The organism is Natronosalvus amylolyticus (genome assembly GCF_024298845.1).
Lineage (GTDB): Archaea > Halobacteriota > Halobacteria > Halobacteriales > Natrialbaceae > Natronosalvus > Natronosalvus amylolyticus.
In genome coordinates this window covers 343,341-401,011 of the sequence record NZ_CP101160.1, presented here as the reverse complement: position 1 = coordinate 401,011, position 57,671 = coordinate 343,341, and the positions used below count along the sequence as shown (strand labels likewise).

At 56.4% G+C, this 57,671-nt stretch carries 46 protein-coding genes and 4 pseudogenes (1 of these 50 only partly in view); 20 read left to right on the top strand and 30 right to left on the bottom strand.

All coding sequences use genetic code 11. The features are described 5' to 3' along the window. From NLK60_RS19410 to NLK60_RS19400, 4 genes are all read left to right on the top strand, one after another. Positions 1-159 carry the 3' portion of a hypothetical protein gene (locus tag NLK60_RS19410; RefSeq protein WP_254810930.1) on the top strand. Its footprint begins 99 nt before the window's first position, so the window shows 159 of its 258 coding nt (coding positions 100-258); its start codon lies beyond the left edge, outside the window; the stop codon is at positions 157-159. Beyond that, on the top strand, positions 156-353 hold the full coding sequence (locus NLK60_RS19405) for a 30S ribosomal protein S14 (protein ID WP_254810929.1): 198 nt from the start codon (positions 156-158) through the stop codon (positions 351-353). Before NLK60_RS19410 ends, NLK60_RS19405 begins: the two co-directional genes overlap by 4 nt. Positions 354-599: 246 nt before the next feature. Continuing rightward, positions 600-752, top strand: coding sequence for a C2H2-type zinc finger protein (locus NLK60_RS19840; protein WP_484555232.1), 153 nt, complete (start codon positions 600-602; stop codon positions 750-752). Positions 753-906: 154 nt separating this feature from the next. Then, complete coding sequence (locus NLK60_RS19400; RefSeq protein ID WP_254810928.1) at positions 907-2,181, top strand: hydroxymethylglutaryl-CoA reductase, degradative; 1,275 nt, start codon at positions 907-909, stop codon at positions 2,179-2,181. 589 nt (positions 2,182-2,770) lie between these two features. Here NLK60_RS19400 and NLK60_RS19395 read toward each other — a convergent pair. From NLK60_RS19395 to NLK60_RS19765, 6 genes are all read right to left on the bottom strand, one after another. Continuing rightward, positions 2,771-3,724 (bottom strand): alpha/beta hydrolase, encoded by a 954-nt coding sequence (locus NLK60_RS19395; protein WP_254810927.1) that lies wholly within the window; start codon positions 3,722-3,724, stop codon positions 2,771-2,773. 405 nt (positions 3,725-4,129) lie between these two features. Next, positions 4,130-5,182, bottom strand: a complete 1,053-nt coding sequence (locus tag NLK60_RS19390; protein ID WP_254811111.1) for a zinc-binding dehydrogenase — start codon at positions 5,180-5,182, stop codon at positions 4,130-4,132. A gap of 613 nt (positions 5,183-5,795) precedes the next feature. Next, positions 5,796-6,071, bottom strand: coding sequence for a hypothetical protein (locus NLK60_RS19385; RefSeq protein WP_254810926.1), 276 nt, complete (start codon positions 6,069-6,071; stop codon positions 5,796-5,798). Positions 6,072-6,380: 309 nt separating this feature from the next. Continuing rightward, positions 6,381-7,298 (bottom strand): UV DNA damage repair endonuclease UvsE, encoded by a 918-nt coding sequence (uvsE, locus tag NLK60_RS19380; protein WP_254810925.1) that lies wholly within the window; start codon positions 7,296-7,298, stop codon positions 6,381-6,383. A 663-nt stretch (positions 7,299-7,961) separates the two neighbouring features. Beyond that, positions 7,962-8,240 carry a DUF3006 domain-containing protein gene (locus NLK60_RS19375; protein WP_254810924.1) on the bottom strand — a complete coding sequence of 93 codons (279 nt, stop codon included), beginning with the start codon at positions 8,238-8,240 and terminating at the stop codon, positions 7,962-7,964. 44 nt (positions 8,241-8,284) lie between these two features. After that, the gene (locus NLK60_RS19765; RefSeq protein ID WP_425499099.1) at positions 8,285-9,826 is read right to left on the bottom strand and encodes a lamin tail domain-containing protein; all 1,542 of its coding nucleotides are present in this window, start codon (positions 9,824-9,826) and stop codon (positions 8,285-8,287) included. 251 nt (positions 9,827-10,077) lie between these two features. Here NLK60_RS19765 and NLK60_RS19360 point away from each other — a divergent pair, with 251 nt between their 5' ends. The 4 genes and pseudogenes from NLK60_RS19360 to NLK60_RS19620 form a co-directional block, all read left to right on the top strand. After that, a complete protein-coding gene (locus NLK60_RS19360) occupies positions 10,078-10,356 on the top strand; it encodes a toxin-antitoxin system TumE family protein (protein WP_254810923.1) in 279 nt (92 codons plus the stop codon). A 58-nt stretch (positions 10,357-10,414) separates the two neighbouring features. Then, positions 10,415-10,831, top strand: coding sequence for an HVO_A0114 family putative DNA-binding protein (locus NLK60_RS19355; RefSeq protein WP_254811109.1), 417 nt, complete (start codon positions 10,415-10,417; stop codon positions 10,829-10,831). Positions 10,832-11,139: 308 nt separating this feature from the next. Further along, positions 11,140-11,421, top strand: a complete 282-nt coding sequence (locus tag NLK60_RS19350) for a hypothetical protein (RefSeq protein WP_254810922.1) — start codon at positions 11,140-11,142, stop codon at positions 11,419-11,421. 127 nt (positions 11,422-11,548) lie between these two features. Continuing rightward, positions 11,549-11,683 (top strand): annotated as a pseudogene (locus tag NLK60_RS19620) (DUF3006 domain-containing protein); the annotation flags it as partial. Positions 11,684-11,689: 6 nt separating this feature from the next. Here the strand turns inward: NLK60_RS19620 and NLK60_RS19345 are convergent. The 10 genes from NLK60_RS19345 to NLK60_RS19305 form a co-directional block, all read right to left on the bottom strand. Beyond that, the gene (locus tag NLK60_RS19345) at positions 11,690-12,133 is read right to left on the bottom strand and encodes a hypothetical protein (protein ID WP_254810921.1); all 444 of its coding nucleotides are present in this window, start codon (positions 12,131-12,133) and stop codon (positions 11,690-11,692) included. A 7-nt stretch (positions 12,134-12,140) separates the two neighbouring features. Continuing rightward, positions 12,141-12,695: a DUF4208 domain-containing protein gene (locus NLK60_RS19340; RefSeq protein WP_254810920.1), complete on the bottom strand. Its 555-nt coding sequence runs from the start codon at positions 12,693-12,695 to the stop codon at positions 12,141-12,143. A gap of 65 nt (positions 12,696-12,760) precedes the next feature. Continuing rightward, entirely contained in the window at positions 12,761-13,195 is a 435-nt protein-coding gene (locus tag NLK60_RS19835; protein WP_484555231.1) for a DUF8030 family protein, read from the bottom strand. A 218-nt stretch (positions 13,196-13,413) separates the two neighbouring features. Continuing rightward, positions 13,414-13,584, bottom strand: coding sequence for a hypothetical protein (locus NLK60_RS19335; RefSeq protein ID WP_254810919.1), 171 nt, complete (start codon positions 13,582-13,584; stop codon positions 13,414-13,416). A gap of 42 nt (positions 13,585-13,626) precedes the next feature. Then, complete coding sequence (locus tag NLK60_RS19330; protein WP_254810918.1) at positions 13,627-13,803, bottom strand: hypothetical protein; 177 nt, start codon at positions 13,801-13,803, stop codon at positions 13,627-13,629. Positions 13,804-14,054: 251 nt separating this feature from the next. Further along, positions 14,055-14,495 carry a DUF8030 family protein gene (locus NLK60_RS19325; protein ID WP_254810917.1) on the bottom strand — a complete coding sequence of 147 codons (441 nt, stop codon included), beginning with the start codon at positions 14,493-14,495 and terminating at the stop codon, positions 14,055-14,057. Between the two features lie 1,090 nt (positions 14,496-15,585). Continuing rightward, positions 15,586-15,771 carry a hypothetical protein gene (locus NLK60_RS19320; protein WP_254810916.1) on the bottom strand — a complete coding sequence of 62 codons (186 nt, stop codon included), beginning with the start codon at positions 15,769-15,771 and terminating at the stop codon, positions 15,586-15,588. Next, a complete protein-coding gene (locus NLK60_RS19315; protein WP_254810915.1) occupies positions 15,768-16,118 on the bottom strand; it encodes a HalOD1 output domain-containing protein in 351 nt (116 codons plus the stop codon). Before NLK60_RS19315 ends, NLK60_RS19320 begins: the two co-directional genes overlap by 4 nt. An 82-nt stretch (positions 16,119-16,200) precedes the next feature. After that, complete coding sequence (locus NLK60_RS19310) at positions 16,201-16,845, bottom strand: helix-turn-helix domain-containing protein (protein ID WP_254810914.1); 645 nt, start codon at positions 16,843-16,845, stop codon at positions 16,201-16,203. 151 nt (positions 16,846-16,996) lie between these two features. Then, positions 16,997-17,638: a helix-turn-helix domain-containing protein gene (locus NLK60_RS19305; protein WP_254810913.1), complete on the bottom strand. Its 642-nt coding sequence runs from the start codon at positions 17,636-17,638 to the stop codon at positions 16,997-16,999. Between the two features lie 189 nt (positions 17,639-17,827). On the opposite strand from NLK60_RS19305, the gene NLK60_RS19300 reads away from it, so the two are divergent. Beyond that, a complete protein-coding gene (locus NLK60_RS19300; protein ID WP_254810912.1) occupies positions 17,828-18,484 on the top strand; it encodes a helix-turn-helix domain-containing protein in 657 nt (218 codons plus the stop codon). Between the two features lie 67 nt (positions 18,485-18,551). Further along, entirely contained in the window at positions 18,552-18,959 is a 408-nt protein-coding gene (locus NLK60_RS19295; protein WP_254810911.1) for a DUF7344 domain-containing protein, read from the top strand. A gap of 56 nt (positions 18,960-19,015) precedes the next feature. On the opposite strand, the gene NLK60_RS19290 is transcribed toward NLK60_RS19295, so the two are convergent. The 3 genes and pseudogenes from NLK60_RS19290 to NLK60_RS19285 all read right to left on the bottom strand — a co-directional run. Next, positions 19,016-19,357, bottom strand: a complete 342-nt coding sequence (locus NLK60_RS19290; RefSeq protein WP_254810910.1) for a HalOD1 output domain-containing protein — start codon at positions 19,355-19,357, stop codon at positions 19,016-19,018. Positions 19,358-19,702: 345 nt separating this feature from the next. Next, the gene (locus tag NLK60_RS19760) at positions 19,703-19,882 is read right to left on the bottom strand and encodes a DUF7511 domain-containing protein (RefSeq protein ID WP_425499098.1); all 180 of its coding nucleotides are present in this window, start codon (positions 19,880-19,882) and stop codon (positions 19,703-19,705) included. A gap of 50 nt (positions 19,883-19,932) precedes the next feature. Beyond that, positions 19,933-20,441, bottom strand: a pseudogene (locus tag NLK60_RS19285) (IS6 family transposase); the annotation flags it as partial. 332 nt (positions 20,442-20,773) lie between these two features. Here NLK60_RS19285 and NLK60_RS19280 point away from each other — a divergent pair. Further along, the gene (locus NLK60_RS19280; protein ID WP_254810909.1) at positions 20,774-22,243 is read left to right on the top strand and encodes an NAD(P)-binding protein; all 1,470 of its coding nucleotides are present in this window, start codon (positions 20,774-20,776) and stop codon (positions 22,241-22,243) included. Positions 22,244-22,786: 543 nt separating this feature from the next. Then, positions 22,787-22,931: pseudogene (locus tag NLK60_RS19830) on the top strand (HVO_A0114 family putative DNA-binding protein); the annotation flags it as partial. A gap of 102 nt (positions 22,932-23,033) precedes the next feature. Here the strand turns inward: NLK60_RS19830 and NLK60_RS19275 are convergent. Then, the gene (locus NLK60_RS19275) at positions 23,034-23,840 is read right to left on the bottom strand and encodes a helix-turn-helix transcriptional regulator (protein WP_254810908.1); all 807 of its coding nucleotides are present in this window, start codon (positions 23,838-23,840) and stop codon (positions 23,034-23,036) included. Positions 23,841-24,038: 198 nt separating this feature from the next. On the opposite strand from NLK60_RS19275, the gene NLK60_RS19270 reads away from it, so the two are divergent. Beyond that, complete coding sequence (locus NLK60_RS19270; protein ID WP_254810907.1) at positions 24,039-31,580, top strand: right-handed parallel beta-helix repeat-containing protein; 7,542 nt, start codon at positions 24,039-24,041, stop codon at positions 31,578-31,580. Between the two features lie 176 nt (positions 31,581-31,756). After that, complete coding sequence (locus tag NLK60_RS19265; RefSeq protein ID WP_484555230.1) at positions 31,757-35,197, top strand: tetratricopeptide repeat protein; 3,441 nt, start codon at positions 31,757-31,759, stop codon at positions 35,195-35,197. Between the two features lie 331 nt (positions 35,198-35,528). Here NLK60_RS19265 and NLK60_RS19755 read toward each other — a convergent pair. Then, a pseudogene (locus NLK60_RS19755) lies at positions 35,529-36,151 on the bottom strand (IS6 family transposase). A gap of 360 nt (positions 36,152-36,511) precedes the next feature. Here NLK60_RS19755 and NLK60_RS19255 point away from each other — a divergent pair. Next, a complete protein-coding gene (locus NLK60_RS19255; RefSeq protein WP_254810904.1) occupies positions 36,512-39,310 on the top strand; it encodes a heavy metal translocating P-type ATPase in 2,799 nt (932 codons plus the stop codon). A gap of 397 nt (positions 39,311-39,707) precedes the next feature. Here NLK60_RS19255 and NLK60_RS19250 read toward each other — a convergent pair whose 3' ends face one another. Beyond that, positions 39,708-40,055: a hypothetical protein gene (locus NLK60_RS19250; RefSeq protein ID WP_254810903.1), complete on the bottom strand. Its 348-nt coding sequence runs from the start codon at positions 40,053-40,055 to the stop codon at positions 39,708-39,710. Positions 40,056-40,605: 550 nt separating this feature from the next. On the opposite strand from NLK60_RS19250, the gene NLK60_RS19245 reads away from it, so the two are divergent. Beyond that, positions 40,606-41,499, top strand: coding sequence for a Gfo/Idh/MocA family protein (locus tag NLK60_RS19245; RefSeq protein WP_254810902.1), 894 nt, complete (start codon positions 40,606-40,608; stop codon positions 41,497-41,499). Positions 41,500-41,515: 16 nt separating this feature from the next. On the opposite strand, the gene NLK60_RS19240 is transcribed toward NLK60_RS19245, so the two are convergent. From NLK60_RS19240 to NLK60_RS19230, 3 genes are all read right to left on the bottom strand, one after another. Then, complete coding sequence (locus tag NLK60_RS19240; protein WP_254810901.1) at positions 41,516-42,622, bottom strand: DUF4432 family protein; 1,107 nt, start codon at positions 42,620-42,622, stop codon at positions 41,516-41,518. Beyond that, entirely contained in the window at positions 42,619-43,953 is a 1,335-nt protein-coding gene (locus NLK60_RS19235) for a neutral/alkaline non-lysosomal ceramidase N-terminal domain-containing protein (RefSeq protein WP_254810900.1), read from the bottom strand. Before NLK60_RS19235 ends, NLK60_RS19240 begins: the two co-directional genes overlap by 4 nt. Before the next feature lie 372 nt (positions 43,954-44,325). Continuing rightward, positions 44,326-45,666: an aminotransferase class III-fold pyridoxal phosphate-dependent enzyme gene (locus NLK60_RS19230; protein WP_254810899.1), complete on the bottom strand. Its 1,341-nt coding sequence runs from the start codon at positions 45,664-45,666 to the stop codon at positions 44,326-44,328. A gap of 311 nt (positions 45,667-45,977) precedes the next feature. Between NLK60_RS19230 and NLK60_RS19225 the strand changes: the two genes are divergently transcribed. Further along, positions 45,978-48,011, top strand: coding sequence for a hypothetical protein (locus NLK60_RS19225; RefSeq protein WP_254810898.1), 2,034 nt, complete (start codon positions 45,978-45,980; stop codon positions 48,009-48,011). A gap of 211 nt (positions 48,012-48,222) precedes the next feature. Here the strand turns inward: NLK60_RS19225 and NLK60_RS19220 are convergent, their stop codons facing one another. Next, positions 48,223-49,449, bottom strand: coding sequence for a DegT/DnrJ/EryC1/StrS family aminotransferase (locus NLK60_RS19220; protein WP_254810897.1), 1,227 nt, complete (start codon positions 49,447-49,449; stop codon positions 48,223-48,225). Between the two features lie 156 nt (positions 49,450-49,605). Here NLK60_RS19220 and NLK60_RS19215 point away from each other — a divergent pair, with 156 nt between their 5' ends. Continuing rightward, positions 49,606-50,694: an aryl-sulfate sulfotransferase gene (locus NLK60_RS19215; protein WP_254810896.1), complete on the top strand. Its 1,089-nt coding sequence runs from the start codon at positions 49,606-49,608 to the stop codon at positions 50,692-50,694. Between the two features lie 63 nt (positions 50,695-50,757). Here NLK60_RS19215 and NLK60_RS19210 read toward each other — a convergent pair whose 3' ends face one another. The 3 genes from NLK60_RS19210 to NLK60_RS19200 form a co-directional block, all read right to left on the bottom strand. After that, positions 50,758-51,039, bottom strand: a complete 282-nt coding sequence (locus tag NLK60_RS19210; RefSeq protein ID WP_254810895.1) for a HalOD1 output domain-containing protein — start codon at positions 51,037-51,039, stop codon at positions 50,758-50,760. Between the two features lie 166 nt (positions 51,040-51,205). Continuing rightward, positions 51,206-52,753 carry a sulfatase family protein gene (locus NLK60_RS19205; RefSeq protein WP_254810894.1) on the bottom strand — a complete coding sequence of 516 codons (1,548 nt, stop codon included), beginning with the start codon at positions 52,751-52,753 and terminating at the stop codon, positions 51,206-51,208. Next, positions 52,750-53,550 carry a sugar phosphate isomerase/epimerase family protein gene (locus NLK60_RS19200; RefSeq protein ID WP_254810893.1) on the bottom strand — a complete coding sequence of 267 codons (801 nt, stop codon included), beginning with the start codon at positions 53,548-53,550 and terminating at the stop codon, positions 52,750-52,752. Before NLK60_RS19200 ends, NLK60_RS19205 begins: the two co-directional genes overlap by 4 nt. Positions 53,551-53,771: 221 nt before the next feature. On the opposite strand from NLK60_RS19200, the gene NLK60_RS19195 reads away from it, so the two are divergent. After that, positions 53,772-54,752 (top strand): carbon-nitrogen hydrolase family protein, encoded by a 981-nt coding sequence (locus NLK60_RS19195; protein ID WP_254810892.1) that lies wholly within the window; start codon positions 53,772-53,774, stop codon positions 54,750-54,752. 166 nt (positions 54,753-54,918) lie between these two features. Here NLK60_RS19195 and NLK60_RS19190 read toward each other — a convergent pair whose 3' ends face one another. Further along, positions 54,919-55,725, bottom strand: a complete 807-nt coding sequence (locus NLK60_RS19190) for a DUF7260 family protein (RefSeq protein WP_254810891.1) — start codon at positions 55,723-55,725, stop codon at positions 54,919-54,921. Positions 55,726-56,193: 468 nt separating this feature from the next. On the opposite strand from NLK60_RS19190, the gene NLK60_RS19185 reads away from it, so the two are divergent. Beyond that, entirely contained in the window at positions 56,194-57,501 is a 1,308-nt protein-coding gene (locus tag NLK60_RS19185) for a DegT/DnrJ/EryC1/StrS family aminotransferase (RefSeq protein WP_254810890.1), read from the top strand. The last annotated feature ends 170 nt before the right edge of the window (positions 57,502-57,671 follow it).

Below are 57,671 nucleotides of genomic sequence, written 5' to 3'. Positions count from 1 at the left end.
CTCTCCATCTTGGTCAAGATGGGTGGAATCCGCGGGGAGTTCCGACGCTATGCACTCAATGGATTGGCCAACTGTAATGCAACGACATTACTCGAGGAACTCGCCGAGGATACGACGATCGAATCGTCCTTGCGGCGGCGGGCGAGTGAGTTATCATGACCGCCGAGACTGCAACAGACTCTGCGGGCAGAGCCAACGATGGTACCGGTCCCAATAGCGGACAGACCGGAAATCAACGTGTCTGCAGGGACACTGGCAGAGAACAGGGATTGGTCGGCAAGTACGATATCTGGCTGTGCCGACAGTCATTCCGTGAGATGGCTCGAGACATGGGCTTTCGAAAGTACGACTGATCGGTCAAACCTATAGTAGCCAGTGAAAGTCATTGCACACCCTCTCGCAAGCGGGTGTTTCGTTCGGTGTGTAAATCGTTTCACTGCCTACTATAGTTCGATGACTCTGTCGTCGGACTATTATCGTGACCGGCCGCCCGCACGCGGTGTGACAATCAGCACTAATACTTTATTAAAACTTACCGGGTTAGAGTGTCTAATTCCTAGTAACCGTTTTAATGCAGCAGGACCTCAGTTAATAACGTAATGGGATACACTTGCTCAAGCTGTGACGCTGAATTCCAGTCGGCAGCTGGCGTCACCCAACACGTCGCGCTGCATCACAACACCTGCGCCGAGTGCAACGAGAAATTCGATGCGGTAGACGATCTTCGTGACCACATTCATCAAAATCACTGAGATGACGAGCCGATAATCGGCCCCTTTTGGTCCCGAAAGAGCGTGTCATAGAAAGCTTCGCACGGACTTTGAAAACGATCAATACAGGTCGTGTACACATCGGGTAGAGGGGCAGAATCAGATGAAATATTTGTATGGGCTTTGACCACAATGTATGGACTCGCGCATTCCACGGTTCTACGACAAGTCTCTAGGGAAACGGCGTCAAATCGTTGCTGATCGTTGTTCCATTTCTGAAGACGCCTATGAGGCATTGATAGATACTGATGAGCGTGATCTCGGAGCCGTAGAGCGACTCAGTGAAAATGTCATTGGCGCAATCTCGTTTCCACTGAGTGTTGCGACGAACTTCAGAATCGATGGAGATGACAGACTGATTCCGATGGCTATCGAAGAAAGCTCTGTCGTCGCAGCGGCGTCATACGGCGCGAAACTCGCCCGGGAGACTGGTGGGTTCACGACCTCCACCTCCGGCCCTTACATGATCGGGCAAATCCAGGTGCGAAATCTGAGCGATCCACACGGAGCAACGTCGCGGGTTTTCGAACGAGCCGGTGAGATCCGTGCGAAGGCAAACGATCAGGGCGTTCTCGTCTCACACGGTGGTGGATGTGAGGACGTAACGGCTCGTGTCGTAGACACACCCAACGGAGAGATGGCGGTTGTACATCTCGTCGTGAACGTCCAGAATGCGATGGGAGCGAATGCGGTGAATACGATGGCAGAGGCTGTAGCTCCCATGATCGAAGACGTAACTGGTGGAGAGACCATATTATCTGTCCTGTCGAATCTTGCTGATTGCCGCATAGCACGAGCACGTTGTACTATTCCACCGGACGTTCTGAGGAGTGAGAAACGCGCACTTTCTGGAGAAGCCGTCAGGGATAGAATCGTTGATGCATGGGCGCTTGCTGTCGGCGATCCGTACCGCGCAGCAACACACAACAAGGGGATCTTCAATGGAATGGACGCATTAGCGGTAGCAACAATGAACGACTGGCGGGCAATCGAAGCCGGTGGCCACGCTTTTGCTGCCCGAGATGACTATGGCCCGCTTTCAACCTATGAAATCGACACGGAAGGAAATCTCGTATGCAGTATTGAAGTCCCCGTCCAAGTGGGTGTCGTGGGTGGGGCCACTCGGAACCATCCCGTCGCCAATGCGTCGATGGAGATATTAGATGCGAACTCAGCTGAACAACTCTCCGGTATCTTTGCCGCCGTGGGACTTGCTGAGAATATTGCGAGTATGCGGGCGCTGGCTGCTGAGGGGATTCAAGCAGGCCACATGAAACTCCACGCAAAGAATGTCGCCATCGAAGCTGGTGCACCTGAAGAGTTGATCGACGAAATTGCGGCCCAAATGGTGGCAGACGATGACGTACGGGCAGCGCGTGCTCGTGAACTGATTTCTGAGTTGAACCGTTGAGTTGAACCGGTGTCTATCGTTCGATACGCAGCCGTATGTAGCGGTTGGTTTCGGCCTGTACATGAGAAATAAACGTGAGTGCCGTGCTGCATACATCCTCTCTACTGATCGTTGTGAACGATTCTATGACACCCTCCCCGAAAGGTAGTACCGTCAAAATAAAAACCAAGGCATTTTCGGCCCTGTTGATTCCCAATAGATGACAAGTAGCGCCTACTGCATATAGAGGATGGATACAGTAGACTGACGTATTTTGTTCCGAGCGATTCGTAGCAAACCACGAGAACAATAGATACACAGACTGAGTACGTACAACCAGTCAGTGGGAGTTCATCGGCATGGTTTCACATCAGTTCGAGAAGCGGTCGGAGTTCGTCGAAACTCGGCCTCTCACCACTTCGTGAGGGTATCGGTTCCAGCGGATGTATCGTGCCTCTTCCAATCGGGGCAGATGCAAGTGATAATCTTCTGATCCGTCGGCTCGATCCAGTATGACATCGTGTAGGATCTGTCAAATAACCTCGTGCTAGCCCCGTGGAGCCGCCGGACGGAAACAGAGCCCTTTCACTTATGACGCGACGGCGACCGGTCAGGCCGGGGCTGTCGAGGAAAGGTGGGTGTCTAGGAAATCGAGCTGGTCGTCGACCACGTCCTCGAACGCGTCGAGGAACCCGTCAAAGTGACCGATGGGGTAGCGGCGCAGCTCGCTCTCCGGCGCACCGTCGGCGGCCCGCTCGATCGCCCCCAGCGGCACCATCGTGTCTTCGGTCCCGAGGCAAAATAACACCGGGCAGCGGACGCTGGAAGCCTCGCGCACCGGTCGAATTTCCGCGATCAGCTGGCTCGGCTTCGCGAGGAACTCGTTTCGCCAGCGCGAGTCTTCCGCACAGACGGCATCGAAGCCTGGCTCCGCCTCCGCGTGATTCAACACGGCTCTCGACCCGGGTGGCCCCGTAACGGCCATCCGAATCAACCGCCGGCCAATTGCGGCGCGCGCTGCAGCAGCTACGTACCTCACGTTGTTGCCCAGCCCGTACTCCCGCACAAACCCGAGCCCGTCGAGCATCGGAAACATCGAGATGACCGCTTCCAGCCGGTCGTCGTCCGCGGCGACGGGGAGGACGTGCCCCCCGCTAAACGAGTAGCCCCATGCTGCGATCCGGTCGTCGTCGATCCCCTCGAGGGTTCGAGTGAACTCGATTGCGGCGTCAAAGTCCTCGCGCTGGCGCTGGTAATCGATTAGCTGACGGGGCTCACCGTCGCTGTCTCCGAGGTGACGGAAGTCGAAGGACAGCGCCGCGATCCCCGCCTCCGCGAAGCGTTCGGCGAAGCGAGGCACTCCGTCGTGGCGAGTCAAGCTGAAGCCGTTTCCCATCACGACACAGGGGGTTTCGTTCTCGCCTGGGTCGTCGGGGTGATACAGCGTGGCGGCGCACTCCTCGTCGGTCGAACGGAAGTACAATTCCTCAGATACGTCCGGGGTGACGTCGTCGGTTAGATCGGTTTCTGTTTTTTCATCTCGGTCCGAAGGTGTCTCTGTCATGGATTTTCCCTCTGTTGACGAGAATTTATTCGATATTTACGGCACCTGCCACTCACTTCCGCCGAATGAGTACTCGGGTGTATCCGTGAACATCATATCGTTGGATGTTAACTATGCACAAGGCATTCGGAACAAACTATCCCCATCATAATATATATTACTTAAGCATCAATGCATATAATTCGCGTCGCGAGCGGAGGCATCAGGTCCACAGTGAGATATGCACAATCAAGACTCATGCTTTGAATTGGTCATCCATGGATGGAGGAAATGGAGATTTCAATCGAAATTTGCTCGCGAGATAAGCGCCGACTATTCAACAAACTCTGTGTGAACTCCCGAATCGCTGTTACTAGGGGCCTGCTGCATCCAGAGACTGAAGCCCAGTTGCTGGGTGCTGACTATTCATTCGAAATGAATTAACGGCTTGATTATATCGTCCGCCTTCTCGTCCATCATTCGGAACGCTTCTTCGATCTCGTCAAACTCGAACTCGTGGGTTGTCATTTTCGTTGGGTCGACGCGGTCGTTTTCCAGAAGTCGCAAGAGTCGCTTGATACGCAGTCGCCCTCCTGGACAGAGGTCGGTCACGATACTGATTTCGGCCATACCGACTCCCCACTCTTCACGTGGAATATGACGATATTCACCGTCACCGTGATAGCCAACGTTAGAAACAGTGCCACCTGATTTAACGACCTTGATAGCATCCTGTAACGTTTGATCACTGCCGAGGGCTTCGATAGCAGCATCGACGCCCACCCCGTCAGTCACGTCCATTATCTCTTCCACCGCATCTGTTTCTGCGAAATCGACGACGTGGTCAGCACCGTACTCTCGAGCGAGTTCTTTTCGTTTTGGGACGGTTTCAACGGCGATGATTGTTCCTGCCCCCTGTAGAGACGCTCCTTTGGTTGCCATCAATCCAACCGGGCCCTGTGCAAATATCGCGACCGTTCCACCGATTGGGATGTCTGCGTTTTCCGCCGCGGCGAATCCCGTGGACATCATATCCGTCGTGTACAACGCCTCGTGATCGCTTACCTCGTCGGGTATGTGTGCAAGGTTTCCATCGGCATCGTTCACGTGAACGTACTCGGCGAACGTTCCATCCTTGACATTTGCGAATTTCCACCCGCCTAACGCGCCTTTTGACTGGGATGGGTGACCGTCTTGTGCTTCTTCGGAACTCCAATCCGGTGTAATCGCACCGACAGCCACGCGATCTCCGGATTTGAAATCAGTGACACCTTCTCCCACTTCTTCAACGACGCCGACTACTTCGTGTCCAAGGGTGAGGTTTTCTCGATCCCCGATTGCACCGTGGACAGTGTGACAGTCTGACGTACAAATAAGTCCCTTCGTGGGCTTGAGGATAGCATCACCCGGCCCGAACTCGGGACGCTCTTTTTCGGTTAACCCGGTTTCCCCGATGCCGTCCATTACGAACGCTTTCATTGACATGCATCACTGCACACGGTGGCCCAAATGTTAAATCCTCCACAGGAAATTTTGTAATTCTCTACAGCTGTTTGTTTCTCCGTCTCAACTTCCATTTTTATCTGAATGCAAGGGCGAGGCCACAATTTCCCGAGAAGAAAACGGGTTCCCAGAGGACGCCGGTCTCAACCCCGATTACTCGGAATCAAGGAGAATGTCTACGTTCTTGTCGACCTGCTGTGAGCGAAGTACCCGTTCGACGCTAGCTCGAGTTCTCAGGTAAGTCGAACCACCCCGATCCGTAATCGAGGAGGTCTTCATCGACGATCGAGCCACACTCTCGACAGCGTGTTTCGTGGTCGCTGGGAGGAGGCCTCCACCGCACTCAGGGCACGATATCGTCGTTCGCATTGTTTGTTCTGCGTCTCGAGTGTGATCGTTCGATCGTCGACAGCGACCGCCTTCCTGAGTGGAATGAGTTCCAGGTGCTAGCTGCTGACTATGAGGTGGACCTACTCCAATGAGACCAACTTTCGGACGCTGGTGAACATCCCCGAGTTAAAGCCCCGGGAAATGGATCATTCACTGGGTTCCCCGACCTCATCAATGAATCCACAACCGATCTCCAAACCTACTGAACAGCTGCCATGATCGCTTCCAGCTCATCTTTTCGGAACGATGATGGTGCTGCTTCCAGATTAGCCTCTTCTACAACACCGATTTTCCACAAGATGCCTGCCCTCATTTCTGCTTTCGGAGGCAGACGCCCGCTCGTATCAATCTCATACCCCACTGTATCACAAACTGCTTCGAGGTCCTCTTTCGTGAACACTGGCGATCCCTCTCGTTCAAATCGACCTACCGCTACCCTGATTGCATTTCGTAGTTCATCGACGGTTTGTGCCATGCCTGTCACGAGACACGCGTATACTGTCTTTGTTCCGGTCAGAAACTCGTGTATTGACAGTGGCCTCGGAGCCAGAGAGATCATTCAGTTATTACTAAATGAATAGCACCATGGTAGCACAATATCCAGATCAATCTGTGGAAGTGGTTGCTCAAGGCAGGTAGGCGACGTAACATAATAGAGTCTGACCCATACGTCAACTGGTAAAAGCAGCGTGTAGTATCCAAAGGATGTATACATCACGGGAAGATTCGATTATTTCGTACCTTTTCCACTGAATACACTGTTAGAACGGGGATGCGTTCCCGGCTACGACCTACCGACGATGGGTTCCGTTCCGTCTCGGTACCGAAGCAACGCTCGCTCCTTCGACTTGGCTTCGAGCATCACGTCCGCGCCATCGAGAAGCCAGTCCGGAATCGAAGAGACGTACTCGGCGTGTGCCTGAGCACGTGCGTCCTCCCCGTGCAGCCGTGCAGGCTCTGAGTAGTGAGCAATCGGCAGCACGTCGCCCCACGTTTGCGCGGCCAGCTCGAAGGCCTCCCTGTACGTAAGCCCCCGACTCGTGAACTGGTGGTGATGGTAGTCGAAGACGATGGGAACGTCGAGCGGTTCTGCGACTACCTCGACTAGCTCGGGGACGCTCCAGAGCCCTTCTTTGTCGTCGTTCTCGACGGTCAGGCGTTTGCGGGCAGCGGGCGAGAGGCGGTTCACGGCCTCCCGGAAACGAGCGGCCGTTGCCTCCTTGTCGTTGTAGTGGGCTCCGATGTGGACGTTGATGCTGTAGTACGGCGTTTGAGGAAGACCGATCAAGTCGAGCCACGAGCCGTGGACTTCGAGGTCGCGAATCGAGTTATCGACGGTCTCCGCTGACTCGCTGGCGAGCTTGCACCAGTGACTCGGATGAAACGTAAATCGCACGTCGTTGTCTCGAATAAGTCGGCCACATTCGTCGGCGATTCGGGTAATTTCATCGTAGTCCGGCAGGTCGGCCAGTTCGAACTGGGAGTTCCACGGTACCAACTCCGACGTACAGCGATAGAAGTAGATGTCGTGGTCTACGTTCCAGCGCAAAATCTCGTACAGGTCGGAGAAGTTCTGAACAGCGAGTTCGGAGGCATAGTCCGGGCCCCGTGACTCCCAAGTCTTCCGTTGCATTCCACGATTGCATCGTAGCGGTGGGTTGCGCTCTCTCAACGTGAGATTCATACAGGCATAGCCCAGCATTGAAGTAGTATTTGATTGGTGCTCCACGAGAATAACAACGCTGATACACCCAAACCGTCAGGGCAGAGGTCAATCTGCGGAGAGACGGCTGCACGACCGTTTCCGGGCTCTGGGCTTGGATCGTATTTCGTCCGACTGGGGCGCTTTAGGGTCACCAGGTCATCGCCGTCCTGATACTCGATCTTGACACATCTGTTTCTCGAGTGAAGTGACTGCTGAATATCTCGTTTGTAGCCATTTTCCCGATGAGGCAACTGTCTGTTCACCCCGTCACCCCTTTCGGGGTCACAAACCGTCTTGAGCGAGTATTCAGTAGTCTTAGTCACCGAAAGGAAGGTCCCATCTGGAGCCGGAACGAGTCCTGTGCGGGTCTCGAGGTACTGGGCGGAGTGTTTCTCCAGCCCCAGAATCAATGGAACGGATTCAGGATACTGAGGGACCCACCCACCCCACTATTTCCGATGTTAGGTTGATGGGTTCAGTGCCACGCGCTTTTGTGCTATCTAGTTGCAGCCTTTGCTGCCCCATTCGTTCATCCATGCGCTGAGGCCTTAGCAGACTTTCATCCTATCAGTGCCCTCTGACCGACATTTTCTACAAGCCTGACTCCTGATTGCAGCCTCGAGCCACAATGTAGTACCGCATCAGTTATGATGACTCCAACTACTCCTCTCGATCGGAGAGCCGCTTTGACAGTCGATCCAATTTTGACTGTGCGGACTCACGGCGTCGCCGTGTTTCGTCAGGGAAATACGCGATCGAATCTACTTCTCCGGTCTCGAGCATTACGGACACCACGCCACCGTCGTTCCGTGCCCGTTCTGGCACCCGATCGACGGGTAGATCGAGTTGGTCGACCACTTCACCGTCTTCCTCGAGCAAGATCACCGCTGTCTCACCGTTGACGATTCGATCAACGACGCCGGTGTACGTTCCATCCATCCTCATCATCCGAGTACAGGCGCTTGAACGTCATCAAACAGGGGCTAAGCAGTAATCGAACTCGTTTCCTCCTCGTCGTTATCACTCGGTTTCTCCTCAAGGAGTTCGAGTGGATCACTCGAGAACGCGTCGCTGGATTCCACCTCGATCGTCTCTCCATCGGTCGTCACGACGATATCGCCATGCACACCCGTCCAGTACGTTTCGATACCATAGTCGGCAAGGCGCTCGAGTACCTCATCGTGTGGGTGGCCGTACTGAGAATCGTACGCACTCGAGATGATCCCGATCTCTGGGTCAACGGCGTCCATGAACGCCTCGGTTGAGGAGGAAGCCGACCCGTGGTGACCGACCTTGTAAACGTCGGCCTCGAGCTGGCTCCCCCGCTCGTCGACCAACCGTGCTTCCATCCCTTCTTCAATGTCGCCCGTCGCGAGATACCGGACGTCACCGAACTCGAACGCTAACACGATTCCGAAATCGTTGAAATCTCCGCCGGAATGGCCTTCGGGTGGGTTCAACACTGTGGCCGATACGGTATCGTCGATTGGCAACTCATCACCCTCCTCGACGACGAACAGATCGACGTCGTCCTCGTCGACGGCATCGAGATAGTTGTTGTACGTAGCGGATTCGGATAGGACGCCGGGATCGTAGGCAGCGCCGATACCATCTTTTTCGGTTTCGTAGTATTTGATCACGGCCGCGTGGCCACCGATATGATCTGCGTGTCCGTGGGTTGCCACCAAGTGATCGATCCGATCGACGCCCTGGTCCTCGAGATAGGCAATCACGTCCGCCCCGTCCTGTGGCCAATCCCCGCTATCGATCAGGATTGTCTCTCCTGCTGGCGTAATGAGCAACGTCGCATCTGTTTGCCCAACATCGATATGGTGGATCTCGAGTTCACCGTCAATATAGGCAGGCTCTGAATCTGAGTCGTCCGGTTCCGAGTCCTCTGCCGTGTCGGAGTCGTCTGTATCATCACTGGCTTGGTCGCCGTAGGCGTGTTCGAAGACGATTTCTCCGTTCTGATCAACTAACGTCACGACGTCACCGCTTCTCCTCCAAATGTTGACGCCATAGCCCCAGTAGAGGTCACTCGCTGTAGCGTCACCCTCGCCAGTCCAGATCGTAACGGTGGCACCTGATTCGAGGACGAAATCAGTGGGGAAGACAAATGCCGAGAGACCGCTATCGATCTGGACACCTTCGCGATCACGAAGTTCGAATCCCGAGAAATCGATGGCTTTCTCCCCTGTATTCTCGAGCACAACGTACTCTTCATCCGGCGAAACGCCCTCGACATTCCACTCAGCTACCGTTAGCGAGTCGGCCAACGTCGAGGAGTCTGCTGTCTCTTCATTATCGTCAATCGTCTCCTGGTCGCCATCGTCTGGTTCCCCGTCTGAATCATCGTCACCGCCATCGTCATCTGCAGAATCATCGACGCTATCTCCATCGGGCCCGAGTCCGCCGTCAGCCCCGTTCCCATTTCCGTCCCCATCCGTCTCACCTGCACACCCGGCGAGAACCAGCATAAGGGCCACGAAAATCACGAGGATCGCCCGTTTCTTACTGGTCACTTTCGAGCGATGGGCTTGAGTGTTCCGTCAATGTCGTCGATCGCGTTGTTTGCGCTGTCTCTCGACTGAAGTGACTGCTGAATATCTCGTTTATAGCCATCTTACTCTGACGAGGCAACTGTCTGTTCGCCTCGTCACCCCTCACGAGGCTACAAAACACTCTGTCGACGGCTTTCAAGATTCTCTCATTGATCTGTTGGGGCCTTCCCCAACACAGTTCTGTTGTTGGCCCCCTTCCCAACACATAGTGGATGGGCCAAGAACTCACACATCGGTATACGCACGTTGAATCCGGACTGGCTGAGAATGTCGTCATTCGACGGACGACTGACACAGATACGTACCCATCCGGGTGGAAGTATACGCTCCACCTTGGAACGCTAGAGGATCTAACGCTCATCCGATACGACAACGCTCACGAGGATACGAAAGGCCACGAACTTCACACCGCTGCAGGGGACACAGATGTTGAGTTCCCTGGGATGGAAGCATTACTCGCCAGGTTCTGTGCCAACGCAGATGAATACTGAGACGCCGTCGACGGCGGTCCAACTCGACCCTACTGATAACCAACAAGCACCCCACATCATGACCACGCTACACATCACAGTCGGCGATCGAGAACAGCTTCGCGAGGACACACTGCAGTTCGTTGCGGATGCAGAAGACGGAACCGCAGGTGAGGGCGATGAACGGTCGATCCTCCAGTTTGGAACCTATGACGACCTCGTTGCGAATCTTACACCGCTTCGCCTCGAGTTGATTCAGGCAATTGCAAAACAGAATCCAACGAGTATGCGCGAGGCCGCCCGCCTCGTCGATCGTGACGTCTCTGACGTTCACTCCGATCTCAAGCAACTCGAGGTTCTCGGCGTCCTTTCGCTCGAGGAGGGCGGGCCTGGGGGAGCGATGCAACCAGTCGTTCCCTTCGACCGAATCGAGATGCATATCGACTATCCGCTGCTCGAGGATGGACATGCTGACAGTGCTCCTGCAAGTGCCTAATTGGGTCTAAATTCCTTGAGTCGTGATGTGATCGACTCAATCTCGAAGCTCTGCAACCGATTCGCCGACTTCTCGAACGTGCTTACTTCGCTCGAGACCGAATTCTTCAGCGAGATAATCGACGGTCTCTTCGAGAGCCATGTCTGTAAAAAGCCGTTGTGACCGTATAAAAATACTGTTGCAGCCCCTCATGAACTTCGTGGCTCTACTGGCTCACGAAACAATTTGAGTCATCTCCTTTAGCGAATGAAGGCTCCGTCTGGAGCTGGTACGAGTCCTGTGCGGATCTCGAGGTCGACACGTCGGATATGCTTACAGCCCCCGTCTGGTTGGCGCTGTTCGAAACCAGGACAGGTGCACGTCTCTTTCTCGACGTCAACTACGTACGTGCTCCCGCTTTCACTGAAGACGTCGTAAACGGATCCTTGTTGGCCGAATCGGACGTCCATCTCTTCGGTGAGTGCACGACGGGTCCGTGGCTCGTCGAGAAAGGCGAGCTCGACCGACGGACCAACTACTATGATCTCAATGATTCAGGAGAGGAAGTTATTGAGAAACGACGAGAGTGGGAGTCACAGTACGTCAATTAGCCCTCATTGTGTTCGTACCACAGTCGCGTGCTCTATTCAGCAGATCTGGTGCGTCAAACACCAGGAGTAATTGAGGCAAAACTATGAGTTATATTGCTAATCTTTATAGAACTCCAATACGAAGTGGGCAGTTCTCGAGATCACTGTTGAAGCGAGCGAACTCTGCGAAGCCGAATACCTTCCTGAAGTCACATAGTCTCGCAAAGAGACTGCACAGGAGCGTCTCGATCGTCTCTCGACGAGGTTATCGGATCGGGAATAACCAAGTTCAGTCCGTAATTGTCTCCTCAAGCTTTGCAGGGAGTCGCTGCAGGCAGGTCTCCAGAAAACTTAGTGGCGCTTCCGCCTCGAGGTGTCCAGGTTCGTGGGATAGTTCCTCATCAGTCTCGATCTGAAAGTGAGTTGTCCCAAGGTCTTCGTGGTCGTCATCTTTGTGCCATCCCAGACTGACTGCATCGTCGGCCCACTGCACACGCTGGACATCAGTGCCAGCACGGGGACGCCAGGCAATCTCAAAAGTAGCCTGCTTTCGTGGGAACTCTTCCCCGAGGAACATCTCCGTATCGACATCAGCCACAACAGATCGTGGACGGAGTCGTGATGGTCGATACTGGACGGTGGTGAACCCAGGTTCTTTCTCGAGGCGTTCTTTGATCCGACGAAGTCCTTCGCGCCGAGTAAATCCTCGGCCACCAGCAAGAAACAGTACCATCCGTTTGTTAGCCTTCCTGTGGAAACGTTCCCGTGCCAATCTCCCCGATACGCGGATCTGCGTCAAGCCTCGTCAGTGAACTCTGCAGGCTAATGGCAAGCTGAAGCGCTTCCCGTACCTGGATGTTGTACTCCCATTCCTCGATCGTCTCGAGGCGCTCACGTCGATCGCTGGACGACAGATCCTTACCTCCAATACTCCGGCGAAGTTCTTCGAGTGACTCGACATCGTACGCTGCTTTCCACGAGTCAATTTCGTCACCGATTGCACGCAATTCGTTGGTGAGTTCGTCTACAGACTGTTCTTCAGCGAGGGTGCGGACTTCGCGCAAGAATTGCGTGACGTCGTCTGGCTTGTAGCACGTACCGTCAGCTGTTTCGACGACCTCGAGGTCGCCCTGATCGGCCATGCGATCGAGATATTTGGCAGCCGTATCCCTCGAGACGTCTGCCTCTTCAGCAATCCAGCCAGCATTTTGTGGCGTCGTTCGAGTCAACGCAACATGCCTGACGCGGTCAGCAGCGTCCATCTCCGGTGGCCACGCACGTGATTGATCGCTCATTGGTCCCTGTAGAGTCGCCTCGGACTAATAGTTTTGCATGCATCCGAATTATTTCGTATCTCTCGCTAAGGAAGTTGTCTGATCGGTTTGAGCACGAAACGGTCACATCGACACGTTGCATCGAGATCCGGATCTGATGTCTCTGGACGTGATCGTGACAACCTGTTCACGAGCTCTGTTCGGAGTTCCTCCCGAACGAGTGTCTCGGTATGCCAACCAACTCGAGCATCGTAGTGACGCTTCGAGAAGGCCTCTCCTCGAGAGTTCTCTGCGGTATACTGTGTGCATTTGGTGCCCCAGAGATGTGACGACCGGTACTCGGCAGCGAGATTTTCATGCGTGAGTTCGATCAGAACCCATTCCACGTACGAGACGATTGAGACTCTGCACCGGTCGTTTGGAACAGAAAGGTGTCGGCGAATCTCTCGTGACGTGGCCGTTATCTCTCGAGGCGTCTTGTAGTCGACTCCCAGTTTCGGTGTTGGTGGCTTAGAACTCATAGTCAGTGAGGGGAGTCATGCTCCCCTCACCCCTTTGGGGATGAGAAACCGTTCTGGTAAGTAGCGAAATTGCTCGAGGAGTTCGGAAGTTGGATGCATGAGAGCGTGAATCGGTTGTATTCGGTAGAAATTCTGATTTCTGTCCAGTTTGGGGGAATTGTTCACTGGGTAGTAAAACCGCCGTCGATAGCTAAGGAGGCGCTGAGAACCCTGTTGAGTCACTCGTCTTCGAGTGCTGCGTAGACGTCTGCGTGGCGGCGTCTGTCAAGCTTCCCCATCTCGAGGGCGATCTCGTGACGTTCGTCGTCGCTCTCGGCCGCCTGATACCGCTCGTACAGTCGGCAGGCTTCTTTGTCGACCGTCGCTGAGGAGTCGTTGTCGGACGTCACTTGTGTGTCGCTTCCGATCACAGTGGTATGAGGGTTTTGCCGCTAGGCATCTTTTAAGTAATGAGCGTGCCCGCGGACGTAGCTGTTCGCGTTCCAACTTCGAGCGATGCTGATGTCCTCGAGGACGGTGAGTGCCTCAGCAGGCGTCAATTGGCCTGTTCGGACAAATACCGACAGCAGCGTCGGCGTCGTCACGGTTACCTCGCCTGGCAATGACACTCGGTGTCGTCGGACCACGAGTCTGGGGATTGTCCCGTAGACGCGTTGTTCGACATCGTCACTGCGAGACGCGTCCTCGAACGAGGGACATCATCTGGGGACTCGCTGTTGGACATGCTCGTTCTTGTGTGGCTGTCGGTGTCGGTCTTGCTTCGAGGAATCGTTCCCACCGTAGTGCAGACTGGAATGCCTCCATCAACTGAACTTAACCAACAATGGGAGTGGTGATTGGGTTTGCGTTGGTTAAGAATCTACTTTTGAACTCGAAGTTCCCGAACTGGTTTCACCTGGAATCTATCTTGAGCGGTAACGACGTCATTCTGACCTACCTCATCGATCAGTGACGACCGCTGTGAGAGGCGATTGACCAGCTCGTCGCGAACTGCTTTGCGGCTAACTGTTGCTTCGTGCCAACCGAGTCGTTCGTCGAGATACCGCTTCTTGAATTCCTCACCGACGTCGTCGACGGCGATGAACTGTGTTCGCTTCACTCCCGTAACACTCGTCGAGACGAACTCGGCTCCGACGTCTTCGTGGGTGAGTTCGACGAGTGCACACTCAACAAAAGAGACGATGGCAGTCGGACTTCTGGTGTGTGGGAGCGTCAGCTCGAGATCTGCCCACGGTTCTTCGCTCGGTTGTTTCGTTTGCTCACTAGGTGGTCGTGATCGTTGTTCATGTTCTGAAGACATGGTTGTTGAGTAGGCGTGATAGCCCCTCGCCCCTCTCGGGGGGCGACAAACTCTACCGCAAATCGCATCATCATTTAATGAGTGATATCTGATATATTTTCAATAGACTCATGACGTCTGATGGCCCCTCGGCTAGAGAGAGCCAGCGGCGTTTGCACCGGTGTACCCTAGCCTTCCTTTGGATAATTCTTGAGGTGCAGAGGGTGACAAAACAGGCTTAGATTCAACAATAGGTCCGTCGGGCTGTTTTTAGGCGTTTAAAATGTCCTCGACGAACTTCAAGACACGGTCGTCTGGGTTAGTTGTGCTTGACGAGGGGGTGAGACCCTCTAATTCGAGAGAATCGGTGTCATATGCTAGGCGGAACTCGTCAACAGCGAATTACAGCATTTGACGGTGGTTCGTTGCGACTCGTGGCGGATTTACCCCATTCGGTCGAAAACAGACAATACAAGACCTGAAAAGTGCATGACGAGGATTCTGACCTCTTCGAATCGTACCTCGCAAAAAACATAGTAACTATGTCGTATCTTCCATGGATGACGAAATGTGACGACTAGTCGACCAGTCTAAAACGACAGTCAGTCCTCCTCGATATTTCATCTGAGAGGAAACTTTCTGCGTCAGGAAACAACGGTTTTGGGCCATTACCAGTATCGAAACCGGCCGAGTTTATCATCTACTGAGGGTTTCACCAGATCATTGAGCACAAATTCAGCAATGAAGCGGTTGCTGTCCCGGGTTACTTTTGGTGATCGTCAGTGGTCTGTTCGAGACTTCGATGCACATCGTCAAATCTTCGTCCTCGTCGTACCTCGTCTTCATACCTGTCGAACCCGATAAGTCTCATATCCGCCAATTGGGGGAGTAGAACGTGATGGAGTTCGTAACAGATCGTGAGGTACTCTCCGGAGTTGAGAGTCTCTCCCCTACGAAGAATCGGATCAGCAGACATCGAACTCTCATCGAGTAGCGCACGTAATACTCGCCGCTGTTGCGCTGAGAGTACCCGTTTGATGCGATCTTGGTTACAGCGTTCGTCACTCACAGGTCAAGTAGTTGCTACCGATCCGGTCACCCTCGCAGTTGCTCACTTCGACTGGTCGTTCTTTTCGACTTCGGTGACGATCACGTCCCAGTCTGGATGTTCGATTCCATTCCGGCATTCGAATCCGCCTTCTACATCGATTCCGTTCTCGTAGGCCCTGATAAGGAGGGCCTTTAGCTCCGCGTTCAATTCCGATTTAGACGTGACTGGTGTCTCCTCAGACGTCATTTTCCCACGTTCCTCCCATATTTATTCGCTGCTGGTTCGTGCCCTGGTGTGACGGTGACCACGCCGTAGCTGTACACAGTTATCGTGTGGCCTTCGTGGGAGAATGTGGAGTGGATATCTCCGTTCATCCCGTCTCGAACGCGGACGAGCGCGTTCAACGCCTCTGGGTCCACAGTAGAATGTAGCGACTTTAGTTCAACCGGATCAACGCCCATAACGTCCGCCAGCGTTGCAATAACAGCCATGCTCGCGGGAGTCTTCTCTTGATCAAACTGGGTACGAACAATCCCAGTTTCCTGCTGATACTCGACTGCTTCTACTCCAACCCCAGCCACCGTCGTGCTCATATCTACCCGTTCTAGCGGCCTGAATCGGTTTAACAGGCCTACTGATTATACAGGAGGTTTAAATAAAGAACCGCCAGAAGGATCATGACGAACTAACGAGAGTCGCTCCAATGAGGCGACGATGCCCGCGGCGGAGTCGTGAGGACAGCGATTGCTGGGTAATGCCGAGATCGTCTGCGATCTCTTCGAGCGACGCCTCACGTGGCGTGTCGAAGTAGCCACGCTCGTAGGCCAATACCAGTGCCTCACGTTGAGTCTCAGTTAACTCGTATCCTTCCCCCTGAATTGGAAGCATGGCGTGGACAGCGGTGATCTCTATCGGGATGTCGTTTTCCTGGCAGTACTCTCGAAACGCAGCGATTGCTTCCTGACTTTCGCCGCGCACCTCGAATCGCCACTCGTCTCTCGTTCCGATCCCAGTGAGCACGACGACGTTGGCCTTGGCCAGCGCACTCAGGACGCCGAAGTATTCTTGCTTCCACTCTGCGCGCATGAGATACTCATCCTCGACGCTATCGACCAGTCGAATGCCCGTCACGCCAGCGTGTGGTTCGAACGCGGTTTCGATGTCCTCAGTTTCTGCGCCACGCACCCAGAAGTACGGGATGATAAGCGTCTCGTGTGGGATCAGTCGTTCCAGTTCGACCGTCACTCCCGGCAAGTTCTCGAACACAGTTCCCAGTGGAAACTCCGCTGTCGGACTCGTAAACTCCATTACAGTCGCCATGCAGAATCCTTCGTCTGGCAGATGAATAGTCGCAAGGGGTGGTGTACCATGGGTCCAAAAGCGAATTGTCGCATCAGTACTGTCTGAGACGTCTCTTAGGCGTTGATTCCCGAGCGGAATGGTTGGGGAATCTATAGGTATTCACGTAGTTCTACGGAGTGATGAGAGTCTCACTGATGAGGCGTCGATGACCGCGTCGGAGTCGAGAAGACAGCGACTGCTGGGTAATATCGAGCTCAGCAGCGATTTCTTCGAGTGATGACTCGCGTGGCGTATCGAAGTAGCCACGTTCGAAGGCCAATACCAGTGCCTCTCGCTGGGTTTCAGTCAACTCGAAGCTATCTCCCTGGATCGGGAGCAATGCGTGGACCATCGAAATATCGATTGAAATATTATTTTCCAGATAGTGAGTTCGAAACTCAGCGATTGCTTCTTGAGTGTCCCCTCGTACCTCGAAGCGCCACCCGTCAACTGTTCCGATCCCCGAGAGAACGGTCAGGTTCGTCGCTGACAGCGCAGTCAACAGCCCGTCGTATTCTCGCACCCACTTTGCGCGCATGAGATACTCGTCTTCGATGTTATCGACCAGTTGGATGTCCGTCACGCCAGCGTGTGGTTCGAATGCGGATTCGATCTCCCCGGTTTCTGCGCCACGTACCCAGAAGTACGGGATTGTCAGCGTTTCGTGTGGAATGAGTCGCTCCAACTCGACTGTCACTCCCGGTAAATTCTCGAAAATACTTCCCAGCGGAAACTCCTCGGCTGGGACTGTGAATTCCATCTCAGTTGCCATGCGAGAACGTTCACACCGGGGACGGATAACCGACCATGGTGTGCCATGGCTTTAAGACCCTGAGAATACGGCTTGTGAGCAGGGTTGGGTATTCTGTAACTGGAAGAACGTGTAGCGCACTGGGCGGGCATGGTGCACCATGTCTTCATCTTTTGTACGGCCCAGCGCAACCTAGACCCATAATTGAGTATGAGTCTGATAACGGAAGTCCGAATACCGCCCGACGATTTCGAACTCGGGCAGATTCTCAGTCTCGATGAGGCGTCGGCTATCGAACTCGAAACGCTCGTCCCGAGTGGTGATGCCACTGTCCCGCTCTTCTGGGTCTACGAACCGGTCGGAGACGGGTTTCTCGACGCCGTCGAACGCTATCCAACTGTCAACAGCGTAACGGAGATGGAAGTGTTCGGAGATCGAACGTTGTTCAGGCTGGACTGGGATGCGAGCCAGGACCATCTCTTTCAATGCATCTTGAACCAGGAGGGACAGATATTGAGCGCGACTGGAACGTCAGAAGGATGGGATTTCGAGCTCCGATTCCCCCACCGTGAGGCCTTGTCTCAGGCTCAAGCCTGTTGTGAGGATGCGCACATATCCTTGGAACTCGTTCGGGTGTACAATCCTACGGATCCTGACGCTGGTCCGTGGTACGGCCTGAGCGAGCCACAACGAGAAGCGCTCATGCTTGCTGTTCGGATGGGATACTACGACATTCCACGAGGCTGCACGACTGAGGAACTCGCGGACGAACTCGGGATTTCCGATCAAGCCGTGACCGAACGGCTGCGTCGTGCCATCGGTGCGTTCGTCAGGCATACACTGCTCACCCCCGAGCCCGAGGCGTAAGCAAATCGGTTGGTTCCTTTGTGCACCATGGGACAGAGCCAGGCAGTTGGCGCTCCGCTATGTGAGTATGGATGAGAACCTAGAGCGAGGGGCACGCGATCTCCAGCAGATCGACGAACTTTCCAATTCGGGGGGACGAGAGAGGCCGATCTCCCCCGATAGGCTTCTGTCGGCAGTAGCAAACGATCATCGACGGGCTATCCTCAACTCACTGACTAGCGCATCGGAGAAGACACTGACACACGATGCACTCGTAGACCGTGTTGCAGATAGGGTTGGAGACGAAGACGCTGAGCGAACATCCGATGAACATCGCCAACGCGTACGGATCGCCCTTCACCATACCCATCTCCCAAAACTGGAGGAGCTCCGGATAATCGACTACGAGACCGAGACGAGACTCGTCCAGTTTGTTGGCGGTGAACTGGAACAAGATCTCCTGACGCTGGTCAAGCCGTACGACGCCAACGAGTGACGGAATACCGAACCGACTTCCCCTTCGTTCGACCGAATTTTCACTAAGTCCAAAAATTAGATCGGGGTGGATTCGAAGACTGGTTCCGGGTTGGTGGGTCGGGTGCCATCACAAACTCGGATGCGGCCATCGGCACGGATGAACACGTTCCAGTTCTCGACTCGAAAACTGAGGAGAGCATCACCATTGTTTGCTCCGTCGTGCTCCTCGAACAGACTGTTGAGGGCGTCCCCGTCAACGAATTCATACAGCGGCGGAAGTTCGAGCGGGTCAACCCCGCCTGCTTCTGCCAGAGCATCAATGATGACTTCCGAGGGAGATCGACCACTTTCGGGACTGTACTGGGCATCAACGACTGGCATGCAACTACGATAGATCGTTGGTTCCCCCTGCTCCATACCTCACATCGGTACTGAGGGGCCATCAAGGCTCCGTGTGATGAATTGACAATATCATTCGCGGGTCTGGTGGTAGCGAACGTTTTCAAGAGCCACCTCTTGGAGCACTCTTCCACGAGATACGCGCTGTGAGCTCAGCACTGATTGTTCGAACTGCCCGGCTTCTGTCAGGAGTGACGTGACCGACTCAGCGCGTGAATGTGGCACAGACTGAGAGCCGATCTGCGTGGGTAGTGATCAGTCAGGACAGGTTGTAAATAACACACCTGCGAGACATGCGGAATACCAACTATCACCTTACCAATTTCCGCCTCACTGACTCCTCCGCCCTTCTGTGCTGATTCCTCACTGGCTATCCTCCAGATGGGTATAATCACCCTCTTCGGCGAGAATCCACATCTTTTCGAGTTCTTTGTCGGTCGCGTTCGATGGATAAAGAACGCACTCGTTGGCCGAGTTTGGATTGTCTATGACAACGATACTCAATTCACAACGGCCAGATGCCCCTTCAACAGTCGGTGTCATATCGTTGGAGTGTGTCATAGTTAGGAAGGCAGAGCGTGGTCTGGCGGAGGGTGCGTTTGAACGGCCTGTTCGAGGCCACGCCGGTAGTGTGCAGCTTTCAACCAGGCAGCCGAATCAATCAGGAAGACAGCGACTTCGACGTCGTGTTTCTCCATAAGCTCCGCGAGAAACATCTCTGTGAGAGCGGTTGTAAGTGCGTAATACAGTTGAACGTGCAAGAACCGGTTGGTCGCTGGATCGACCGCTGCATACAGCCAGTATTGGTGTCCATCGATCCAGATCACAGTCTCGTCGAGTGCGACCTGGGTTGGACTGGCACCGTCTTTCGGCGCAAATCGGCTTTGTGAACCCAGTCATGAACCGCCTTCCGACTCCGTTCGACACCATACTTCTCGAGTTCTCGAACGGTATTCGAAAGCGACAGACCGCCCAGATGGAGTCGAATACCGAGCGCCATCAGCTCGCGTGGTGTCCGCTCGCGTTGCACAAATTCCAAGTCGATCCATCCACTAGATCCCTGAGGCTGGCAGTTTTCGGCATAGGCACCAAAGACTGCCACCGCCTCACCACTTCATACTCAAGCTAAACACCGTCATGGAAAGAGGCATTTCAACTGGCTAGGCCGATTCTTAGTACTCCGTCAAGCGTCGAAGTGTGAGCCGAACCTGACAATCGCTCTCGGTTCGGCTCACATGTTCAGGCTTGGCGAACCACTTTGTCGCATGTGAGACAGGACACATGTCCCACACTGTCCGATGGACTTGCACGTGGTAGTTCCTGCTCAACCCCTGCAAATCCGTCACAGAATGGCTTTTTTTGACTTTCTCGCATAGAGCAGCCATGAAATGACAGACGATATCGATCAGTTCGAATCCGACGCGAAACAGATCAGTGGGGGTTCTTCCGGGAGCAATCGCGCTGAGCGTCTGCCGACAGGGGTGGTTCGACGTGGAGGCGCTTGAGACGGATTACCTGGTGGTGGGTGCCGGGGCGTCGGGGATGGCGTTTACGGACACGTTGATCGACGAGTCCGATGCCAATGTCGTGATGGTAGACCGGCGGACGAATCCAGGTGGCCACTGGAACGACGCCTACCCGTTCGTACGGCTGCACAATCCGTCTGCGGTCTACGGAGTCAACTCACGGCGGCTCGGTACAGACGAGATCGACGAGGTCGGACCCAATGCCGGCTTCTACGAGCGTGCTACCGGCGCGGAGATCTGTGACTATTATCGCCGCGTACTCGAGAAGGACCTGATCGGCTCGGGGCAGGTTCGCTTTTTCGGCATGTCCAACTACATCGGTCCCGATGCGGGCCGCCATCGGTTCGAGTCGCGGCTGACCGGAGAGACGACCGAGGTCAAGGTCCGGCGCCGGGTCGTGGACGCCACCTACGTGGAATCGTCCATCCCCGCGACCCACACACCGCCCTTCGACGTTGAGACGGACGTGCGGCTGGTCACCCCCAACGAACTCGTCGACCTCACCGATCCAGCCGACGGGTTCACTGTCATCGGGGCGGGGAAAACGTCCATGGACACCTGTGGCTGGCTGCTCAAAAAGGGCGTTCCACCGGGAGAGATCAGGTGGATTCGACCCCGCGATCCCTGGACCTTTCCCCGGCGCAATTTTGAACCCCTGGAGCATGTGCCGTTAGTCATGGAGTCGTTTTCGCGGTGGACGGAAGCTGCCGCGGAGGCCGAAGACGTCCCCGACTTTTTCCGGCGACTAGAGGCCAACGAGGTGCTGATCCCGCTTGACCCCGAGGTCGAACCCGAAACCTTACGCGGGGCGACCCTCAGTCAGGATGAACGCGACGATCTACGCCAGATTCGCACTGTTATCCGTAAAGGATACGTCCAGCGTCTCGAGGCCGACCGCATCGTGCTCGACGAGGGGACCGTGCCCACCGACCCAAAGCATGTGCACGTCGACTGCACCGCCCCTGGTGTCGACACTCCCCCGACGCGGCCGATCTTCACGCCCTACCGGATCACCATTCAGTATATAATCGCTCCCGGGACCATTCCTTTCAGCCCTGCTATCACTGCGTACGTCGAGGCGAACCGCACCGACGAAGCGGAGAAAAACCGGTTGTGTCCGCCTAACCCCGGGCTCGGCGACGCGGAGAAGTTCGTCGGTCAAACTCTCGTCATGCATCGGGCCCTCGTCGCGTGGCAAGGGGAACCCGACATCGAAGACTGGCGACAAAGGTGTCGACTCAGTTATACACGAGGGATGAACGAACACCTCGACGACCCACGCATGCAGGACGCACTCGAGCGGATCGCTGAGTACCAAGAGCCGGCGATTACAAACCTTGATCGGTTATGGGAACTCGCCGCGTCCTCGACCTCCTGAACGGTTTTTTCAGAGTCCCCCTATCCCGACTTGCGTGGAAGGTTGGGCCACCTTTTGTACACACCGGTACCCTGAGCGGCGTGCCGTGACCAATTTGGGCCCTAAGTACTCCGTCAAGCGTCGACGTGTGGGCCGAACCTGACAAACGCTATCGGTTCGGCCCACACGTTTAGGCTTGACGAACCACTGAGTTCACCATGCTTCGCTCGACCTATTCAGCAGTTGGCAGAAGAAGTGTGGAACATCCAGAGCATTGGCTTAGTACTCCGTCATCGTCGTCGATAGTGGCCCCTGGTACAACTGGAGCCTCGACGAGCTCGAGCTACCGTGTGAGTCGCGCCGAGAAACCTGGGGTGATCGCTCGATCGTCGAGTCGTGGTTCAGCCCGTTCAAATTCCGGACCAGGCGGTTTTTCGACCGCTTTCCGTATCTGAGTTCGTGGCAGTCAGTTGATCGCTGGGCGAAAGCGTTCTCGTTTATTCACAATGCGAGGTGCTAATGCTGACACTCTTGCCTCGACCGCTGATGAAGATGGCCCACTATGGATTCAGCCGGCTGGGCCAGTTGGGCATCACTTTCTTAGAGGATGACGGCCAGAACGAAGCGCCCGGTCGTCTGGTTCGACGAACTTGTCATTTACGTCCAGTTCGATCCAGAGACTAGCGACACGGTAGCCGCCGCACGGTAAAGGCGACGTCGCAGACTACATACCTCCCGTTGCTCTGTGACATACGTCCGTGCTCTGTGAAGACCTGTCTGCGAAATACCAATGCGTAGCCACGACCCACTGTCAGTACTCGAGGTCCTCGAACACCTCGGGAATCGTCTCCGAGCGTTTGCGGTAGTGTGCGAACACGTCGGCCGCCCACCCCATCGCGTTTTCGTTTTCGGTTTCGATGTAGGCGATGGGGTGACCGGTCTGCTGGTCGTAGGAAAGAATTACAAGGCAGGTGTCGAACAGGCTGAAGTCGATGGGAATCGATTCGTCAGAAATGTATACCCCGAGAGCAGGATTTTTTCGTCTAATCTCGTTGACTTTTGGATGCACCTGCATGAACCGCTCTGCTGTCGCTCGAGACCAGATTCCTTCCGCATCGAACGTTGGATCGAGCAGCTTAGGCGTCATCGCATCGACAACACCAGGTGGGGTGACACCTTCGTTTCGGAGCACACGAAGGCGTGTTGCGTTTTCGAAGACGTCGATGTATCGGTCGTAGAGCCCGTATGGGTCCTCTGCTGTCGTTTGAATCACGAGCGAGTCGGCGAGCCAGGAGAATTCAAACGGTTGTGGTGCGTCTGCTACGTTCGAGAGAAACTTGGAGCCGGCGATTGCCTCGAGGACGGAAATCTGTCCAGCGGTCGTCTCGATAGTTTCTACTACGGCTTTTCCTAATGCCGTGAGGGTGTAGGCAGACTCCGTTTTCTCGGCGAGTCCGCCCTCACGAAGGGTTAGGAGATGACGGTTTACCGTCGCCAGTGAATAGCCGAGTTCGTCCTCAAGTGTGCGACTGGTCAGTGGGCCAGCGGACTCGAGAAGCGAGAGGATATCGCGGTGTTCAACCGCCGTTTCAGTGAGTGAAAACCCCGTCTCCTCCATTATAGGACTCTCACTGGTCACCATTATATACCTTTTGACACGATTTCATAATTTGAGTTTCACGCAATCAGTGAGTGTACTTTATTCCGTGGATATTCATATGGGAAGATTGAAGAGATCACACTCGATTACCGTTATATGAATCGGCCAGATCATTTTTCATCGAGCCAGGTGGCTCGGTGGGTACTCATCTGCGTGATGAGTCTGGGGTGTGTGGTGCTGGTGGCAATGGGGGGTGTCGCTGCGGAGACGGGCGCACCTGAATGCAATGACGTCGACTTCGATGAGAACAGCGACGGGTATTACGAGGTCGAGAATCTGAGCCAGTTACAGTGTCTCGAAGAACACGGACTCGAGGAGGACTACGTACTCGTCGAGGATATCGAGGCGAACGAAACCGAAGACTGGAACGACGGCGACGGCTTCGAGCCGATTGGAGACGGTGACGATAGATCGTGGGTAGAAGGTAACGAGACATTCAACGGCACGTTCGACGGCAACGACCGGACGATTGCCAATCTAACCATCAACCGCGGTGGAGATGACTTGGTTGGGCTGTTCGAAGTCATTGGCTCTCAGGGAACGGTTTCGAACCTGACACTCGAGTCTGCAACGGTTGCAGGGACCGATTATGTCGGCGGTTTCAGCGGACAGAATTATGGAACGGTTTCGAATCTCACACTCGTGTCTGCGACGGTTACGGGGAACGACGATGTAGGCGGTCTCATCGGTGAGAATCGAGGAACTGTTTCGGACGTTTCCGTGAGCACCGATGTAGCGGGTTCAGGGGATACCGGTGGTGCTATCGGATCGAACTTCGGGGGAATTATCACTGGGGCAACCGTCGAGGGAGCAGTCTTTTCTAAGCAAGATGTGGGGCCCCCTCGTGTTGGCGGGATCGTTGGCCATCACCATAGTGGCTCCAGCATCGATTCGAGTTCGTTTACGAACGGAACGGTTGATGGGGAAGACGAGAATATCGGCGGTATCGCTGGCGATGCCGACGGTAGTCCGAGTATCGATGGCGATGGCGACGGTAGTCCGATTACGAACTCGAGTGCGAACGGCACGATTGGAAACGAGGATGCAGACTCGGTCGGTGGGCTCGTCGGGACCAATTCCGCCGACCTCTCTGATTCGTACTCCACGGCGACCGTTCGCGGGAACGACAGTGTTGGTGGTATCGTCGGTGACGCCGAAAATAGTGACATCGAGCGAACGTACGCAGTCGGAGAAGTCGACGGGGATGGAGACGATGTCGGCGGTCTCGTCGGGGTTGCAAACAGTTTCGATTCCGGTTTCAGCATCGAGGACTCGTACTGGGACACCGAAACGACCGGGGTGAGTAAATCCTTTGACAGCGAAGGGGACGGACTTGTCACCGACGAGGGCGGACTCACCACCGACGAGATGACCGGTGCGAACGCCGCCGAGAACATGGTTGGCTTCGGATTCCCAGACGGTGGTGATCGCTGGCACGCCGTCGAAGACGACTACCCTGTCCTCTCGTATGAGGACACCGACCCCGTCTACGGCGTGGAGATTACCGGCACGAACTCTGCTATCGACGTGGGTGAGACACTCGAGGTGGACGCCACCGTCACCAACTTCGGCCCAGACGGCGACGAACAATCCATCGAACTACTGGACTTCGCTGGCGACGAGGTAGATACCGAGCATGTGACTCTCGAGAGTGGTGAGTCCATCGAGCTCACCCTCGAGTGGGACACCGAAGAAGGCGAAGGCAATCTCGACGACGTGACGGTTGCGAGTGAGAATCATACAGATACTCGGATAGTGTCCGTCGGCGCTGGTGAGGTGATCGCACAGTGTCAGACCATCGATACTGAGGGGGCATACGAACTGAGCGACGACGTCGAAGCGAGCGGGGAGTGCATCGAAATCGAGGCTGATGGCGTCTCCCTCGATGGGAACGATTACACGATTTCCGGCAGCGGTACGGGAATCGTCGTGAATGACCACTCCAACGTCACCATCACGAACGTCACGCTCAGTGGATTAGATGTCGGCATCGAGATGACTGATCTCGAGGACGCGACCGTTGAACATAACACCGTCGAGGGGAGCGCCGAGGACGGACTCGTACTCGAGGACGTGCAGGGCACCGCCATTGCTAATAATACGGTAAAAGAAGGTGCCACCAGCGGCATTCACCTCGCTGACACCACAGACACGGCCGTCGAGAACAACACGCTCAGAGAAAACGACGAAAACGGGGTGTACGTCGTGGACTCCGAGGAACTGGTGATTTCGGGGAACGAAGTCGTCGACAACGGTGAAGATGACGAGGAAGAACTGTCGCATCATGTCGAAGATGCGGGTATCTACCTCTCGGGAACCGTAGACAGTACTCTCGAGGCAAACAACCTCACAGCCAACGCCCAAGCCGCACTGTTCCTCGAAGAATCAAGTACGGATAATGACATTGTGAAGAACAGTATTAACGTCTCAGCAATTGGTGATGGTAAAAATTGGAATGCGGTCCGAATTGACGATTCTTCGGGGAACACAATTTCCGATTCGATCATAAGCACGGGTGAGGTGGACAGCCACTCTGACCGTCCTGAGTATTTCATCTACGTTGACAGCGCAGAAACAGTCGCCAAGGATAACGAAATCGACGGACACGCACGCGCTGGCATCGATATTCGTGGTGAGTCGAATACTGTCGACAATAATTCCATCGCTGGTTCGTTTCATCGCAGCGATGCTCAAAATGGCCACGCAATACGAGTTGACGCTACTGGTGAGGACTGGTCGGTGACGAACAACTCACTCAACGGCGCGGAAGTATGGGACGACAGAGCAGGAATCGCCATCACCGGTGATCAAACTGTCGAGATTCAAAACAACACCGGGACACCAGTAGGTCGTAACCTGGGTACTGACCTGAAACTCACCAACGTTGAGCAGTCCGTGGAGAACCAGCAGCTTACGACACCGGCAGGCGAGACAACGGTGACATTCACTGGAGCCGAACTGCGTCTCGATGGCGTCGATGAATCGCCTGCAGACCATGACACCGTCGAATCAACCGGCTACTACTTCGAGGTCGAGAAGATCTCAGATGAGTTTACTTTCGAGAACCTCGAGCTCGACTACAACGAAACGCGGCTCACGACAGGAGAGACGATCGACCCCGAGACGCTCTCGCTCTGGCGACTCGACAGCGGCGAGTGGGAAGAGATCGATGACTCCGGTGTCGATACCGACGAACAGGTCGTCACCGGCAACGTCACCGAAGACGGCATCATCGGTGTCTTCGGTGAGGAACCACCGCTCGTCGATATCACCGTCGACGACGTGACCGTCGAGCAGGGCGAGCCACTCGAGGTCGACCTCGAGGACGCCAAAGACTCGATTGGGGACTCGTTCGACGACGAGAGCGAAGTTATGTTCGAGTCAGACGTCTTTGACGCTGATCTCTTGGACGAGCCACTCACGAAGAACGTCACGTTCGAGGATGGGGACGCAAGCGACGTGAAACTCCTCGATGCAGATCAGACGGCGGCCCTCTCCGAAGCGAGCCCGATGGTCGAAGTCTACATCGAGGGCCACGGCCTGGTAGAGACGTTTGACCTCACCGTCGAAGCCGTCCTCGCTGACTTCGATGTCGCCGACGACGTAGCAATCGACCAAGGCGAGCCACTCGAGGTCGACCTCGAGAACGCCGAAGACAAGGCTGGTGACCCCTACACGAACACGGTTGACCTGACGGGTGACGATATCGACGGACAGGAGCTGTCGGCTGACGCCGTCGAGTTCGACACCGACGGTTCGGTGAGCGGGATTGAGCTACTCGAGGGAGAGACCACAGAAGAGATTTCGGCGGGAGCGTACGATGATGTCACCATCGAAGCCGCCGAGACCGACGTGACGACCCAGGTCGACGTCACACTCGAGGCAGTGCTCGCGGATTTCGCCGTCGAAGACGAGGGCATCGAGCAAGGTGAGTTACTCACGATGACGGTCTCGGATGCAGTCGACCTGGCCGGAGATGACTTCCATGGCGAGGAGACCGTCTTGGTCTCGGGGGGCGACCTCGAGGGTACTGACACCGATGTCGAGAAGACAGTCGACTTCGCGGGCACCGACGACGTGGAGTTTGAACTTCTGCCAGCAGACGAGACGGCTGGTCTCACCGCACAGAAAGCGAGCATCACCCTCGTGTGGGCCGACGATACGGACGTGGGGGCGACGTCCGAAGTTGTCGTCACGGCGGTACTGAACGAATTCGCCGTCGAATCCACGAACGAGCGTATCGACCAGGGCGATGCGTTGACACTCGAGGTTACCGACGCAGAAGACGTGGCTGGTGACTCCTACACTGGCACGGTCGACCTGACAGTCGACGATATTGATGGGAAAGACGCCAGCACGACAGCGGTTGAAATCAGTGAGGGGGTGGCAACCAACGTCGAACTGTTCGACGGCGAAACGCCAACGCTCGCCGCTGGATCGTACGACGACCTCGCGGTCACGGCTCAGGAAGCAGACGACGACTTCGACGTAACTATCGAGCCCGTTCTTACAACGCTCGACGTCGAGGACGCAACGATCACTCGAGGTGACCCATTGAGTGTGAGAATAACGGGGGCGTTCGACCTGGCCGGTGATCCGTTCGAGGAAGAACGTGAGACCACCATCGGGATGGAGGACCTCGAGGGTGTCGAAGACCGAACCGTCACCGTTTCATTCGAAGGTGAGGACACCGTCGAACTCACGGAGATTCTCGACGGCGAGACGACGCTCAACATCGATGCTGACACGTACACACTCGAGGTATATGCGGAGTCGGCCGACGAAGAGTTCGAACTAACCGTCGCAAACCTCTTTGCCGATGGCGACGGGAGCGCGGACGACCCATACCTTATCGAGGACTGGGGGCACCTCGACAACGTTCGATTCGCCCTGGATGCGAACGTCACCCTGGCGAACGACCTCGATGCCGACACGCCCGGCTACAGCGACGTTGCCAGTGAAAGTGCCAACGATGGCGACGGGTTCGAGCCGATTGGAGACAACTTTGACGCCTTCGAAGGGTCGTTCGACGGGGACGGATCGACGATTTCGGGTCTGTACATCGATCGCACTGAAGAGGACGACCTCGTGGGCCTCTTCGGCCGGACGGACGGGACGGCCACCATCGAGGACGTCCACCTCGAGAACGCGACTGTTCGAGGCACGTCTAACGTCGGCGGGCTCGTCGGTGCTGCAGACGGCACGATAGCGAACGTCAGTGCGGCGGTGGACGTCGAGGGAGCCCCCGGCGCCGAACCTGGCGCTGGCGGTCCGTCCGAAATCGGCGGCCTTCTCGGGTCCAACAGTGGCCAGATCGACAACGCCACGGCTGAGGGTTCGGTTACGGTCGAAGACGGAACCGAGATTGGTGGGCTCGTCGGATACAGTGGGGGCCTTGGCGGCGGAATAGGCTACATCGCGGATTCCCACGCGACCGTCTCCGTCGACGCCGAAAACAGCACGAACGTCGGTGGCTTGCTCGGGAACGCAGGTCCAGGGGGTACAGTGAGTGCCTCGTCTGCGACAGGCACCGTCGAGGGCGAAGCGGACGTTGGTGGCCTCGTCGGGGTGACCCAGAGCGAAATTGACAGTTCGTTCGCCACAGGGGCAGTTAGCGGGACCGAGAGCGTCGGTGGACTCGTTGGATGGAACAACAACGGTATCGTAGAGGAGACGACTGCAAACAGCCCCGTCACTGGTGATGAGAACGTGGGCGGGCTCGTCGGAGAGAACGCTGGCAACGTCTCTCAGTCGTATGCCACCGGAGTAGTCGACGACACAGGAAGCACCATCGGGGGACTGGTTGGATACGATGAGGGCGACGTCTCTGCCTCCTACTGGGACATCGATGCAACCACCCAGTTCGCTTCCGCAGGCTCCGATACCGACGAATATGGGTTGCGGACCGTCGAAATGACTGGCCTGAACGCAACCGACACGATGAACAGCTTCGCCTTCCCTGACGGCGAAGGTGCTGCTACCTGGCACGCCACCGACGACTACCCCGTCCTCGAGTGGCAGGGAACTGATACCTTCTTTGAGGTAAACGTCACTGAGTCGAACACACCAGTCGAGGAGGGAGACTCACTCGAAGTGACAGCTAACGTGACTAACTGGGCTGGCGATGGTGACCAGCGCCTCACCCTCACGAGTGACGCGACATCGGCCGAACTGGATGAGGCCGATGTCGAACTCGCCAGTGGTGAGCGTCCCGGCACAGTTTCACTCACCTGGGACACTGACACTGGTGACGCTGGAGAGTATACGATCACCGTCTCGAGTGAGAACCATAGTGAGACCGAATCGGTGACCATCGAAGCTGCGCCATCACCCTCACCATCATCTCCTTCCTCTGAGCCTGCGGATATCTCCGTGACAGAGGCAACTCTCGAGAACACGACTGTCCTCGTGAACGACTCAGTTCCGGTGAGCGCAACCCTCGAGAACAACGGTGACGAAGATGGCGAATACACGGTGGTTTTCTACGTTGATGGGGTTGCGTTCGCGAACGAATCCACAACGGTCGAAGGCGGCTCGAGCACGACGGTCAAGACGAACGAAAGCATCGGGAATGTTGGTACGTACACCATCACCGCCGACGACGTCGAGGCAGGAAACGTAACCGTTGATCGCCCCGCCTCGTTCGACCTCGGGGCAGTTTCATTCGCTGCAGACGAGGCCGAACCCGGTGCAGCTGTGACACTCACAACGACGATTACGAACTCGGGAACGCTATCGGCTGAGCGAACCGTCACCGTCGCCTCTCTCGAAGACCACGATGCAAACGAGACGGGTAAGGACGTAGATACTGAATCGCTCACCCTCGATGGTGGTGAAAACGACACCCTGGAATTCGGTTTCGAGACACCCACGACAGAGGGGAAGGCGAACTATCTCATCCAGACGGGCGATGACGAGGCGATGGTAAACCTCTCCGTTGTCGAAGACGAACAACCCGAGTTCACGATCATCTACGTGGACGCAGACTATGGAATTCTCGAGCCCGGCGAAGAAGAGCGCGTCCTTGTCACCGTCGCCAACGAGGGCGACGAAGCAGGCGACGCAGACGTCACGATCGACCTCGAGGGTGAAGTGCAGTCAGAAACCCTCGAGTTGGACCCCGGAAGGGCTGGCGACGCTGCGTTCTTCCTGAGTGCTCCCGACGATGCGGGTGAGTACGAGTATACCGTCAGCGTGGATGAAACAGAGACAACCGAGACGATGATCGTCGAAGCGCCAGAACCATCGAAGCCCGATTGGAGCGTGAGCGACATCTATTCCGACCCGAACACTGCCGCACCCGGAGAGGATGTAGATATCTGGCTCACAATCGAAAATGACGGGGATAGAGACGGGACGTTGGATGTCGAGTTCTATCTTGGCGAGGAGACATCAGAGATAAAAACGCTCGACATCGAGGCCGGTGATGGCGATCTCATCAAAACCACACTCTCCGCTCCGGAAGCGGAAGGTATGTATGACTTTGGGGTCGTAATCGCGGAAGGAGAGAGCTTCGTAGACGAAGTAGAGGGAACAAAAACCGTCTCCGAAGGCGCTGGCGACGACGATGATCCTGACAACAGGTCGGATGATGATGCTGATGATGAAAACGACGATGGACAACCGGGCTTCGGTATTGCCGTGACTCTCCTCTCGCTAGCGCTCTTAATTTTCACAATCAGATATCGACGACGGTGACTTCGTACCGAAACCACTTACGACACTGGGTATTCACAGAAATGCAAGGAGAAAGCCCATGACTTCAGTCGTGGGTCGATGACCGTTACAATCGTAGATGACTGCACGTTGTCTCGATCGCAATTTATCGTGTACGATGAATATAAAAAGACCGCCGGTAATTATCGAATGAAGATATGTTTCGAGCCGATAAAAACGAAACACTAGTTACGCTCGTTAATCGGCTCGAGTTATTGGATCGGCTGTGTCAATCACCAGCGCATATCAGGGACCTCATCGACGAAACCGGACAAGCTCGGTCGACGGTTCACCGCGCAGTCAATGAACTGAGCGAACTCGACCTCCTCTACCGAGGAGACGATGGGATCGAAGCGACGATCATCGGTCGGTTCGCCCGCGACCAATTGACTGCGTATCTCGATGGGCTCGACGATATTTTTGCGGCACACGCCGTCCTTGAACCGCTGCCTGCGGAGGCAGATATCGAGCACGACATCATCAGGGATGCAGCGTGCTTTCTGGCCGCAGACCCCACGCCTTATCGTCCGTCTGACCGGATGCACGAGGACCTGACCGAGGCCAAGGCCTATCGAGCACTGCTCTCGACAGTCGAAGCGTCCCGAACCATCAGGGTACTGTACCAACACGTCGTCATCCAAGGAAATCCAGCAGAAATCGTCGTCTCTCAGGAGGTCTTCCGGATGTTGCGAAACGAGTTCCCGCGCCGAATGACCCTCTTGGCTGAAGCGAAGCACTTTGACATCCTCGTGGGTAAGGTCCCGCCGTACACCCTCGGTCTGCTTGAGCATCAACTCGGGACGGGGAGCGGGTCAACGACAGTCCACGCCGTCATTCACAACGACAACGGTGGGATTCATGGACTGGTCGTAAACAAAACTGAGCACGGAATATCGTGGGCGACGGCACAATACGAGCAGTATCGAAACGACGCAACGGATCGAACGGGAGAGTTGATCGCCGACACAGACGGGGGCACTCAAACGCTCGAGCGAGACGGAGTACCGATGATCGGTCAGTCACTCCCTCCGTCACTCGAGCGCGAAGGCTTCACACGAGTCGATGCCGCGTACTTTCGGAACGAACCCGTTTCGAAGCCGACGACGGCCTGGCGGGCCGGACTCTCACTCGCCGAGGTACACACCGGCTATGCAATCACGAGACCGGGTTCAGGACCAACCGAAGAATCAACCGACGAGAGAAGGGGATTGGCTGCAGAGATCACGGACGAGTTGCGTTCCGGTGACAGTGTGGTCGTCCTCGGGCCACCGGGCTCCGGAAAGAGCACCGTCTGTAAACAAGTGGCCTGTCAATGGTACGAAGAGGACCGAGGACCGGTTCTCTACCGTGCTGGCAATCACGACCAATCTATCAGCTCTATCGATGACCTCGTCGCGACTGTGACGAACGCGGACGGCCACGCACTCGTCGTTATAGAAGATGCCGTCCGTCCGAGCGCGAACGCCATTTTCGAGGCGCTCGAGCACCTCACCCATCACGACAGTGTCAGTGTCCTCCTCGACTCTCGTGAAAGCGAGTGGCGAGATCAACTGGCACCGGCGACCGATGTGTCGGCCCTCGAGATAACGTATGTTCCACGAATCGAGGCGAGGGACTGTGTGAAACTCGTCGACCACTTCGAACGAACGGTTGGACGGTCAGTCGAGGTCCCCACCGATCGGCTGTGGTCCGTGGTTCGAGACGAGGCCGTTACCGACGATGGCAAGACACACGAGATGCTCCGACTGATTCATCGACTCGCGACGTATGCCGATCCGCTGGCGGCGGAACCGACCGCACTCGAGGAGGAGGTGGCGAGCGTCTACGCCGACCTTTCGGCTGACGATCTGGCTCGATCGGTTTGTCTCCTGGTAAACACGCTCAATGCGGCGGGAATTCGTGTCAACCGTGGGCTCTGCTACGCTGTAGCCGGCGACGTGCGCACGGGAGGTGAGGGGAGCCAGTATGGGCCTGTCGATGACGCGCTCGATCAATTGTCTGGGCGAGTTCTCTTTCCCGGCCAAGATGGAGGCTACCGAATCGTTCACGAGGAGTGGTCGATGGTGTTCCTCCACCACATCCTCGACGTGGAGGGAGAAGAGGAGGCCGCAAAGCAGTTCGGCACCGTGGTGAGTGCGCTGTTGAGACTCGCCGAAGATCCTGAGCGCTATGAACGGATCGGACAGCAACTCGATGGCGACGGCCAGGTAGGGTTCACGCCAGCAATCGACGAGTCACCAACGTGGGCGGATGAGACGGTGAAAGCCATTTATGACCTGTGCAGACGGCGGTCGACGCTGACACCTCTCTTTGGTGATGGGGCTCACGATAGCATCGACCTCCCAGCAGCGTGTACAGGTTCGATCGCCGAGGAACGACCGCTCTGGCTCGGCGAGGCGTTCCTGACTGGCGGCTACTACGACCACGCAGAACGCGCCTTCGAACGCGTGCCCGACACCGATATCGCTGGGGCAAGAGACGGCCTCCTGGGCCTAGCTCGAGTGGCGTTCAAGCGCGGAGCCTACGACGAAGCGATTTCACATCACGAAACGGGACTGTCCACCGCTCGAACGCACGACGATCTGGTAGGTGAAGCACGACACCTCAAGGGCCTGGGGCTGGTCGAGTGGCGACTCGGTTCCTATGAGCGAGCGCGCGAATCTTTCGAGGCGTGCCAGGAGTGTGCACGCCAACTCGGTGATCGAAACCTCGCGTCGGTTGCCGACGCCAATCTCGGCGCGATTGCGTGGTCACAGGGCGCGTACGAACGCGCACGAGACCACTTCGAGGTGTTTCTCCAGTTTGCGCGTGACACCGGCGACCGAGCGGGAGAAGCGACCAGTCTCAATAACATTGGGTCCGTCGCGTATCACCAGGGCGCATACGACCGGGCCCAGAGCTACTTCGAGGAGAGCCTCACCATCAGGCGCGAAATTGGCTATCGATCCGGCGAGGCGAGTTGTCTCAACAACCTCGGACTCACGGCCTCCAAACGGGGCGCGACACAGGAAGCCGAAGACTTCCACGGTGCGGCTCTCGAAATCTCGACGACGATCGATCACTCGAGGGAGCGAGGACATAGCCTCTGGGGGCTCGGAATCGTCGCGAGAGAGCAAGAAGACTATCAGGCAGCCGATGCGTTCTTCGAGGAGGCCCTCGAGACTTTCGACGAGACGGGAAACCAGTCGTACATGGCCCGAACCAAATTGGAACGAGCGACTCTAGCCCTTGCCTGTGAGAACCTCTCGGAGGCACGCAAACAGACCGAAGAAGTGCTCGCTGTCGTCCGGAAACTCGAGGAAGACCACGTACGCGCCAGGTGTTTGAACCAACTTGGACGCATCGCCGCTGCAAACGGTAATCTCGAGGAGGCCACAGCCCACTGGCAGATTGCCCTCGAAGAATTCGAGGACCGCGATTCCTACGACCTGGCCTTGGAGACGCTCGAGTATCTCGTCGGGGCCAGCCTCGAGGAAGGCGACACGGACGAAGTCTCCAGATGGCTCGAGCGAGCACAGGAATTGCTCGGCGAAGCACCTGCTGTAACCTCCGACCTCCATTCTGAGTGGGTTGATCGGGAAATAAATACTATTAATTAAACTCTTTACTGACGGGTATTAGCATAGATTCTCATTCTTCGAATGTGACAGAGTACACCCATTGTAATATCAACGTTCAAGACTCGAGTCGTGGCGACACCGGAGCGGTTGCTCATTTCTCTGTTGTTACGGAATGAGTGTATGAGTGCTATTACTAGCAGTAAATCCACATGAAACCAACCTCAAAAACAATATCAATCTCACATCTAACACAATTTATATACTAGTTGATGTGCTCTGTTTGGGTATAATAGTCAGAAATTTGATTAAAGCATGTGTTCAGCACTTTCTAGTTCACCACCTCAGCTGGTATATGTCTGTAAAGTTAGTGCTACAGTCGAAATGTTTTGGAGAAGTGTTTAAAAAGCACAAGACAATTTCCGATACTTGCCCGACTGCTCACGCACGGTTTATCGAAGCTGTGGGCCCACATTTTGAGCGTAGAAAATCCCTTTCCGATCAAGTATCGTTTGATATTGTGGAGGGATCCGCACAACTCAGACCGAGAAGTGGCGGTCAGATATCCGCAGCCATCGATGAGGAACATCTCGCACTCAAGATGTTGTTTCTCGGTCAATCGCTGCAGGAATGCAGCGGCTGGATCGGTGCCTCGTCGCCCGAAAAATTCGATATCGATAATGAGCTTACAGCCCATTGAAATTGCATATCCACTCCAAGATTAGATTGAAATTATCTTAACAATAATCTTATCAAATGAGGCCCCTGGCTGCTTCGTTGTCGGCGGATCTGTCGGACTGTGAGCCAATATATACGATTTATGACAATGCGATTGATAAGGGCGTTCAACGCCGATTAAGCGTAGAACTGCTTGTATTTCTCGAAACGAATAACTGGTCGCGTGGGGGTACACACCCTGACGGGCGTCGCCGTCCGCCCACGCTCCCCACATACAAATTCCGCCGCATATAAATCGCTGAACAGGTCTGCAAGCATTGTTCCAAACTACCTCTACGACCTGCTCGCTTCTCAAACTGCGCTTATTAGATACCTGGTTGATTGAACCCACGTTCCACCTCTTCGGATGGTGTCCGCTCTCGGCGCACTAAACCCAGGCCTGTCCAGTCGATATACCCTTGATCAGAGTTATTTATGTTATAGACATCCATTGAAGGGCATCCTCTCATTATCGTTCGTAACCAAGCACGACCGGTCGGTGGCACGTGACCGCAGTGATCCCGATGAAAGACCACACACATTCGAATCCGTTTAGGGTCCAGAGATCATACACCAGCCCAATGAACACGAACGCGATCGACGACCGCCAAACCGGGCGCTCGAGGCAGGTGAGAACCGATGGGTAACGCCCCGGGAGGCGAAGTCGACCGCTGTGCATTTTGTGGGCGTCCCTGTCCAGATTCTGCGGGCGAATTGCACGTCGGGAGCGGTGAGCAAGTCTGCTCGAGTGGCTGTCAGACCCTGTATAACTCGCTTGGACCGTTGGCCGAAGGCCCTCCTCCCTCGATTCCGGAGCCAGAAATGGAACCGACTGTCGCGCCCAAGGGAGCACCAGTGGGTGGCACAGACGAATCGGAATCGGTGGATACCGATCCAGCGTCGGACGGGGAGTCCTCGGTTACGGGAGCAACTGGACAGGTTGATACGCAAGAGGAGGCCTCGTCCATCGAATTCGAAGCAGGCGTCGAAGCGACGGGTACCGACGCAGAGGAGGCGGATCCAACTACGGATACCGAAAGCCACCCAGCGCCGATCCAGACCTTCCTTCGTGTCGACGGGATGCACGCCGTCACCTGTGAGCAGTACCTCGAGTCCGTTGCGTGCGAGCATGACGGTATCTTCGATGCCGAAGCGAGTTACGTCACGGAGTCGATTCGTGTCGACCACGACCCGGCACAGCTTCCGAAATCCGACCTCGAGGATGCTCTGAGTCGACTTGGATACACCGCCTATCTCCGCGACACCGTGACGGAATCGTCGGAAACGGACGAGAACACCGTTCGACGAGTCGTCGGACCCGAAAACAGTCCGAACCCGAACGAGTCCACAAGTACGACTCGGCGCGCTCGAGAGATGTCGGGGATTCGGAAACGACGTTCGGACGACGCGATGGACATGCGGTACATCCTCAGCGTCGTTTTCGGCTCCTTTCTGTTAATACCGTATATTACAGTTCTCTATCCAGCCCACCTGGCGGAACTGTATCCTGCTGGCCCGCTCGAGGGCTTTACCGTCCTGTTCACTGACGGTGGCGTGTTGTTTTCCCGCGTCTATTTCGTGCTCACCGGTATCGTCCTCTATTTCGCTGGTATGCCCGTGTTGCGGGGTGCCTACATTAGTCTCAAGCTTCGCCAGCCGAACACCGACTTACTCGCTGCGCTGGCTATCGTCAGCGCGTATCTCTACAGTTCACTCGCCGTCGTCGTCGGCAACAGCGGGCATATCTACTACGATTTCGTGTTGGCTATCGCAGCGATCGTGACCGGCGGTATCCTGTACGAATCGTCGGTCAAACAGAAAGCTCTGGATAGACTTACCGAACTCACCGTTTCCCAGGTTGACAGTGCTCGCCGATTAGCAGACGACGGTTCGACCGACACAGTCGATGTCGGCGAACTCGAGCCGGACGACCGACTTCTCGTCAAACAGGGAGAACGGATTCCCGTCGACGGCGAACTGGCCGAGGGTACCTGTACGGTCGACGAGGCGATCATTACTGGCGAGTCAGTTCCAATTATCAAAGAACCTGGCGACGACGTGGTCGGCGGTTCAATCGTTACCACCGATGCCGCAATCGTTCGCGTCGGTCCAACCGCAAAGAGCAGTATCGACAGACTGACGACGACGGTGTGGCAACTCCAGAGTGCCACACACGGCGTCCAGCGACGTGCCGACCGTCTCGCTGGTCGACTGCTAACTCCAATCGTCGGTTTTGCCGTACTCGGCGGTGTCGGGACGTTGGTGTTGAGCGGGAGTGTTGGTACCGCAATTCTTGGCTTTCTCGCCGTCTTCATGATCGCCTCGCCCTGGTTGCTTGGCTTTGCGACGCCGCTCTCGATTGCGACGACCCTGGAGGAAGCTCTCGAGCGGGGCATCGTCATTTTCGACGAAACGGTATTCGACCGGCTACGGGAGGTCGATACTGTCGTTTTCGACAAGACTGGAACGCTCACTCGTGGACAGATGACCGTCCTTTCTGCAGACGCACCGCAACCGGTTCTCGAAGCAGCAGGCCGCCTCGAGCAACGAGCTGCCCACCCGGCCGCCGACGCCATTGCTCGAGCATACGGGCCGAGTACGACAGACGCGAATGCAACGCCAGACGTGAACACAACAGACTCGGACGGGAACGCACCTCAACCAGATGGCGGAGAACCGCGGTCGGAATCGGTAGCGATCGAAGAGGTATCTGACTTTCGGAGCTATTCAAACGGTGTTGGCGGTATCGTCGATGGTGATGAAACGCTCGTGGGCCATCCCGACCTGTTCCTCGATCAGGGATGGGAGCTCGAGGATGGCCTCGAACGACAGGTTCAGTCCGAACGAGGGGCCGGACGGCTGCCTATCGTCGTCGGACAGAACGGACGTGCGTGCGGACTCGTGGTCGTTGGTGATCAGCCGCGAACAAACTGGGAAGACACCATCGAGCGTCTCAGCACTCGAGGCATGGAGGTTATCGTCCTCACCGGTGACGAGCGGTCGGCGACTGAACCGTTTGCCAGCCACCCGGACGTTTCGAGGGTGTTTGCTGGGGTGCCTCCCGAAGGCAAAGTTGCAGCGATTAGCAAACTCGGCACAGATTCCACCGTCGCGATGGTCGGCGATGGCACGAACGACGCGCCCGCGCTGGCGGAGGCTGCACTGGGTATCTCACTCGGTGGTGGTACGGATCTGGCATCCGATGCGTCTGACATTACGGTTGCCGAGGACGACCTGACAGCGATCGAAACAGCGTTCGACCTCGCCGAAGGCGCTCGTCGTCGTGTCCAACAGAACAATCGCCTGGCGTTCGTCTACAATGGTATCGCGATTCCAGTCGCGCTGTTGGGCGTGTTGAACCCACTTTTTATCATCGGTGCGACGGCTATCGGTGCGGGAGCACTCGGCGTCAATTCGATGCGTTCGTTGCTCGAGTGAGCCGGTCCTCTGTACCTTTTTTATTGGTGATTGACGACCCTATTTGGGCGCTCACCGGGAAGAAGCGACAGCAAACCCTACGTATCGTAGTTTACAGTAATTATGCAAATCTCGGTTCAGTTTCTGTTGGACACAGATTACAAAGTTGTATGTTTGAAACAAATCACGGTCCTTTTGATGTGGAACGTAATACCGGCTGAAGGATGGCCACCATAACAAGGGTACAGATGTTATGAATCAGGGGCGGGGTAGCACTCGCATCCGCTAGCCGTCAGGGGATTTCGACGAGTGAGGAAAGGCGGATTCCACGAACTTCTTTCCGTTTGTTTTCACTGGGTAAACGATGGGCCCCAGTTGTTTCCGTCTCATCTTTGGTTTACCACTGTGTTGTCGTCGATTACAGATCGCCTTTTGCCTCCCAGATGGCAGTCATGAGATCAGCAAATACCGAGGCGCGCATCGAATACTCGCCGTCCATCGTATCGGCATCCACGGACTCGATGTTCGCCACGAACTCCTGGTCGTAACTCATCTTTGTCAACGTTTCACGTACGTCAAAGGAGAGCTTCCCCTCCTCGTCGGTATCGAGCCAGGAAACCGACCGTTGTTGCTCATCGTACTCGAGAACGTAGGTTTCACCGCCGATCAACTCACAAATACCGTCCAGTGACCCTATTTCGATCCATCCGTCGTCTGTCTCGAGGAACAACACGCCATCTCGAACGTCGGTTTCGTAACGCTTCATACCAGTGGCAAATAGCCCGAACGCATTAACCGTTCTGTCACTGACCGCAAACGAGCAGGTGTAGTGGGCATTCTCACTCAGTGAAGTGAGGCTGAGACATTTTGCGGGTTCCTGCACCGCTACGTTTCCCTCTGGGGAACAAAATGACTTTTTGGGCCAGTAGACCCGCATCGTGTATTGCACGGAAGTACAGCTAATCGGCTATTGTGTCCGGCTTGCTGGACACTCCCTCATTTGCTGAGATATGGCTCAAGAGGACCTCGCTACTGGTTCCACGCACCTGCAGATTTGTGCAGTCACTGGAATGGCCTGCAGGCATTATTGCCATGTCGACACATACCAGTGATTTCCTGCAGTAAACGAGACGGCGCCTCGATTAGCACCGAGATATCTGTGAACCCAACTCTGAGGCTGCATAACGGCTGAAAACACAATAATTTATTGTCTGGAACGCGTTTCCTCGCACAGCCGGCTGTTTACTGGTGGTAGACGGCTTGTTACTGTCCAACTCGGTCAAAGTTTAAGTACGAGTCACCCCCACTGAGAGTAGATGGTTGATATTGGTATCGTCGGATTAGATACGAGTCACGGCGAATCTTTCGCCAAGCGCTTGGCAAGCCACGAGGAAGCTACGCTCAGTGCCGTTTGGGACGGCGGCAGTGTTCGAGACGAATCGTATACCCAGTCGATTTGTGACCAGTATGCAGCGCGTCAGTATGCCGATCCACACGAGATGATTGGTGACGTCGACGGCGTCATGATACTTACTGTGGACTGGGAGACACACCGACCCCTCGCCATCCCGTTTCTCGAGGCCGGAATACCGACGTTGATAGACAAGCCGATCGCCGGCTCAAAAGAGGATATACAGGCCATCGGGCAAGCAGCCAACGAAACTCCACTCTTTGGCGGTTCTGCGGTACCCTATCACTCGGCCATAACGACGTTCGAGCCCGACTGTTCGAGTCGGGCGCTCTACTGTGTCGGATACGATGATCCGTTCTATTATGGCTCTCATCTGATCGATACCGTTTGTCAAATTGTCGATACCGATTGGGCAACGGTCTCACCGGCGAACGATCCCGGTCGAACCGTCGAAATCGTCTTCACCGACGGCACGTATGTCACCGTTCGACTCGACAGTCCCGGAACGAAAAAGCAGTTCAGTTTTCTCAGCGTCGGCAACCAGACGTCGGTCGTCGAGGTCGGCAGCGAACCAGCAGATATGGATGATATGTATCGTTCGTATCTCGACGCCTATCTCGAGGTTATCGAAACCCGGTCGACGGTGACAGGAAAGCGAGTCCTCGATGCTGCTTCCCTATTGTTGGGCATCGACGCTGCGCTCGAGTACGGACAACCGATCACTCCAAACTCCAGAGCGCTCGCCGAACACGTCGTCAATGGCGACGCGTTTCTCGAGGCATATAGTCCGTACTACTGATTTCCTTCCGTCGAATTCACTCGTCTTTTACATTACCCTCGGGCGTCACGTCCGTTACTCTCTCGAGGTCGCCGTAGGTGATTGCGGTAAACGACGCCTCGACGGTTTCTCCGGGGTCGATGACGTTCATGACCGCTTTTCCGTCCTGACCCGTCTCACTGGTTCGTTGTTCGGCAGGCGAGCGAGTCGTGGGCTCGAGGCCGACGTTGTAGTTTCGGTTGAACCAGGGATACTCGTGGTAGCCGCCGAAGGGTTGCCAGTACCACAGGCACTCGAACGGCTCGAGTGGGAATCGAAGGGCGAAGCCGAGGTTCAGGTCGGGATTCGTCAGCGCGTACCAGCCGTCGGCCATATCGACCGCAAATGACTGGTCGTGGACACCCGCCGAGCGCGGCGGAATCTCTCGGAGGTCGACGGTACCGCCGTCCTTTCCGGGTGCGTGTGGCCAGTCGTAGGTCACGTCACCCTCGAGGCGAGCGTTTGGAAAGCCGTCGCCGTACGCCGGGTTGACTCCGGTCGCGTCGGGCAGGTCGAGTCGTGAAGCAGGCGAGAGCAACGGTTCGCCGAGCGTGATGTGCTGTTGCCAGACGTACTCGAGGGGGACCCCGCCCTGATTGGTCACCGATTCGTCGATGTGGAGTTTGGACTCGCCCGCTCGAAGCGTCAGTTCGCGTTCGACGAGAAACGGGTAGCGGATGAGTTCGACCGTCAGTCGAAGTGTCACGGCTTCGCCGTCGTCGCGGACCACGGTACCTTCCCACGGCAAGAGTGCGCTTTCTCCGTGCAGTCCGTAGCTCCCACCATCGATTTCCATCCCACCACCGGCGATGGGGAGGTTGACCTGCCAGCCCCCAGGATAGTGCTCGTTCCAGCTCGAGTCGATACCCGGAACGTACCGATCCTCGGGGGCAGTCCACGCGTGTGGCGTCCGCCACAGAACGTCGACGTCGGTCCGTTTATCCCGAAACTCGACGATGTCGCCGCCTTTTCCGGTCAGTACTACCACCCGAAGAGATCGGTTCTCGAGGACAGCAGCGTCGATGTCGCGATAGGTAAAGTCCGTAGAGATGCGTGGCCCGGGTTCGGTTCGATGGCTGTCTCCGCCGAGTCTCGAGTCGCTCATAGCTCCCTCCGCCGGGCCCCGACGCGCTCAGCGAGTGCAACTGACTTGTCGAGAATCCGCTCGGCGGTGGAAGGGGCGTAGAGTCCGTCCTCGAAGGACTGCCACGACTCGTATCCCCCTTCGGCGAGGATTCGTTTCGTCGGAAGATAGCCGGTGTTGTTGGCGTACCCTGCGACCCACAGGGGTGAGTCGAGCGTCTCCTTGAGTTCCAGTGCAAAATCGGCGACCACTTCCCCTGAAAGCGAGAGGAGCGTCAGATCCGTCCCGAATCCAACAGCCTGTATTGGATACGGCCGATGTCCCGTCACTTCGGTGCCGCCTGCCTCGTTCCCGTCTTCGTCTTCGATGGGGTTTTCGATGTCGAGCGTCACGCTTCCGGCGGCGAGCTTGAGCGGCCCTCTCACCGGTTTCGGTTCGGTCACCAGGGCTCGTTCGACGGCCGTTGCTGCCGTTCGGGCGTGTTGTTTTACCAGTTCTCGACTTCCCTGCGGGTAGGCCTTCTGATCTCCCGCACAGCCGATAACGAACACGGCGGTGGCATCGGGATACGCTTCTTCGAGGTGTTCCATCGCGTAGCCCGGCCAGTCACCGTTGACCTCGTTCGAAAATGCCATGCCTGCAGTTGGGTGGCACGCATAGCCGAACAACAGCGCTTTCGTCGTTCCATCTGCGGTTTCGACGGCCAGAACGGGCAGGTCGTGATCGACCGGACCGTCGGGCGTCGGATCGAAGCCGATGCCGTCTTCGGTCGGTCGTCGGCGGTTCATCGCGATCGCCAGTTTGGCGTGGTAGTACGAGAGCGACGCCGGCTCGAAATCGTCGAGGGCAGCGCCGATCACCTCGAGCAGTCGTTCGTCGACGAACTCTCGATACTCTGCGACGAGGTCGTCATCTCGGTCGTAATCCTCTTGGAGGCCTTCGCGGTGGATGTCGTAATCCGGTCCGTAGTGCGTGTGACTCGGGTTGATAACGAGAGATTCCGGCTCGAGTCCCCATCGTTTTGCACACTCCGCCTCGAGATACTCACGCTGCGTTTCGAACACGAACAAGAGTTCGAACGAGAGCAAAACCAGCCGTCGCCCCGTCTGGTCTTCGAACGCGACCGCGCGAGCTGAAATATCGTGTTCGACACCGTCCATATGCCCGTCACGGGCCCCAAAACCGATCAAACGGTGTGGCTCAGTTTCGTCGGGTGTAATGTCGACGGTCGCCGTCCCGACCTGCCACGCTGGTGGTACCGCCCCGCCGTCACATCGGAGGTCGGCCGATCTATCGAGTCCGGCAGCAGTTGTACGCGTCTCTGCTCCGTGCCTGTGAGGAGGATTCGCCATGTTACCGTTGGTCTGGCGGCACGAATATTAAAGGTACGGACACCGCTCGTTACAGATCCCCGACCGATGGGTGATAGCTTGTGCGTTTCATTGGGCGTTATGTCGCTCTACAGCTACCTCCTGTAGAGACCATTGGGGTGTGGGAACTTTCGAACCCTCGGAAAAACCGGGTGCTGCCTCGAGAACCCATTCCGTTCACGAACCCCAGTTAGCTGAAAGAGAGGGCGCCAAGTACGCCGTCAAGCGTTGCCGTGTAAACCGAACCCGACAACTGCTATCGGTTCGGCTTACATACTCAGGCTTGACGAACCACTAAGCCCCCGTCCTCAAAGAGCGAACGGCGCAAGCGGTGAGTGAGTAGGCAGGGGTAGGTCACTCGTTTTCGCCGGTTCGTTGCCGGAGCGTTGCACCAACTGGGTCTCCCTCGAGTCGATCTGCGACGTCGTCGTTCTCGAGGGCGTCAGCGAGAACCTCGAGACACTCGTGATACACGCTCAGTATCGTATCGACATCTTCGTCAGTGTGGCTGTAGGTCGGAATATGGCCACCAGTGTAGAGGACGCCACGTTTGTGTGCCTCTTGCATGAACAGACTCCGTACCAATTGGTCGTGGTCTCCGTCTTCGTCGAAGAACTGGATGACGAAACGTGGTGGGAATCCGTGGGCGCGTGTCCGACCATCCAGGCCGAGTTCGCCGGCGATTTCGTTGTAACTGTGCATCAGCGACTCGCCCACTCGAAAGATGTGTTCGTGGACGTTCTCTTCTCGTTGGACGGTGATTGAAGCCTTTGTCGCCGCCAGGGACGCCGCATCGCCGGCGTACGTCATCGAGTAGAAGAAATCGTTGCGGCCGATGACCTCCATGAACTTTCGCTTGCCCGCAAGCGCGGAGATCGGGAACCCGTTTGCCATCCCCTTGGCGAAACACGCGAGATCGGGGGTTACACCAAAGTACTCCTGAGCGCCGCCCAGTGCGAATCGGAATCCGGTCAGCACCTCGTCGAAAACGAGTACCGCCCCTTCGCGGTCGGCGAGGTCCCGAAGTTTCTCGAGGAAGCCGTCTTCTGGCTCCTCGAGATTGACCGGGGTCGTCACGATTGCAGCGACGTTGTCGGGGTGCTCCTCAAAAATCTGCTCGACGCTCTCGATATCGTTGTACTCGAACTCTTCGGTATATTCGCCGACGGCGTCGGGAATTCCAGCGTCGAGGCCCGGTTTGTTGCTCATCCAGACGTCGGGCCAGCCATGATACCCCTGGGTCGCGATGACGTCTCGGTCCGTGTACGCTCGAGCCACTTTTGCAGCGAGGGTCGTGACGTCGTTTCCGCTCTTGGCGAAGCGAACCATCTCCGCGCAGGGAACGACATCGGTGAACAGTTCGGCGACCTCGACGTGGAGGGGATGCTCCATGGTGAACATCGTCCCCTCGTCAAGTTGTGCTTTCACGGCGTCGGTCACCGCCGGATAGTTGTGACCAAGCAATATGGGGCCAAGTGCGGCGTTACAGTCGATGTACTCGTTTCCGTCGGCATCCCACAGTCGACTTCCGTCGCCGCGAACGATGTGTGAAGGCGAAACGCCTTGCACGAACTGCGTCGGTTGTTTGCTACCGGTCTGGGTCGCACTCGGGATGACCTTCGACGCCCGTTCGACGAGTTTCTGCGACTGGCTTGTCGACCGGTCGCTCGACGCCAGCGGTGAACCTCTAGACATTACGGAAAACAGTGACTCCACTCTCTATTAAGTTCTTCGTTGCAGGGGATAGGTCCGGTTCTTCGTTGCAGAGATGCGGATGCTCGAAGCCGCCCATATATCAACGTACTGCACTTCCACAACCGGTACTTGTGGACTGTCAACATGGCGCGAAAACAGTTATGATGCTGTGTTAATCTCATACATGCAGTGATAAGATGAGACGACAGTCAGCAGTCTCGGACAGTGACACGTATCGAACCAAACCCGAAAGCGGCACGAATCGACGCGCCTTTTTGGCTGGAACCGCCGCAGTAGCGGCTGGATTAGCTATGACGGGGTCAGTTACGGCGGACGACGACTACGATGTCATCCTCGATATCGTCGACGATCTCGGTGCAGATAACACCGGCGGGGAACCGATTAACGATGCACTCGCCGACGCCGTCGAACACGATAGCGTGAAGGTCACGTTCCCATCGGGTGAATACGTGATTCACGAGGGTGAGGGCGGTGACGGATTTGCCCGCTGGGATTTCGGTGAGGGTGAGGAGGTCGCTCGAGTCGGGAAACTCGCACTCGTCGGGCAGGAGGATACGGTCTTACGGCCGCTGGACGGCGGTCGGCACAGTATCCTCACGTTGTGGGGTCGAGACATTACTGTTAGGAACTTCCGAATCGATCAAACCGGTCACGATACGTCGACGGGCATTACCACGGTGGCCGAAGAAAACTTGTTGGTCAGTAATATCCACTTCGACGGAAAAGTGACGGGCGACTACGTCGAGACACCACACTGGCAGAGCGACGACTACGACGAGAGCGTCGTTCCGGAGGATCCAACCTGTCTAATCCCCGGTTTACTCAACGAAGACGGCGTCGGCCGAATCGAAAACGTTCGCGCACCGGATGGTGTCGAATCACACAGCAGAAAGGGGGCCGTCTGGGTTAACTTCTTACACGCGGGTGACCTGCTGTTCGAAGCCTGTGAGTTCTCGAACTTTTCGGACAACGCTATTTACGGCTCGCCTCCGGGGCTTGCCCATGGAAATGGCGGATCTGTTCGCGTCGAAAACTGTTACTTCAAGAACAACAACGTCACCGCAATACGGCTCGGGACGCCGGGAAGCTATGCGAAACACTGTACGGTGGTCACTGAAGCCGACGAGATACCGGCGACGCCCTGGGGCGCGATTACGAGTCGAGCTGGGTGGGTCTGGTACGACTTCGAAGGCAGCTACGAGGATATCGACGTTATTCACAACCACCCCAATGGGCAGGGCATCGTCGAGGAGGGGAGTCACGACGGCTGGCTCGAGGTTCGGGACTCTCGTATCGAGCTGAACAACGGTGGCGCGAATGCAATTCGCTACGTCGATGGCGGCAGCCAACTCACTCTCGAGAACCTGAGCATTACCGGTGAGGCCAGTGGTGATGCTGCGATACGACTCGGTAGCTGTGAACTCGATGCCGAGAACGTCTGCATCCATCAGACTGGAAGCGGACGCGACGGCTTTTCGCTCTCGAGCGTTACTGGGACGATCGCAGACAGCGTCGTCGACGTTACCGGCGACCAGTTCGTCGCCAGCGGGTCAACCGACGTGGCGGTGACCAACCTGCACGACGCGGGTGACTGCCCGAGCGCGGATCCGAACCACGACTTCGACAGTGTCTCGGCTGGACCGACGCCGTCGCGTCCCGACGGCAGCGGCCGTGACGAAACGGTCACTGGAGACGCTGAAGGGGACGGCGACGGTGTGGAAGCGGACCACGATTTCCGCCTCTCAGACGTCGATATGGAGGAAGCAGTTCCCTACCAGGAAGGACCGTATCAGATTGGGTCGGCGACGGTGACGAATCACGGTGACGAAACCGCCACGGCTCCCGTCGGCGTGTGGAGCGATTTCTTCGAGGACTTCCTCGGTAGTGATGTCGCATGGGAGGAGGTGACGCTCGAGCCAGGTGAATCGACGACCGTGACCTTCTACCTCGATGGTGATATCTCCAGGCCTGGTGCGGTATACGAAGGGCTGAAGATTTCGACGCTGTCCGACGAGTACGTCTTCGACCTCGAAATTCTCGAGGGAGACGACGCCTCGGAGGAGGAAACAGACGACGCTGATTCGGGTGGCGACGATGATTCCTCGGAGGGAGAAACAGACGACTCGAGTGACGAGGAAACTACTGACAACGACGAAGCCGATACCGTTGTGGAGGATGATGATACTGGAACGGACTCTGACCAGGCGGTTTCGGCCGATGACGACGGCTCGCCGGGATTCACCGGCATCATCACGCTCGGTGCCCTTGCAGCCACGAGCGGAGCGATGATCCGTCGCCTTCGATCGGATAGCGACGAGCAGTAATCCGGTTTGATCACATACTCGACCCGACCGAAGAGTACGAATTCGGTGGCTCGGAAACGGGTTCACCGTTCGAATCCTCTCGAGACGCTGTGGGATACAAATAGTGTCCAGTATACCGGTTTACACCTCTCTCGGGACCGTCTTACGGTAGCGTGTGGAGGAGTTTCAATGGCTGCTATCGCTGCAAACCATGTGTTTCGAAAATAACGAGTTAAAGTTCGCCGACGTTCCGTTTGATCTTCTCGATCGCTCGCGGAATCGAGAGAATACTCTCGTCCTCAGCGAGTAAGGCCGTGTGGGAGAGTCTGATATTCGTCTCCATAATCTCCTCGACACCGGGCAAGTGCAGGTGACGGTTGACCGGAATGTCGGTTCCTGGCGGTACCATCGACCCAAGTTGGGCTCGGGAAAACGCCGGCTGTTTGTACAGTGGAAGTCCGTAGCCTGAACTGGCTGGGACGCCCTCTGCTCGAAGTGCCTCGAGGAATCGGTCACGTGAGGGACCACCGAACGCCTCCGCGTCGTAGCGGAAGTTGTACACGCAGTAGCCTCTGTCGGTGATCCGGTCGTCCTCGCGAAGGGTGTGAATACCTTCGATGGTCTCGAGTTCGTCGACGAGTCGGGCTTCGTTTTCCTGACGGCGCTCGTTTTCGGCAGGCAGTTTCTCGAGCTGGGCAGAAAGCAGTGCGCCTTGCAGTTCGGGGAGTCGATAGTTCGACGAGAGCATGGTGTGTTTGTACCCTGCACCCACTGGCCGACCGATGTTGTGAACGAGACTCGCCTCTTCTGCGAGTACCTCGTCGTCCGTCACGACGATACCGCCTTCACCGCCGGCAACGGATTTCGACTGCTGGAACGAGAACGTCCCAAAATCACCGAACGTGCCGACCTTCTGACCGCGCCAGGCAGACCCTTGCGCGTGGGCCGCGTCTTCGATGAAAAAGAGACCGTGCTCCTCGACGATTGGGAGCAACTCGTCCATGTCCATAGGATACCCACCGAAGTGAACGCCGACGATGCCGACCGTATCCTCGGTGATATTTTCGCGGACTGATTCGGGATCGATGTTGAACGTGTCCGGATCGACGTCGACGAATTTCGGTACACCGCCCATGCAGGCCACGGCGCTCGCGGTTGCGATGAACGTGTAGGCTGGAACGAGAACCTCATCACCTGGCTGCAGGCCTGAGGCTCGAAGCGCGAGTTCGATCGCGACGGTCCCGTTGCTCACGGCGATGGCGTGTTCGGCGTCGTGGAGGTCTGCAAACTCCTCCTCGAATCGATCGACCCAGTCCGCGCCGTCGATGATCCGACACCACTTTTCGGACTCGAGGCTGTCCATCACGTACTCTTTGCTCTTCTCTGTGCACTGAGGCCATCGTGGAATCTCGAGATCCGACGCGGCCTTCGGTCCGCCGTTGATTGCTAGCTTGGTCATTGATTCGGTGGCACCCACTGCTGGTGTGCCGGATTGATTGTACATTCGTAGAGTGGTACATGAGTCCATCGGTCATGGTCACTCGAGCGAAAACGATAGCAGCTCTGAGGCATACGCTTATACCGGTGGAATCGGTACCATTACGAGAAAGCACGCATGCCAACAGGAGTCACTATCCACGAATCCGAGAAGTGTTACGAAGGCTATACGCTTTTCAACGAAACGTACGAATTCCCCGAAAAAGCACCGGACGGGAAAGGGAAAATCTACCTGGTCGATATGGACGGTGAACCGGTTCACCGATGGGAAGTCGAGACCGCGGTGCAATCACACACTCGATTGTTACCCAACGGCAACCTCCTCTATCCGACTCGAGACCGATCGAATATCGAGGAGGCGGGACTCCGGGAACTCGACCCCGAGAGCAACGTGGTCTGGTCCTATCACTGCCGTATCGATCACGACTATCAGGTGATGGACAACGACCACCTCATGCTCCACACCATCACCGACAACATGGTTCCCGAAATCGGGCCCGAACTCAGGCGCAATCCGTACATCGTCGAAACCGACCGCGAGAAGAACCTGCACTGGGAGTGGTTCGGCGAAGACCACTACGACGAGCTTCGACAACTGCTTTCTGCAGACGACTGGGCATTCGTCGAAGAACGCATCGCGACTGATTACGCCTTCGACTGGGCGCACAACAACACGCTCCAGATCATCCCCGAGAACGAAACCTACCGAAAGGAACTCGAGGGTGACGGCCCCGTTCGCTTCGAGCCCGGAAACATCGTCTTCTCCTATCGGAGCGTGGACGTCATCGGCGTCATCGATTATCCGAGCGGCGAAATCGTCTGGGCGTGGGGGCCGAGCGAACTCGACGGCCAGCACCTCCCGTACATGCTCGAGAACGGCAACCTGCTCATCTTCGACAACGGCACCGAGCGCGGCTGGTCGCGCGTGATCGAAGTGGACCCACTTACCGAGGAAATCGTCTGGGAGTACAGGGGCTCGCCAAAGGAGGACTTCTACGCGCCGTTCATTTCCGGCGCACAACGGCTCCCGAACGGCAACACACTGATCTGTGAAGGAACGAAAGCGCACCTCTTCGAGGTCACTCCCGACGGCGAGGTCGTCTGGGACTTCGTTAGTCCGTTCGGTGAGGAGGGTTCGATGGGCAACGTCTATCGGTGCCTTCGGTACTCACCCGAGTACGTCGAACCGCTATTGAACTCGATATAAACGAGCGCGTACAACGATCGAATTTTACGATACTTTCGTAGCCTGGACCAGGTGACGCCGTCACTATACCCGATCAGTGACGATGACCGATTCCGTTTGCACGGACACGTGGTACTCGTCGACGATGATGTCCACCTCGGTTGCCTCACAACCGAGTTGTCGGTGTTCTCCCACCAGAGCGTCGAGCGCGTCGGGGTCGACGTACTCGTACAACGTGAAGTCGAACGCTTCTGGGTCACACCCTTCGTGGTCGGCGATGGCCATTACGACGGCCACGCTGGGAGTGACCTGTCCATCGTAATAATATTCCGTTGTCGGCTGCGCAGGTACATCTCTCTCGGTCATGCTAGTCACTTGTATGTCTACTGCAAACACATCGCGCGAGTGCTTCAATGTATGGTAACGAATCTGTCAGTATCGGGTCGGTTTATTCGACGTTCTGTCGACCTGGGATCCTTGAGGACCAGCTTTCATTCTAGGAAATTTCACTGCTTAATTTCCGATCGAATCGTCACCGGTGACGGTGCTCGAGGGTCGCTGCCCGCTCTTTGCGACCGGTTTCGCGAAGGTGCTTGGCATACGAGTCGAGGTGGCCACGGGTGTGATACGGACCGCCGTTCGCGATGTCGACCCACATCGGGTCGGTGGTCCCGTTCGGGGTTTTCGGATTCCCACCCCGCTGGTCCCGTGCGGCCTCGAGCATCCGTTTTTCGTGCCATTGTCCGAGTTTCGACAGCCCCGTTTCGACGATTTCGGGTCGTTCGTTCGCGAGGTTGGTCGTTTCGTGGGGATCCGTTTCGAGGTCGAACAGCATGACGTCCCCCAGGATGCTCTTGAACCCATCGTGGTAGGTTCGCAAGAGCAACCAGTCGTCCCAGCGAACCCCGCGCTGACACGCCCACGCTCCCTGACTGAGCACGAGATACTCACGACCGACATCTCGGTCGGCAACCGCAGTTGTGCAAGCCGGAGCGAACGAGTTCCCGTCCCAGCGAGCACCCGGTTCACCGCCAACGAGTTCCATCACGGTCGGTGCGAGGTCGATCTGGTAGTGAAAGTCATCGTTCACACCGGATTCGATACCCGGACCGGAGATAATCAGCGGGACGTTACAGGTCGTCTCGTCAGCCAGATGGTGGTCGCCATAGACGTTGAGTTCGCCCAGTCCTTCGCCGTGGTCGGCCGAGATGATGATCAGCGTTTCGTCGTAGACGCCTTCTTCTTTGAGGCGATCGAGAAGAAGTCCCAGGTGATAATCCATGTATCGAACGCCGGTATCGTAACCGTCAACCCAGGTCTTGAACGCATCTCTGGAGTCGATATCGAACTCCACGGGGACTCGAGCGAGATCGTTCCCTTCGTCGAAACGTGGGCTCCGATTAGAGAAGTGAAACGTGTCTCGGGCGCTGTGTGGTCCGGCATGGGTCCGCTGTTCGTCGATGATATCCTGGGTGAGCCACTCGGGAGCTGGCTCATCCGCGAAGGGGTCGCCGAACTCGGGTGGAGTCGCGTACGGCGTGTGTGGGTCCCAGAAATTGACGTGGAGGAACCAGCGGTCGCGGGTGGCGTGGCGATCGAGCCAATCGTCGACGTACGGCAGAATCTCGTCGGCGTTTGGCTGCCACAGACCCACTCGCTCATCGGTCCCGACCGCGTCCTGTATCTCGTTAAATCCTGCAGCCACGGTCCATGCCTGGTGTCGCTGGACGAAGGGACTCAGTGAGGCCGTGTAGTACCCTTCCTGGCGAAGCGCTCCCATCCAAGACTTCCAACCGTCGAGGTTCCGGAAGTTTCGATGCTCGCCAAGCGGCCGCGCATCCGCTGTGATACCGCCGTGGTTTATCGCACCCGTGTGAATGCCGAACCGCGAGGAGAACAGTGCCGTCCTCGAGGGGAGACAGGGTGCATCCGTCGCGTAGTAGTTGGTAAATCGCATTCCCGAACGAGCCAGTGCATCCACGACAGGAGCGGTGTCACGGTCGTACCCGTAACAGCCCAGATGGTCAGGGCGTAGCGAATCGACATCGATGTAGAGTATCTTCGCGGGTGTCTCGGTCATTGGCTGTCGGACAGGTCTCCCACTCGCGAACGCAACTCGGCGAAGGCTTCGCTTCCGTGTTCGAGGGACGCTACCGCATCGTCAGTTCGTCCATTTTCACAAATGAGCCACTCGGCGCCGTTTTTGACGGCCCGCTCAGCACAGGCATCGACGTCGACCGCGCCCGTTCCAACGTCGGCGTGAAGGAGATAGTCGTCGTCGGGAACCGTGTCTGTCAGATGAACCAGCGGAGCTTGTCCGGACACGACGTCAAGTAGCTTCAGTGCGTCGTAGCCAGCGTGAGTTGCGAGCCCAACGTCGGGCTGGAAACCGAAGCGACCGTCGGCTCGGTCGACGAAGACCTCGAACGCGACTTCGGGTCCGTCTTCCCCCGTGACGGTCCCGAACTCGAAGGTGTGGTTGTGATAGAGCAGGTCGATGTCGTACTCGGCGAGGGAGTCCGCGATTGCGCCGAGACGGTCGGCGGCGGTTTCGATTCCCTCGAGCGTTTCGAAGGCCACTCCATCGTAGGTGGGAATAACCAGCCTCGAGATGCCGACGGCCTCGCAAGCGGCCACGATATCGTCGAATTCTTCCTCGATTGTTTCGGCACGAGCGTGTGCGCTACAAACCTCGAGAGAACCCGTTGTGAGTGCCTGTTTCGTTCGTTCGATTCCATCGTCCGCTTCGAAAGCGTCGAAGTCTGCTTTGTACATCTCTACGCCATCGAACGAGGTTTGGCCCACGCGTGAAACGAGTTCCCAGGTCAGTTCGTCAAGGTCTTTCAACGTGAACAGCTGTATGGCGGTGCGTACCATATGCCACAGGAGACGAGCTGGGATAAAGTACTTTTGGACCAGTGACTGGGGTCATTGTCGTCACAGATCACCGATTGACTATCACGGAGCTCTCGCTCGACAATATACTGTTCTCTGATGAGTCTGGATCTAGGGCCGAGACAAACGGCGTTCGATGCAACCAATACGCTGGCATATCCTTACACGCGAAAAGCTAAGTGCCCATTATCGAAATGAAGGGCATGCGAACAGCTAACGTACTTTCGTACGCTCTCGACCCACCAACCGACGCGGTTGACGGTGATCGTGTCGCAACGAACCTGGCCCTCGTTCTCGAGTTGCTGGACGATGCGAAAAAGTACGATCCCGACTTCGTCTGTTTCCCAGAGTACATCCTCCAGTTACGATATCGCGGAGACGGACTGTCTCGGACGGAAGTAGCCGAACCCGTACCGGGCCCGGCAACTGATGCGGTCGCGGAGAAAGCGAACACCCTGGACAGCTACGTCTGGCTCCCGATGATCCAGCGTACAGGGGACCGATTGTACAACGCCGTCGTCCTGATCGGACCTGACGGTGCTATCGTTGGCGTCGCCCACAAAGCGGCACCGACTATCGGCGAAATGGACGAGGGGACCGCTCCCGGCGAACACGTAGGAGTCTGGGACACCGAGTTCGGCCGGGTTGGGGCGGCCGTTTGCTGGGATGAACGATATCCCGAACTCGGGGTCCGTTTCGCCGAAGAACGAGCGGACATCGTGTTTCATCCGACGACTGCCGGAGCGTACCAGCACTTTCTCACCTGGGCGAAGTACTACGGCTACCACCACGTTACCTGCGATAAGTACGTCGCTCGAGTTATCACTCCCACCGGCGCTCGAATCGCCGAAACGTCATCAGGGATGGGTAACCCCAAGATCACGTTTTCCGGCGGCGCGACCGCTCGAACCTCATTCGCCGCACTCAACACCGACTCTCGAACCTACGGAAGCTTTCAGAACCGGGACGCCATGGACTCGATTCGTGATGAGTACGGTGGGCGAGTGACCTTTCACGAACTTCCCGAGGTTGGGAACATCGTCATCGAATCTCTCGAACCGGGGCTATCCGTCGCTGACGTCGAAGCGGCGTTCGACCTCGAAACGATGTTCGCGTACGAAGAGCGAACCCGCGCCCGGGTGTTCGAAGAGACCGACAGCTCTCCGCTCCTCCCCTTCGAGTAAGCCCAGTCGTCTCGAGGAAAACCCGCTGTGTCGATACCAGGGCTGTCGTTGGTGCGCTCGAGAATGAGATTGATTGTTGCGTGGATGGTACGCCGTTTCGAATACGTATCAGCGTCGTCGGTATGCTCTGCCGATATAGTACGGGCCAGCGGCACACAATATCGAGTCACTCGATGGTCGCGATTCGTCGTTCGATCCGTTCTTTGAGGGTGTGGCTTTTCGTTGCCACTCCAGTGGTTTCAGCCAGTACCGGATACGTCACGTCGAGGTCTCGGTACAGGTACTCGTGGATGTCCTGTCGTTCTATCGGTCCCGAAAACGACAGCGTTTGCAACTGGCGCTGTCGTGTCTGAACGACCGCCTCACATCGACTTTCGACCGCCTCGAGGGATTCGTACAGGGAGACGAGGTCGGTAACGCGGTCCGTTTCACCGTATCTGGTTTCGATAGCAGAAAATTCGTCGTCGAGTGCGTCGAGTTCGGCCCGCTGTCGAGCCACTGCCTCTCGCTCTCTCCGGATAAACTCGAGGACGTCCTCTCGAGCGTTGTGAGCCGCCGTAATCGTTGCGAGCAAGGAGCCACGGAGTTGTGGCGTGAACACCGTATTGTGCCGGAGTGCTGCCGACAGTTCGGCGGTGAGTTCTCCCTCGAGGTGACTATCTATCGAGTTCTGGCTCTCTCCACCGGGTTCGATCACGTCCATAACGAGTTCGTGGTAGCGATCTCTGATGTGATGCAAGCCCGTCGTATGACTGGATGGTGTTGCCATCGAGTGTCCGTGGATGGCAACCGGAGTATGATGGGCTGCAACCGAAGTGCCGTGGGTAGCAACTGGTTCTGTATCGCCCGTCTGGGTGGCGACGAATTTTCTGAACCGGCGGAACGCTCGTTGTTCTTCCTGGAGCAAATTAGCCTCTTGCTCGAGGCAGGTGAGCGCGTCGTCACTGTAACGTCTCGACTGGGATGGAGTCATCGTCGTCTGTGAGATGAGTCACCGCGTAGCAAGTTAGCTTTTCTGTGCGATGTCCTAGTGTGTTCACTTCGGAGACGAGTTTCCGGTGATGGTAACTCGGGGTGATGCAGTCATCGGGATCGCCGAGAGTGTTTGGTCCTGCGCTCTAGTGTTAGCCTGAAAAGGTGGTGTTCTATAGTGGCTATTGAAACTCATTGCACACCCTATTGCAAGACGGCGTCGTGATAGGTGTCTAAATCGTTTCACTGGCTACTATAGCCACCGTATGAACGAGGCGCGGACCACCGACCGACTCACCTGGTATATCGTGGAGACTTTTTAAATCGATATCCGCGACGGTATCGGTAATCAGAGCGTCTTTCACACCCCATCAAATCCTGAAACACCGTTACCTATATTGCGATCACCGGCCGTAGATACACGGTAGTTACCCATGACAGTGCAACCGATGTGGAGGCCGAGCGTATCATGAGCGACGAACTCGCGATCATCGGCGGCCCGAAAACAGTCACCCTCGAGGACGAGCATGTGTTCTCGTGGCCAATCATCACCGAGGAGGATGAGGAGGCGGCTCTCGAGGTCCTTCGGGCGGGGACGATGTCTGACACCGGAATCACGAAGCAGTTCGAGGACGAGTTCGCCGACTGGCAGGGCTCGGCGTACACGCTCGGATTCAGTTCCGGGACGGCTTCGCTGCTGGGTGCGATGTACGGGGTCGGAGTCGGCGTGGGGGATGAAGTAATTGGTCCGAGCGTCACCTACTGGGCGGCCATACTCCCCTGTCTGTCGCTGGGCGCGACACCGGTGTTCGCAGACATCCAACCGGATTCTCTGTGTATCGATCCTGAGAGCTTCGAGGACCGCATCAGCGAACACACGAAAGCAGTCGTCGTCGTTCACAACTACGGCCATCCAGCCGACATGGACGAGATCGTCGAGATTGCGCATGCGCACGATATCGCGGTGATCGAGGATGTCTCCCACGCCCACGGTGGTTTGTACAAAGGCAGGAAACTCGGGACGATCGGGGATGTCGGTGCGATGTCCCTTATGAGCCGCAAGTCGTTCCCCGTCGGTGAAGGCGGGATTCTCGCCACTGACGACCGCGAAATCTACGAGCGAGCCGTAGCGTTCGGTCACTACACGCGCCACGGTGAGGACCTCGAGCGAGACGAACTTGCTCAGTTCGGCGGGCTTCCCTTCGGCGGCCAGAAACACCGTATGCATCAGATCAGTGCCGCGGTCGGTCGCGTCCAACTGAAACACTACGACGACCGCATGGCGGAGATTCAGGAGGCGATGGGTTACTTCTGGGAACTGCTCGACGACGTATCAGGAATCTCGATCCACCATCCAGAACACGAAGACAGCACCATGGGCGGATGGTACTCGCCGAAGGGACTGTACGACGCTGAAAAACTCGACGGGTTGTCGGTCGAGCGCTTCGCTGAGGCGGTGACGGCTGAAGGCTCTACCTGTCTTCCGGGATGTAACTACGCGTTGCACACGCACCCGCTCCTCCAGAAAGCCGACGTGTACGGGCACGGAAAACCGACCCGAATCGCGAACGCACACCGAGATGTTCGTGAATCGGAGGGGGATCTCCCGGTCGCTGAGGGGATTCAAGAGCACTGCTTTACGATTCCGTGGTTCAAGCGCTATGAACCGGAGGTTATCGAACAGCATGCCGACGCCTACAGGAAAGTGGTCGAACACCGGCATGAACTCTTGGACACCGGTGGCGAGCCTGCGGCCGCAACTCGAGTCAACGATTGACCACCTCGGGTTTCAGACGGTGCCCCCGAAACCGAACGATGGTGGGCGAATGCGCCGTTACAGCGTTACAACACACCGAGTACGATTCGCCCGTCCAGCGAGTTTCTGCAACACACTGTCTCGGGTGGTCGCGCTATACCCGACCAGAATCCCAGCAACCGACATATTTA

Excerpts from the sequence above, each read along its gene's own strand:
- NLK60_RS19405 (WP_254810929.1), top strand. The coding sequence starts at position 156 with ATGACCGCCGAGACTGCAACAGACTCTGCGGGCAGAGCCAACGATGGT.
- NLK60_RS19840 (WP_484555232.1), top strand. The coding sequence starts at position 600 with ATGGGATACACTTGCTCAAGCTGTGACGCTGAATTCCAGTCGGCAGCT.
- NLK60_RS19400 (WP_254810928.1), top strand. The coding sequence starts at position 907 with ATGGACTCGCGCATTCCACGGTTCTACGACAAGTCTCTAGGGAAACGG.
- NLK60_RS19395 (WP_254810927.1), bottom strand. The coding sequence starts at position 3,724 with ATGACAGAGACACCTTCGGACCGAGATGAAAAAACAGAAACCGATCTA.
- NLK60_RS19390 (WP_254811111.1), bottom strand. The coding sequence starts at position 5,182 with ATGAAAGCGTTCGTAATGGACGGCATCGGGGAAACCGGGTTAACCGAA.
- NLK60_RS19385 (WP_254810926.1), bottom strand. The coding sequence starts at position 6,071 with ATGGCACAAACCGTCGATGAACTACGAAATGCAATCAGGGTAGCGGTA.
- uvsE (WP_254810925.1), bottom strand. The coding sequence starts at position 7,298 with ATGCTGGGCTATGCCTGTATGAATCTCACGTTGAGAGAGCGCAACCCA.
- NLK60_RS19375 (WP_254810924.1), bottom strand. The coding sequence starts at position 8,240 with ATGGATGGAACGTACACCGGCGTCGTTGATCGAATCGTCAACGGTGAG.
- NLK60_RS19360 (WP_254810923.1), top strand. The coding sequence starts at position 10,078 with ATGGGCCAAGAACTCACACATCGGTATACGCACGTTGAATCCGGACTG.
- NLK60_RS19355 (WP_254811109.1), top strand. The coding sequence starts at position 10,415 with ATGACCACGCTACACATCACAGTCGGCGATCGAGAACAGCTTCGCGAG.
- NLK60_RS19350 (WP_254810922.1), top strand. The coding sequence starts at position 11,140 with ATGCTTACAGCCCCCGTCTGGTTGGCGCTGTTCGAAACCAGGACAGGT.
- NLK60_RS19345 (WP_254810921.1), bottom strand. The coding sequence starts at position 12,133 with ATGGTACTGTTTCTTGCTGGTGGCCGAGGATTTACTCGGCGCGAAGGA.
- NLK60_RS19340 (WP_254810920.1), bottom strand. The coding sequence starts at position 12,695 with ATGAGCGATCAATCACGTGCGTGGCCACCGGAGATGGACGCTGCTGAC.
- NLK60_RS19835 (WP_484555231.1), bottom strand. The coding sequence starts at position 13,195 with ATGAGTTCTAAGCCACCAACACCGAAACTGGGAGTCGACTACAAGACG.
- NLK60_RS19325 (WP_254810917.1), bottom strand. The coding sequence starts at position 14,495 with ATGTCTTCAGAACATGAACAACGATCACGACCACCTAGTGAGCAAACG.
- NLK60_RS19320 (WP_254810916.1), bottom strand. The coding sequence starts at position 15,771 with ATGACGTCTGAGGAGACACCAGTCACGTCTAAATCGGAATTGAACGCG.
- NLK60_RS19315 (WP_254810915.1), bottom strand. The coding sequence starts at position 16,118 with ATGAGCACGACGGTGGCTGGGGTTGGAGTAGAAGCAGTCGAGTATCAG.
- NLK60_RS19310 (WP_254810914.1), bottom strand. The coding sequence starts at position 16,845 with ATGGCGACTGTAATGGAGTTTACGAGTCCGACAGCGGAGTTTCCACTG.
- NLK60_RS19305 (WP_254810913.1), bottom strand. The coding sequence starts at position 17,638 with ATGGCAACTGAGATGGAATTCACAGTCCCAGCCGAGGAGTTTCCGCTG.
- NLK60_RS19300 (WP_254810912.1), top strand. The coding sequence starts at position 17,828 with ATGAGTCTGATAACGGAAGTCCGAATACCGCCCGACGATTTCGAACTC.
- NLK60_RS19295 (WP_254810911.1), top strand. The coding sequence starts at position 18,552 with ATGGATGAGAACCTAGAGCGAGGGGCACGCGATCTCCAGCAGATCGAC.
- NLK60_RS19290 (WP_254810910.1), bottom strand. The coding sequence starts at position 19,357 with ATGGAGCAGGGGGAACCAACGATCTATCGTAGTTGCATGCCAGTCGTT.
- NLK60_RS19760 (WP_425499098.1), bottom strand. The coding sequence starts at position 19,882 with ATGACACCGACTGTTGAAGGGGCATCTGGCCGTTGTGAATTGAGTATC.
- NLK60_RS19275 (WP_254810908.1), bottom strand. The coding sequence starts at position 23,840 with ATGGAGGAGACGGGGTTTTCACTCACTGAAACGGCGGTTGAACACCGC.
- NLK60_RS19270 (WP_254810907.1), top strand. The coding sequence starts at position 24,039 with ATGAGTCTGGGGTGTGTGGTGCTGGTGGCAATGGGGGGTGTCGCTGCG.
- NLK60_RS19265 (WP_484555230.1), top strand. The coding sequence starts at position 31,757 with ATGTTTCGAGCCGATAAAAACGAAACACTAGTTACGCTCGTTAATCGG.
- NLK60_RS19255 (WP_254810904.1), top strand. The coding sequence starts at position 36,512 with ATGGGTAACGCCCCGGGAGGCGAAGTCGACCGCTGTGCATTTTGTGGG.
- NLK60_RS19250 (WP_254810903.1), bottom strand. The coding sequence starts at position 40,055 with ATGAAGCGTTACGAAACCGACGTTCGAGATGGCGTGTTGTTCCTCGAG.
- NLK60_RS19245 (WP_254810902.1), top strand. The coding sequence starts at position 40,606 with ATGGTTGATATTGGTATCGTCGGATTAGATACGAGTCACGGCGAATCT.
- NLK60_RS19240 (WP_254810901.1), bottom strand. The coding sequence starts at position 42,622 with ATGAGCGACTCGAGACTCGGCGGAGACAGCCATCGAACCGAACCCGGG.
- NLK60_RS19235 (WP_254810900.1), bottom strand. The coding sequence starts at position 43,953 with ATGGCGAATCCTCCTCACAGGCACGGAGCAGAGACGCGTACAACTGCT.
- NLK60_RS19230 (WP_254810899.1), bottom strand. The coding sequence starts at position 45,666 with ATGTCTAGAGGTTCACCGCTGGCGTCGAGCGACCGGTCGACAAGCCAG.
- NLK60_RS19225 (WP_254810898.1), top strand. The coding sequence starts at position 45,978 with ATGACGGGGTCAGTTACGGCGGACGACGACTACGATGTCATCCTCGAT.
- NLK60_RS19220 (WP_254810897.1), bottom strand. The coding sequence starts at position 49,449 with ATGACCAAGCTAGCAATCAACGGCGGACCGAAGGCCGCGTCGGATCTC.
- NLK60_RS19215 (WP_254810896.1), top strand. The coding sequence starts at position 49,606 with ATGCCAACAGGAGTCACTATCCACGAATCCGAGAAGTGTTACGAAGGC.
- NLK60_RS19210 (WP_254810895.1), bottom strand. The coding sequence starts at position 51,039 with ATGACCGAGAGAGATGTACCTGCGCAGCCGACAACGGAATATTATTAC.
- NLK60_RS19205 (WP_254810894.1), bottom strand. The coding sequence starts at position 52,753 with ATGACCGAGACACCCGCGAAGATACTCTACATCGATGTCGATTCGCTA.
- NLK60_RS19200 (WP_254810893.1), bottom strand. The coding sequence starts at position 53,550 with ATGGTACGCACCGCCATACAGCTGTTCACGTTGAAAGACCTTGACGAA.
- NLK60_RS19195 (WP_254810892.1), top strand. The coding sequence starts at position 53,772 with ATGCGAACAGCTAACGTACTTTCGTACGCTCTCGACCCACCAACCGAC.
- NLK60_RS19190 (WP_254810891.1), bottom strand. The coding sequence starts at position 55,725 with ATGACTCCATCCCAGTCGAGACGTTACAGTGACGACGCGCTCACCTGC.
- NLK60_RS19185 (WP_254810890.1), top strand. The coding sequence starts at position 56,194 with ATGAGCGACGAACTCGCGATCATCGGCGGCCCGAAAACAGTCACCCTC.